At 62.6% G+C, this 54896-nt stretch carries 59 protein-coding genes, 1 tRNA gene and 3 pseudogenes (1 of these 63 only partly in view); 14 read left to right on the forward strand and 49 right to left on the reverse strand.

All coding sequences use genetic code 11. The features are described 5' to 3' along the window. The 7 genes from BLR35_RS07950 to BLR35_RS07980 form a co-directional block, all read right to left on the reverse strand. Positions 1-467 (reverse strand): hypothetical protein (locus tag BLR35_RS07950; protein WP_211704969.1); only part of this gene is annotated, 467 nt, incomplete at its 3' end. A gap of 120 nt (positions 468-587) precedes the next feature. After that, positions 588-1355 carry an enoyl-CoA hydratase/isomerase family protein gene (locus BLR35_RS07955; protein ID WP_090380115.1) on the reverse strand — a complete coding sequence of 256 codons (768 nt, stop codon included), beginning with the start codon at positions 1353-1355 and terminating at the stop codon, positions 588-590. A gap of 163 nt (positions 1356-1518) precedes the next feature. Then, positions 1519-2187, reverse strand: coding sequence for a helix-turn-helix domain-containing protein (locus tag BLR35_RS07960; protein ID WP_090380118.1), 669 nt, complete (start codon positions 2185-2187; stop codon positions 1519-1521). 247 nt (positions 2188-2434) lie between these two features. Further along, positions 2435-3124 carry a hypothetical protein gene (locus tag BLR35_RS07965; RefSeq protein ID WP_090380121.1) on the reverse strand — a complete coding sequence of 230 codons (690 nt, stop codon included), beginning with the start codon at positions 3122-3124 and terminating at the stop codon, positions 2435-2437. Continuing rightward, the gene (locus BLR35_RS07970; RefSeq protein ID WP_244510206.1) at positions 3121-3843 is read right to left on the reverse strand and encodes a class I SAM-dependent methyltransferase; all 723 of its coding nucleotides are present in this window, start codon (positions 3841-3843) and stop codon (positions 3121-3123) included. The genes BLR35_RS07965 and BLR35_RS07970 overlap by 4 nt, the downstream gene beginning before the upstream one ends. Positions 3844-4051: 208 nt before the next feature. After that, on the reverse strand, positions 4052-4969 hold the full coding sequence (locus BLR35_RS07975; RefSeq protein ID WP_090380124.1) for a winged helix-turn-helix domain-containing protein: 918 nt from the start codon (positions 4967-4969) through the stop codon (positions 4052-4054). Between the two features lie 263 nt (positions 4970-5232). Next, positions 5233-5306, reverse strand: a tRNA-Lys gene (locus tag BLR35_RS07980). 224 nt (positions 5307-5530) lie between these two features. Here BLR35_RS07980 and BLR35_RS07985 point away from each other — a divergent pair. Together BLR35_RS07985 and BLR35_RS07990 are read left to right on the forward strand one after the other, a co-directional pair. Continuing rightward, a complete protein-coding gene (locus BLR35_RS07985) occupies positions 5531-6979 on the forward strand; it encodes a DHH family phosphoesterase (RefSeq protein ID WP_090380127.1) in 1449 nt (482 codons plus the stop codon). A gap of 144 nt (positions 6980-7123) precedes the next feature. Then, complete coding sequence (locus tag BLR35_RS07990) at positions 7124-7387, forward strand: hypothetical protein (protein ID WP_139169255.1); 264 nt, start codon at positions 7124-7126, stop codon at positions 7385-7387. 65 nt (positions 7388-7452) lie between these two features. On the opposite strand, the gene BLR35_RS07995 is transcribed toward BLR35_RS07990, so the two are convergent. The 11 genes from BLR35_RS07995 to BLR35_RS08045 form a co-directional block, all read right to left on the reverse strand. Then, positions 7453-7755 (reverse strand): PRC-barrel domain-containing protein, encoded by a 303-nt coding sequence (locus BLR35_RS07995; protein WP_090382859.1) that lies wholly within the window; start codon positions 7753-7755, stop codon positions 7453-7455. Between the two features lie 126 nt (positions 7756-7881). Beyond that, positions 7882-8982, reverse strand: a complete 1101-nt coding sequence (locus BLR35_RS08000; RefSeq protein WP_090380132.1) for a phosphotransacetylase family protein — start codon at positions 8980-8982, stop codon at positions 7882-7884. Continuing rightward, entirely contained in the window at positions 8979-11075 is a 2097-nt protein-coding gene (gene acs / locus BLR35_RS08005) for an acetate--CoA ligase alpha subunit (RefSeq protein ID WP_090380135.1), read from the reverse strand. Before acs ends, BLR35_RS08000 begins: the two co-directional genes overlap by 4 nt. 73 nt (positions 11076-11148) lie before the next feature. Next, entirely contained in the window at positions 11149-12333 is a 1185-nt protein-coding gene (locus tag BLR35_RS08010) for a metal ABC transporter permease (RefSeq protein ID WP_090380138.1), read from the reverse strand. A 2-nt stretch (positions 12334-12335) separates the two neighbouring features. Next, the gene (locus BLR35_RS08015; protein WP_090380140.1) at positions 12336-13076 is read right to left on the reverse strand and encodes a metal ABC transporter ATP-binding protein; all 741 of its coding nucleotides are present in this window, start codon (positions 13074-13076) and stop codon (positions 12336-12338) included. A gap of 54 nt (positions 13077-13130) precedes the next feature. Next, on the reverse strand, positions 13131-14522 hold the full coding sequence (locus BLR35_RS08020; protein WP_090380143.1) for a metal ABC transporter substrate-binding protein: 1392 nt from the start codon (positions 14520-14522) through the stop codon (positions 13131-13133). Between the two features lie 177 nt (positions 14523-14699). After that, positions 14700-15623, reverse strand: coding sequence for a hypothetical protein (locus BLR35_RS08025; RefSeq protein ID WP_090380146.1), 924 nt, complete (start codon positions 15621-15623; stop codon positions 14700-14702). 275 nt (positions 15624-15898) lie between these two features. After that, positions 15899-16393: a YbaK/EbsC family protein gene (locus BLR35_RS08030; protein ID WP_090380149.1), complete on the reverse strand. Its 495-nt coding sequence runs from the start codon at positions 16391-16393 to the stop codon at positions 15899-15901. A gap of 43 nt (positions 16394-16436) precedes the next feature. After that, a complete protein-coding gene (locus BLR35_RS08035; RefSeq protein WP_090380152.1) occupies positions 16437-16856 on the reverse strand; it encodes a DUF7988 family protein in 420 nt (139 codons plus the stop codon). 68 nt (positions 16857-16924) lie between these two features. Further along, on the reverse strand, positions 16925-18061 hold the full coding sequence (locus BLR35_RS08040) for a YhjD/YihY/BrkB family envelope integrity protein (protein WP_090380155.1): 1137 nt from the start codon (positions 18059-18061) through the stop codon (positions 16925-16927). A 122-nt stretch (positions 18062-18183) separates the two neighbouring features. After that, complete coding sequence (locus tag BLR35_RS08045; RefSeq protein WP_090380158.1) at positions 18184-19653, reverse strand: aldehyde dehydrogenase family protein; 1470 nt, start codon at positions 19651-19653, stop codon at positions 18184-18186. A gap of 201 nt (positions 19654-19854) precedes the next feature. Between BLR35_RS08045 and dpsA the strand changes: the two genes are divergently transcribed. Further along, positions 19855-20400 carry a DNA starvation/stationary phase protection protein DpsA gene (dpsA, locus tag BLR35_RS08050; RefSeq protein WP_090380162.1) on the forward strand — a complete coding sequence of 182 codons (546 nt, stop codon included), beginning with the start codon at positions 19855-19857 and terminating at the stop codon, positions 20398-20400. Between the two features lie 48 nt (positions 20401-20448). Here the strand turns inward: dpsA and BLR35_RS08055 are convergent, their stop codons facing one another. Together BLR35_RS08055 and BLR35_RS20625 are read right to left on the reverse strand one after the other, a co-directional pair. Further along, complete coding sequence (locus BLR35_RS08055) at positions 20449-20838, reverse strand: hypothetical protein (protein WP_090380164.1); 390 nt, start codon at positions 20836-20838, stop codon at positions 20449-20451. Positions 20839-20905: 67 nt separating this feature from the next. Further along, on the reverse strand, positions 20906-21070 hold the full coding sequence (locus tag BLR35_RS20625) for a hypothetical protein (protein WP_170830994.1): 165 nt from the start codon (positions 21068-21070) through the stop codon (positions 20906-20908). A gap of 162 nt (positions 21071-21232) precedes the next feature. Between BLR35_RS20625 and BLR35_RS08060 the strand changes: the two genes are divergently transcribed. Beyond that, positions 21233-21769, forward strand: a complete 537-nt coding sequence (locus BLR35_RS08060; RefSeq protein WP_090382861.1) for a macro domain-containing protein — start codon at positions 21233-21235, stop codon at positions 21767-21769. Here BLR35_RS08060 and purM read toward each other — a convergent pair whose 3' ends face one another. The 3 genes from purM to BLR35_RS08075 form a co-directional block, all read right to left on the reverse strand. Beyond that, positions 21770-22759: a phosphoribosylformylglycinamidine cyclo-ligase gene (gene purM, locus BLR35_RS08065; RefSeq protein WP_090380166.1), complete on the reverse strand. Its 990-nt coding sequence runs from the start codon at positions 22757-22759 to the stop codon at positions 21770-21772. A 67-nt stretch (positions 22760-22826) separates the two neighbouring features. Next, positions 22827-23483: a zinc metalloprotease gene (locus tag BLR35_RS08070; RefSeq protein WP_090380169.1), complete on the reverse strand. Its 657-nt coding sequence runs from the start codon at positions 23481-23483 to the stop codon at positions 22827-22829. Further along, positions 23480-25252 (reverse strand): TraB/GumN family protein, encoded by a 1773-nt coding sequence (locus tag BLR35_RS08075; protein WP_090380172.1) that lies wholly within the window; start codon positions 25250-25252, stop codon positions 23480-23482. Before BLR35_RS08075 ends, BLR35_RS08070 begins: the two co-directional genes overlap by 4 nt. Before the next feature lie 91 nt (positions 25253-25343). Between BLR35_RS08075 and BLR35_RS08080 the strand changes: the two genes are divergently transcribed. Beyond that, a complete protein-coding gene (locus BLR35_RS08080) occupies positions 25344-25790 on the forward strand; it encodes an acyl-CoA thioesterase (protein WP_090380176.1) in 447 nt (148 codons plus the stop codon). Here BLR35_RS08080 and BLR35_RS08085 read toward each other — a convergent pair whose 3' ends face one another. The 4 genes from BLR35_RS08085 to BLR35_RS08100 all read right to left on the reverse strand — a co-directional run bounded on the left by BLR35_RS08085 (position 25791) and on the right by BLR35_RS08100 (position 28386). Beyond that, the gene (locus BLR35_RS08085; RefSeq protein WP_090380179.1) at positions 25791-26843 is read right to left on the reverse strand and encodes a S66 family peptidase; all 1053 of its coding nucleotides are present in this window, start codon (positions 26841-26843) and stop codon (positions 25791-25793) included. It lies immediately after the preceding gene. Between the two features lie 45 nt (positions 26844-26888). Then, on the reverse strand, positions 26889-27101 hold the full coding sequence (locus tag BLR35_RS08090; protein WP_090380182.1) for a YMGG-like glycine zipper-containing protein: 213 nt from the start codon (positions 27099-27101) through the stop codon (positions 26889-26891). 71 nt (positions 27102-27172) lie between these two features. Then, entirely contained in the window at positions 27173-27952 is a 780-nt protein-coding gene (locus BLR35_RS08095; protein WP_090380185.1) for an HAD-IIA family hydrolase, read from the reverse strand. Positions 27953-27996: 44 nt separating this feature from the next. Continuing rightward, positions 27997-28386 carry an SHOCT domain-containing protein gene (locus tag BLR35_RS08100; RefSeq protein ID WP_090380188.1) on the reverse strand — a complete coding sequence of 130 codons (390 nt, stop codon included), beginning with the start codon at positions 28384-28386 and terminating at the stop codon, positions 27997-27999. Between the two features lie 95 nt (positions 28387-28481). Here BLR35_RS08100 and BLR35_RS08105 point away from each other — a divergent pair, with 95 nt between their 5' ends. Further along, the gene (locus BLR35_RS08105; protein WP_090380191.1) at positions 28482-28946 is read left to right on the forward strand and encodes a DUF7992 family protein; all 465 of its coding nucleotides are present in this window, start codon (positions 28482-28484) and stop codon (positions 28944-28946) included. Positions 28947-29046: 100 nt separating this feature from the next. Here BLR35_RS08105 and BLR35_RS08110 read toward each other — a convergent pair whose 3' ends face one another. Beyond that, a complete protein-coding gene (locus tag BLR35_RS08110) occupies positions 29047-29229 on the reverse strand; it encodes a DUF7501 family protein (RefSeq protein ID WP_090380194.1) in 183 nt (60 codons plus the stop codon). Positions 29230-29397: 168 nt separating this feature from the next. On the opposite strand from BLR35_RS08110, the gene BLR35_RS08115 reads away from it, so the two are divergent. The 3 genes and pseudogenes from BLR35_RS08115 to BLR35_RS08120 all read left to right on the forward strand — a co-directional run bounded on the left by BLR35_RS08115 (position 29398) and on the right by BLR35_RS08120 (position 31301). Next, entirely contained in the window at positions 29398-30630 is a 1233-nt protein-coding gene (locus tag BLR35_RS08115; protein ID WP_090380197.1) for an MFS transporter, read from the forward strand. 95 nt (positions 30631-30725) lie between these two features. Then, positions 30726-30857 (forward strand): rubrerythrin-like domain-containing protein, encoded by a 132-nt coding sequence (locus BLR35_RS20240; RefSeq protein ID WP_139169256.1) that lies wholly within the window; start codon positions 30726-30728, stop codon positions 30855-30857. Then, positions 30815-31301: pseudogene (locus tag BLR35_RS08120) on the forward strand (cupin domain-containing protein). The gene BLR35_RS20240 and the pseudogene BLR35_RS08120 overlap by 43 nt, the downstream one beginning before the upstream one ends. A gap of 5 nt (positions 31302-31306) precedes the next feature. On the opposite strand, the gene dnaJ reads toward BLR35_RS08120, so the two are convergent. From dnaJ to BLR35_RS08150, 6 genes are all read right to left on the reverse strand, one after another. After that, a complete protein-coding gene (gene dnaJ / locus BLR35_RS08125; protein ID WP_090380202.1) occupies positions 31307-32464 on the reverse strand; it encodes a molecular chaperone DnaJ in 1158 nt (385 codons plus the stop codon). A 108-nt stretch (positions 32465-32572) separates the two neighbouring features. Then, a complete protein-coding gene (gene dnaK, locus BLR35_RS08130) occupies positions 32573-34507 on the reverse strand; it encodes a molecular chaperone DnaK (RefSeq protein ID WP_090380205.1) in 1935 nt (644 codons plus the stop codon). Between the two features lie 606 nt (positions 34508-35113). Next, positions 35114-36166, reverse strand: a complete 1053-nt coding sequence (gene grpE, locus BLR35_RS08135) for a nucleotide exchange factor GrpE (RefSeq protein WP_090380208.1) — start codon at positions 36164-36166, stop codon at positions 35114-35116. A 154-nt stretch (positions 36167-36320) separates the two neighbouring features. Further along, positions 36321-36668: a HalOD1 output domain-containing protein gene (locus tag BLR35_RS08140; protein WP_090380210.1), complete on the reverse strand. Its 348-nt coding sequence runs from the start codon at positions 36666-36668 to the stop codon at positions 36321-36323. A gap of 47 nt (positions 36669-36715) precedes the next feature. Further along, positions 36716-37858 (reverse strand): bacterio-opsin activator domain-containing protein, encoded by a 1143-nt coding sequence (locus BLR35_RS08145; RefSeq protein WP_090380213.1) that lies wholly within the window; start codon positions 37856-37858, stop codon positions 36716-36718. Between the two features lie 179 nt (positions 37859-38037). After that, the gene (locus BLR35_RS08150; RefSeq protein WP_090380216.1) at positions 38038-39054 is read right to left on the reverse strand and encodes an acetamidase/formamidase family protein; all 1017 of its coding nucleotides are present in this window, start codon (positions 39052-39054) and stop codon (positions 38038-38040) included. Between the two features lie 96 nt (positions 39055-39150). Here BLR35_RS08150 and BLR35_RS08155 point away from each other — a divergent pair, with 96 nt between their 5' ends. Further along, a complete protein-coding gene (locus BLR35_RS08155; RefSeq protein WP_090382864.1) occupies positions 39151-40635 on the forward strand; it encodes a DEAD/DEAH box helicase in 1485 nt (494 codons plus the stop codon). Between the two features lie 51 nt (positions 40636-40686). Here BLR35_RS08155 and BLR35_RS08160 read toward each other — a convergent pair whose 3' ends face one another. The 4 genes from BLR35_RS08160 to BLR35_RS08175 form a co-directional block, all read right to left on the reverse strand. After that, positions 40687-41916: a methyl-accepting chemotaxis protein gene (locus BLR35_RS08160; RefSeq protein ID WP_090380219.1), complete on the reverse strand. Its 1230-nt coding sequence runs from the start codon at positions 41914-41916 to the stop codon at positions 40687-40689. Positions 41917-42260: 344 nt separating this feature from the next. Next, positions 42261-42527: a hypothetical protein gene (locus BLR35_RS08165; protein ID WP_090380221.1), complete on the reverse strand. Its 267-nt coding sequence runs from the start codon at positions 42525-42527 to the stop codon at positions 42261-42263. Between the two features lie 59 nt (positions 42528-42586). Further along, positions 42587-42796, reverse strand: coding sequence for a sensory rhodopsin transducer (locus BLR35_RS20945; protein ID WP_090380224.1), 210 nt, complete (start codon positions 42794-42796; stop codon positions 42587-42589). A gap of 2 nt (positions 42797-42798) precedes the next feature. Next, positions 42799-43167: a sensory rhodopsin transducer gene (locus BLR35_RS08175; RefSeq protein WP_090380227.1), complete on the reverse strand. Its 369-nt coding sequence runs from the start codon at positions 43165-43167 to the stop codon at positions 42799-42801. Positions 43168-43296: 129 nt separating this feature from the next. On the opposite strand from BLR35_RS08175, the gene BLR35_RS08180 reads away from it, so the two are divergent. Next, positions 43297-43836, forward strand: a complete 540-nt coding sequence (locus BLR35_RS08180; protein WP_090380230.1) for a CBS domain-containing protein — start codon at positions 43297-43299, stop codon at positions 43834-43836. Here the strand turns inward: BLR35_RS08180 and BLR35_RS08185 are convergent. From BLR35_RS08185 to BLR35_RS08195, 3 genes are all read right to left on the reverse strand, one after another. Next, positions 43833-44999, reverse strand: coding sequence for a pyridoxal phosphate-dependent aminotransferase (locus BLR35_RS08185; protein WP_090380233.1), 1167 nt, complete (start codon positions 44997-44999; stop codon positions 43833-43835). The genes BLR35_RS08180 and BLR35_RS08185 overlap by 4 nt on opposite strands. Beyond that, positions 44996-45481: an Lrp/AsnC family transcriptional regulator gene (locus BLR35_RS08190; RefSeq protein ID WP_090380236.1), complete on the reverse strand. Its 486-nt coding sequence runs from the start codon at positions 45479-45481 to the stop codon at positions 44996-44998. The genes BLR35_RS08185 and BLR35_RS08190 overlap by 4 nt, the downstream gene beginning before the upstream one ends. Before the next feature lie 97 nt (positions 45482-45578). Beyond that, positions 45579-46034 (reverse strand): hypothetical protein, encoded by a 456-nt coding sequence (locus BLR35_RS08195; protein ID WP_090380238.1) that lies wholly within the window; start codon positions 46032-46034, stop codon positions 45579-45581. A gap of 126 nt (positions 46035-46160) precedes the next feature. On the opposite strand from BLR35_RS08195, the gene BLR35_RS08200 reads away from it, so the two are divergent. Then, entirely contained in the window at positions 46161-46727 is a 567-nt protein-coding gene (locus tag BLR35_RS08200; RefSeq protein WP_090380241.1) for a thioredoxin family protein, read from the forward strand. A gap of 152 nt (positions 46728-46879) precedes the next feature. Here BLR35_RS08200 and BLR35_RS08205 read toward each other — a convergent pair whose 3' ends face one another. Beyond that, entirely contained in the window at positions 46880-47356 is a 477-nt protein-coding gene (locus BLR35_RS08205) for a plastocyanin/azurin family copper-binding protein (RefSeq protein WP_090380244.1), read from the reverse strand. Positions 47357-47500: 144 nt separating this feature from the next. Then, positions 47501-48607, reverse strand: a complete 1107-nt coding sequence (locus BLR35_RS08210) for an NADH:flavin oxidoreductase/NADH oxidase (RefSeq protein ID WP_090380247.1) — start codon at positions 48605-48607, stop codon at positions 47501-47503. Between the two features lie 964 nt (positions 48608-49571). Here BLR35_RS08210 and BLR35_RS20245 point away from each other — a divergent pair. Then, a complete protein-coding gene (locus tag BLR35_RS20245) occupies positions 49572-50387 on the forward strand; it encodes a helix-turn-helix transcriptional regulator (RefSeq protein WP_139169258.1) in 816 nt (271 codons plus the stop codon). 354 nt (positions 50388-50741) lie between these two features. Here BLR35_RS20245 and BLR35_RS20950 read toward each other — a convergent pair. The 4 genes and pseudogenes from BLR35_RS20950 to BLR35_RS20250 form a co-directional block, all read right to left on the reverse strand. Further along, positions 50742-50944: pseudogene (locus tag BLR35_RS20950) on the reverse strand (transposase); the annotation flags it as partial. Positions 50945-51055: 111 nt separating this feature from the next. Further along, positions 51056-51496: a hypothetical protein gene (locus tag BLR35_RS08220; protein WP_139169259.1), complete on the reverse strand. Its 441-nt coding sequence runs from the start codon at positions 51494-51496 to the stop codon at positions 51056-51058. Next, positions 51475-51804, reverse strand: a complete 330-nt coding sequence (locus BLR35_RS08225; RefSeq protein ID WP_090380256.1) for a hypothetical protein — start codon at positions 51802-51804, stop codon at positions 51475-51477. Before BLR35_RS08225 ends, BLR35_RS08220 begins: the two co-directional genes overlap by 22 nt. A 7-nt stretch (positions 51805-51811) precedes the next feature. Beyond that, the gene (locus BLR35_RS20250; RefSeq protein ID WP_139169260.1) at positions 51812-52477 is read right to left on the reverse strand and encodes a hypothetical protein; all 666 of its coding nucleotides are present in this window, start codon (positions 52475-52477) and stop codon (positions 51812-51814) included. Between the two features lie 314 nt (positions 52478-52791). Here BLR35_RS20250 and BLR35_RS08230 point away from each other — a divergent pair. After that, positions 52792-53358, forward strand: a pseudogene (locus tag BLR35_RS08230) (BtpA/SgcQ family protein); the annotation flags it as partial. Here BLR35_RS08230 and BLR35_RS08235 read toward each other — a convergent pair. Further along, a complete protein-coding gene (locus BLR35_RS08235) occupies positions 53355-54677 on the reverse strand; it encodes a hydroxyacid-oxoacid transhydrogenase (RefSeq protein WP_090380259.1) in 1323 nt (440 codons plus the stop codon). The pseudogene BLR35_RS08230 and the gene BLR35_RS08235 overlap by 4 nt on opposite strands. Before the next feature lie 141 nt (positions 54678-54818). Then, positions 54819-54896, reverse strand: partial view of a tripartite tricarboxylate transporter permease gene (locus tag BLR35_RS08240; RefSeq protein ID WP_090380262.1) — the end only. It continues 1164 nt past the right edge of the window; the window shows 78 of its 1242 coding nt (coding positions 1165-1242); its start codon lies off the right edge, out of view; the stop codon is at positions 54819-54821.

The raw sequence follows: 54896 nt of genomic DNA on the forward strand, positions 1-54896 counted from the left end.
TCGTCACCGATCAGGTCATCGTCGTCGCCCCGCCGATCATCGCCACCGATCATCTCGTCATCGTCGTCACCGATCAGACTGTCGTCATCGTCCATCATCCCTTCGTCGTCGCCCAGCATGTCGTCGTCTCGAGTCCCGGCTCCGCTGTCACGTCCGGTGTCGGTTCCGGCAGTACCGGTCGTGCCGGTATCAGTCATGCCAGTATCAGTCGTTCCACCGGACCCGGAGAGATCACTCTCGAGGTGGACCGCATCGTCGGTTACTCGCGACACTGCACCCTCCTGGAGCGGGTACGCCTCTTCGTCGGTCCCGCCCCAGCCGAGTTTCGCCTTGATCGTGTCCGCGATGCCGGGGTCGGGTTCGACGTGTGCTGTACCGTGTTCGACGTCCGCGACGATGCCGACGTCGTCGCCGTTGGCGTTGATTACCGTCTTTCCGATGTCGTCGTCGGTAAACTGTGGGGACATTGCGCTCGAACTAACTACGAAGTCGACCAAGATGGTGGTGCTTGCGGTGGCTTGCGGGTGCCGACTGCGAGTTCCGAAGTCGGCGACGCCGGTGAGTATTCCGGCATTACGTCCGCGTAGTCACTCGTTGAACTCCGGATCACGACCCTCGAGGAAGGCGGCGACGCCCTCCTCGTGAGACTCGCTCGAGCGGGCGTGGACCTGCAACAGGTTCTCGTAGTCGAGTGCGTCCGACCAGCGTCGGCCCATGTTCTCGTGCATCGCCTGTTTCATCGTGCCGATGACGTCCGTTGGCCGCCGACCGAGTCGTTCGACGGTCTCCGTGACGCGGTCGTCGAGTTCGTCGTCCGGGACGGCTTCGTTGACCAGATCCAGTTCGGCCGCCCGCTCAGCGTCGAAGAACTCGCCGGTAAAGGCGAGTTTCTTCGCGGCTCGCAGACCGACGATGTGGGGCAGCATGAAGGTACCACCCGTGTCGGGAATGAGGCCGACTCTGACGAACGCACAGGAGAACGTCGCCTCTTCGGTCGCGTAGGCGATATCCGAGAGTGCGACGATCGCCAGTCCCGCACCGACGGCGTCGCCGTTTACCTTCGCGACGATCGGCACCGGACACTCGAGCATCGCTTCGACGACGCGACCGAACGTGGCGGTGACCTCGTCGTAGGATTCTTTCGGCGGGGCGGGCTCTTCGGCCATCGCCTCGATGTCGCCGCCGGCGCTGAACGCGTCGCCCTCGCCGGTAATGACGATCGCGTGGTACTCCTCGGGAGAGGCGTCCTCGATCGCGTCCGCCAGCTCCTCGGCCGTCTCGAGGGTGATCGCGTTGAGAACTCCTGGTCGGTCGAACGTGATCTCGAGTACGCTGCCGTCGGTATCGACGTGCATGACTCGAGAGTAACGGGGGTCGATATTAATCCTGGCCGTTTCACGAGAACAGCGAACGCGTTGGAAGTGGTCGGTGGACGGGACGTCGCGTCGTCAGACGGACTGCTGGAAACACCGACGGTGTAATCACGACCAACCGTACGAATCGGTACGGCGGGCCGTCTCAGTCCGAGAGCATCGGCGGTGGGTTCGCCTCTTCCTCGGTGACGTCGAGTTCCGAGGTTACGAGCGCCCGGTACGCACGGCGGAGTCGTTCGGACAGGGCCTGGTGGGAGATGTCGAGTTCGTCGGAGAGTTCCTGCATCGATACTTCGCGCGGAATCTCGAAGTAGCCGTGATCGATCGCCGCGACCAGCGTCTCGTACTGGCGGGCGGTCAGACCACACTGGGAGTGGGTGTCTTCCTCCAGGTCGAAGAGGCGAACGATCGTCGGCGAAATGTCGTGGTCGACGAATCGGTCGTACAGCGCGCTGACGTTCTCACGCTCGACAACGCGAACGCTCAGCAGCCACGTCCCGTTCGACGCCGAGGCGCTGAGCACCGTCCCGTTCTCTGTGAGGACGGCCTCGAACGGATCGACCGTGTCGGGGTCGAACTCGATGTCGTACAGCCAGCGATTCTCATCGGTGTTGATCAGCGCATACCCACTGATCGCGGACGCGTCGTCGAGTGCATTCTCGACCTCGTCCTGGGACGGCCCCGACAGCCAGAGCCCGTGCCCGCTCGAGGCGATGACGCGTTCCATCTCGCAGGTCAGCGATGGTACGGCCTCGAACAGCTCGCCCAGTCCGGTCCCGTCCGCCGGAAGTTCGATGTCTGCGATTGATGTCATAAGTCTCACTTCTGGATACGGCGACGATCCCCATAACGCCGTTTCCAAAGAGATTAGCAACGCCGATAGCGACTTTCCGGCTCGCTACACGTTCCATTCTGTGTGACTTCACGGGTAACCTACCCGGTCCGGAACGGCTGTTCGCACTGGCGTCCCGGATGGGTGGAACAACGGATATTCGGCGTATTTTCGCCGCTCGCCGAACAACCGACGGCGGACAGCGACTAGCGAGCGGGTCGTCGGAATCCTATTCCGCGTCGTGGGATGCATCCGACCCGCCTGGCGACCGGTGGTCACTGGTTCGGTACCCTCGGTACTCGAGCCAGCCGAGGCCGACGAGAAACGCAACCATTCCGATCGCGTCGAGAGGCGTTCCACCGTGGAAGACGAGTGCGAGCGGCAGGCCACCGAGGAGGAGGACGGGTCCCAGCGGTGCACCGGAGCGACGGCGGAGAACCCCGTACGCGACCACGGCGACGAGCGCTCCGACCGTTCCGACGATCGCGAGCGCTACCGACGGTCCGACCAACGCGTCGATCGCTGCTGCGATCCCCTCCTGTTGCTCCGGTGGGAGTGTGTGTGCTTCGTGGGCCAGCACGCCCGTCACGATGCCGGCGATCGCCTCGAACGCGACGTAGAACGTCACGTAGATGGCGATCCCGACCCGTCCGACCGTGGCCACAGTGCCGGAGTAGTCGGCCAGCAACACGTACAGCGACACGCCCAGCAACCCGAGCACCGGCAACATAGCGACGTGCAAGACCAGCCAACTCTCGCTTATCGGGAGCAGAGACTCGAAACCGCCGCTGCCGTCCGGGTGGATCAGAAACATCGCCCCGAGAAGTATCGGCGGTCCTGCGAGGACGAGCCACCGCAAGCGACCGTCCAGCGATGACCCTGTGTCTGGACGCGACTCGACGTCCAGTGGCTCGCTCATCGGTTCACCTCCCGCCGATCCGTAGCGCCACCGTTGCAGACGATTCGCGTGAGTCGTCCGAACTGCGCCGTTTCGACGTCGTCGACGGAGAGACCCGCTCGACGAACCACCTCGAGTGGCTCCTGGGTCAGCCGGCATCCGGACCGCTCGTAGTGGGAGTCGGCACGCCACTCCTGATAGCGTGCGACGAGTGCGCTGTCGCTGCGCCCGTGCTCGAGCAGCAGAATCCGTCCGTCAGGCCGACAGACCCGTTGCATCTCCCGGAGCGCCGCCACTTGATCCGGGAACGTACAGGTCGAAAACGACGAGATAACCGTATCGAAGCTGTCGTCGTCGAACTCCAGATCCTGGGCGTCCATCTGTGCGACCGTGCCGCCACGCTCGAGAGCGTCTAGCTCCGCACGGGCCTGCTCGAGCAGGGGCTCACTCACGTCGATGCCCACGATCTCTGTCGCCTCGGACAGGTACCGGAAGTTCGACCCGGCACCACAGGCCACGTCGAGCACTCGACCGTCGGCCTGTGCGAACTGGCGTCGACGGTACGTGCCGGTAAACAGGTGGTCCAGCCAGCGCAAGCGACTGATCCACGTCGCGTAGTCGGCGTAGGCGTCCTGAATGTCCCGAACGGTCATCCCCTCGTCGCTGTCGCCGTTCGTTCCGTGCGTTTTCGGTCCGTCGGGACGGCTGTCAGCCGTTTCGTGTGTATTGTGCTGTGCCATCGATCGATTACCTCTCTCATCTGGAGGGACGACGACCTGCCGTATAAATATTATCGAGAAGTTGATATATTACCAGAGCGATTTCAAAATCACGATTGAGCGGTTCGGTGCAAGCCAACGGTCGAGTACGGATGTATCGACTCGTCTCGAGCGAAGCGCGGTCGTATCGCTCAACCACAGTTTTGTAACCCTGGTGACCGGAGCACGGTCACTCGACGCTCCGACCGCGCACGCGTTCGGTCCGCACGATCCGGGCGTTCCCGTCGAGGAACACCCGAAGTTCGTCGTCCTCGTAGCGCAATACGACCCGGTACTCGGCCGGGTCGGTGGCAACCCGTTCGGCACTCCACCGTTCCTCTACGAGGTAGCAATGGAGTTCCCACCAACCACGTTCCATGACGTCCACACCGTGCTCCCAGTGAAACGCGACCGACGGGGTTCGATACGCCACACTGTACGTCAGCGGCCCGCTATACTGGCGCAAACACGCCTCACACTGGTCGAGCGTGAAGTACGACACCGGTACCTCCTCGGGCACCGGTTGTTCGTCCACGTCGAGTACCTCGGTCCGAACCCGGCCGGCACACTCCGGACAGATCCCCTCCTGGACCATCCCGAACTCGACCGCTTGCTTGCGTTTGACCGACTCGAGCAACGCAGCTCCCGAATACGACCGCGCCTGTGCCGGCGTGACGATGTAGCCGGTCACCGGCCGATCGCAGGCCGAACACGTCACCACGAAGTACTGGTCGTCCAGTTCGGCGACGAGACTCGTCTCCTCGCAGTACAGACAGGCTCCCTCGGTCTCGATGGTACCGACGTCGACCGGCTGGCGAAAGTTCTCCGCGAGGATGAACCGGACGATCTGTTCGCCGGCATGAGTAAACGAATAGCCGTCGTCGCTCTTCTCGAGGTAGATACCGTTCAGTTCACCGAGATGGTACGACAGCTTCGAGGTGTTGTCGATCGCGACGCGCTCGTAGATATCCGAGAAAGACAACGGCGTAAAACCCGAGTTAGATAACCGCTGTTCGTACTGCTCTCTGGCGATCGCCCGAAGGATATCCACCCGGCTCTCGTCCGAGAGAAGGGCGAACGTGTCCGCCGCCGTTTGCTCGGAAGCCATATGTGTCCGTTCGCGTGTATCGCGTGTAAAACAGGGGCACCGTAGAACGAGGGCCGTGCTGAAGCAAGTGAACTGAGGCGGAATTGCTCGAGTAACGGAGTTCACGTAATCGTTCGCGGCAGAGTGGCGGGCCGGGCGCGATTATGAACTACGCCGAGACGTTCCTGCTCGTTCGCTTCGCTCACTGTGCGGGCTGCGACTCGTCTAGTTCAAATCCCGCCGGTTCCGTACCCGTCGCTCGCGGATTTGCTCGCGACGAGAAGCGGGCCGGGCGCGATTTGAACACGCGACCGTCTGATTAAGAGTCAGACGCTCTGCCGGACTGAGCTACCGGCCCTACACCTCCAAATTTCCGTCGGGCGTTAAAATACGTTTCCCTTGGAAGGCGTCGTGGCAGTGACAACCACGCGCTAGCCGGTCGACTCGAGACGGTCACACCCACTGTACGACGATTCGTCGGTCGACCCGGAACCGTTCTCATCGGTAATGAGACGGTCGATCGCTCGCAAAACGTACCAATCTTCGGGAGCGTTAAGTGCGGTCGGTCCGACCACACGTGCAATGAGTACGGGGGTTACGATTTCGTCGATCTCTGACTACGCTATCTTGGGCTGTGGGAGCGTCGGCTACGCCGTCGCCGAGGAACTCGTCGAACAGGGGAAAAATGTCCTCATCATCGACCGCGACGAGAGCCGCGTCGAGTCGCTCCGCGACCAGGATCTGGACGCTCGAACGGCTGACATCCGCGAACCCGAAGCCGCGGATCTGGTCGCCGAACGCGACGTCATCCTCATTCTCGCGTCCGACGTCGAGTCAAACAAGCAGGCGGTCTCGCATATCCGCGACCAGAACGAGGGGCAGTTCGTCGTCGCCCGAGCCAGCGATCCCGTCTCGGGCGACGAACTCGAGGAACTGGGGGCCGACGTCGTCATCAATCCGTCGTCGGTGATCGCCGAGTCCGCACTGCGGGCGCTCGAATCGGGCGAACTCGAGTACAACGCGGGCAAACTCGCTGACATCGTCGAGGAGACGGCGAACAGGCTGGCGATCATCACCAAGGACAGCCCCGATCCGGACTCGATCGCCTCGGCAGCGGCGATGCAGGCCATCGCGGACCACCTGGGCATCGAATCGGACATCATCTACCTGGGTGACGTCGGTCACCAGGAGAACCGCGCGTTCGTCAACCTGCTGGGGATCGACCTCGTCCAGTGGAACGAGATCGAGGACTACTCCGTGTACGACACCGTCACCATGGTCGATCACGCGACCAGCGAGGAGATGGATCTCGAGGTCGACGCCTTGATCGACCACTCCGAACCCGAAGGGGAGTACGAACCCGGCTTCGTCGACATTCGGCCGAACATGTCCTCGACGTCGACGATCATGACGAAGTACATCCAGGAGTTCGACATGAACGTCTCCGAGGAGGTCGCGACGGCGCTCCTCTACGGCATCCGTGCCGAAACGCTGGATTTCAAACGCGACACTACCCCCGCGGACCTCACTGCCGCCGCCTACCTCTACCCGTTCGCGAACCACGACACGCTCGAGCAGGTGGAGTCGCCCTCCATGTCCCCCGAGACGCTGGACGTGCTCGCGGAGGCGATCGCCAACCGCGACGTCCAGGGGAGCCACCTCGTCTCGAACGCCGGGTTCGTCCGCGAGCGCGAGGCGCTGACCCAGGCCGCGAGCCACCTGCTGAACCTCGAGGGCGTCACCACCACCGCTGTCTTCGGCATCGCCGACGAGACCATCTTCCTCGCGGGTCGTTCGAAGGACATCCGCATCAACATCGGCAAAGTACTCGACGACGCCTACGGTGAGATCGGCGAGACGGCCGGCCACTCCACGCAGGCGAGCGCGGAGATTCCGCTGGGGATCTTCACGGGGATCGAGATCTCCGAGGATACGCGAGACACGCTGCTCCAGTTGACCGAGGAAGCGGTCAAGCGAACGCTGTTCGACGCGATGGGCGTCGACGGGACGGAAGGTTCGAACGGTTCCTGATCGTCCGAACGACTATTTTCGAGACTCGAGTGAGTATCGGGGAGTTATCGTCGGTCCGAAGCCACTACGCGAAGCGAATTGTCACACCACAAGACGTACGTACCGTATCTGTGTCTCTGGCTGTTCGCGGCGAGTATCGCCGCGATGCGACGACAGCGGTGGCTCGCGTTCGCGGGGTTTGCGTCGCCTCTCGTCGTCGCCGTCGGGTTTCTCCTCGCGTTGATCCTGGCTGGAGCGGGCTGGGTAATCCTGGCCGGAATCTTTCTCGTTCCGGTTGCGGCTCTCGAAATCCTGCTTTCCGTCATCTACGGAATTCCGTTGCTGATCGCAGGGAGGTGGCTCGCGAACGAAAACGAGAGGGAGGTATCGAACGAGGAGGGCGACTCGAGGGCGGAAGAGCGCGGTTGAACGGCCTGAGTTCGCTCGCCAGTATTCGTTCTCTTTCGCGTGTCGAACTCGAGCAGCGGCCGGCGTCAGGCGAGTAGTTCCTCTTCTTCCTCGTCCGGATCGCGGACGCGCTCGACGACGTCGGTGACGAGGATGACGTCGCCGACGGCACGGACCCACCGGTAGGGGACGATGACGCCCTGTCCGGTTTCGGACTCCGTGGTGAACAGTTCGGAGTTCAGGTTCCCCAGCGCGAGGCCCGTGACGGCTTCGCCGTCGACGTTCAACTGCAGGTCCTCGACTTCGCCGACGAAGACGCCGCTGTTCGAGTACACCTCTCGGCCGACGAGGGAGGTAATCTCCTGTGGAGTGTCGTCCTTGGCTACCATGTTTGGCTCCATGGGTGGCTGACTCTTAATTCTTGGTCAGACGATCGTTTTTCGATCACGACTTCTTTCCGAGAAACGAACTCTAGTTGTGATGGAAAGTGCGGTACCGACGGCAGGCTGGCGCTACTATGCGCCGAGAATCGAGTCGACAGCCGCGTGATCGGTCAACAGTTCCTGCATCCGATCGACCGTCTCCTCGTCGCGGGTACGCCCCGTCCGGACCACGTCTTCGGCGCGCTCGACCGTCGTCAGCGTGTCCGTCTGGACCGACAGGATCGGGACTCCTTTGTCTGCGGCCTGGCCGAGGATTGCCCCCGACGGCCGGTGGCCGCCGGTCAAGATGAGACACCGGACGCCGGGTGCCTCGAGCGCCGCCGTATGGATCTCGGCCCGGTCGCCGCCGGTAATCACGGCGGCATCTTTCGTCCGCCGGAAGTGCCGCAGTGCGCTGTCGGCACCCATCGCGCCGACCGCGAATCGCTCGAGGTAGGCGTCGGTACCCTCTTCGACGAGCGTGGTCGCGCCGAGTTCGTCGGCGAGTTCGGCGACGGTGACGCCCGACAGCGTCTGCTCGCTCGGTACCACGCCGTGGACTGGAAGCCCGCGTCCCTCGAGGAACGGGACGACGTCGGTCTCGAGTTGGTCGTAGGCGGCGTCGGGGACGTCGTTGAAGACGACGCCGGCGAGCCGGTCGCCGAACGTCCGGGCCGCAGCGAGCAGGTCGTCGACGTCGCCGGGGCGTTCGTAGGGGGCGACGACGACGACGCGGGCGTCGAGCAGGTCCGCGACGTCGGCGTCGGTGAGGTCGACGATGCCGCCGATATCGTATCGGCCGCCGCCTTCGACGAACATGCGGTCGCGGTCTTCGGCGAGCGCGTCGAACGCTTCCCGGACTCGCTCGCCGAGGTCGTCGGGGTTCTCGCGGCCGCGAATCGCCTGCTCGATAAAGGTCGGCGAGTAGACGACGGGTTCCAGGTCGTGCATCTCGTCCTCGAGGTCGAGCAGTTCGCGGGCCAGCATCGGGTCTTCGTCCAGGGTCTTCCCGACGTTGCTCTGGAGTCTGGTTCCTTTGGGCTTCATGTAGCCGACGCTGTCGCCCTCCGCGGCGGCGATGCGGGCGAGTGCGAGTGTGATCGCCGTCTTGCCGGTGCTTTCCTCGAGCGAGGCGACGAGGATCGCGTCGGTGTCGGTGCCGGTCGTATCGTTCTGGGTGTCGGTGTCGGTCATAGTTCCTCCGTATCAACGGTGAGTCGCAGGTCGATCGCCTGTACGCCCTCGGGTCCGGCCACGAGCGGGTTCACGTCGAGTTCGAGGATCGACGGGAAGTCAGTAACGAGTTGTGAGAGTCGCTGGATCGTTTCGACGATCCCGTCGACGTCTGCCGGCTCGCGGCCGCGGGCCCCGCGCAACAGCGGCGCGGACTTGATCTCGTCGACCATCTCGCGGGCTTCCCCCTCACCGATCGGGGCCACGCGAACCGAGGTGTCCTCAAGGATCTCGACGAAGATGCCGCCCAGCCCGAACAGGAGCAGCGGTCCGAACTGGGGGTCGCGATTCATGCCGACGATCGTCTCGGTCGAGGACTCGAGGTCGACCATCTCCTGAACCTGAATTCCGACGATCGTCGCGTCGGGCTGGTAGTTGCGCGCCCGGGTGACGATCTCCTCGTAGGCGTCGTAGACGTCGTCGTCGGAAACGCCGACCTTGACGCCGCCGATGTCGGACTTGTGGCTGATGTCCGGGCTGACGATCTTCATCACGACGTCGCCCTCGATCGACTCGGCGACCTCCCGCACTCGGTCGGGGTCGTCGACGATCTCGCCGTCGGGCGTCGGGATGCCGTAGGCCTCGAGCAAGTCCATCGACTCGACGCCCAGCCGGTTGTCGTCGCGCTCTTTCGTCCGCTCCAGGATCTCGCGAGCGCGTTCTCGGTCGACGTCGAACGCGGTTGGGTCGTCGATCGTTCGCCGGCTGACGTCGCGGTAGCGAGCGAGCGCGTCGAGTCCCTGGACCGCCCGCGAGGGGTCGAAGTAGTTCGGAATGCCGAACTCCCGCAGGACTTCCTCGGCCGCCCGGGCGCGTTCCCCGCCCATCAGGCAGGTGACGACCGGTTTGTCGTACTGCTGGCGTTTCTCGATGACGACCTCCGACAGTTCGTCGTAGGGCAACACTGCCGTCGGCGCGCTGACGACGACCGCGCTGCCGACGTTCGGGTCGTCCAGTGCGATCTCGAGGGCCTCGGCGAAGCGGTCGACGTCGGCGTCGCCGATCGCGTCGATCGGGTTGTAGACGTTGGCCTCGTCGGGCATCGCCTCTGACAATCGCTCGATCGTCTCGTCGGTGAAGTCGGCCATCTCGAGCGTCGAGTCGCCGACCGCGTCGGTGGTCAGCACGCCCGGGCCGCCGGCGTTGGTGACGATCGCGACGCCGTCCGATTCGGGTTCCGGAAGCCCGGAGAGGGCTCGCGCGGAGTCGAACAGTTCCTGGACGGACTCGGCGCGGATCACGCCCGCTTGATCGAGCCCTGCTTCGTAGGCTCGCTCGCTGCCGGCGATTGCCCCAGTATGCGAGGAGGCGGCCTGTGCGCCGGCGTCCGTCCGTCCGGATTTCACGAGGACGATCGGCGTGTCGTCGGTCACCTCGCGGGCCGTCTCGACGAACCCCTGGCCGTCGTCGATGTCCTCGAGGTAGCCGATGACGACGTCGGTGTCGGGGTCATCGCCCCACTCGTCGACGAAGTCGGTCTCGTCGAGGACGGACTTGTTGCCGAGCGAGACGACGTCGCGGAAGCCGATCCCCTGTTCGTTGGCCCAGTCGAGTACGGCGGTGATGAAGGCCCCCGACTGGCTCATGAAGGAGATCGAGCCCTCGCGGGCGTTTTCGGGCCCGAACGTGGCGTTCATGCCGACCGTCGTCGACATGATCCCCAGGCTGTTGGGGCCGACGACGTTGAGGTCGTACTCGTCGGCGATTTCGCGGAGCTTTCGCTCCCGTTCGGCTCCTTCGCCGCCGGTCTCGGAGAAGCCCGCAGTGATGACGACCACGTTCTTCGTTCCGGCTTCCCCGAGTTCCCGGACCGACTCGAGGACGACCGGTGGTGGAACGACGACGACCGCCAGATCGACCGACGGTGCACTCTCGACGTCAGCATAGCACTCGAGCCCGAGCACCTCGTCGCGTTTCGGGTTGACCGGCACGATCTCGCCTGCGAAGTCGTCCTGCAGGTTCTCGAGGATCGCCCGCCCGACCGCGCCCTCGCGGTCGGTCGCACCGATCACGGCGACAGAGTCGGGTCTGAATAGTTCGGCTAACCGTCCCATCACTCGAGCGGTCGGTCCGGAACGGGTTAAAACCGGTACCCGGCTCCCACGGCGTGGGGTCGACGTTGCGGTCTCAGTGAACCGAAATCGCGCCCCCGGAGCGATCCGAGACGGCGACGGCGGCCAGGTAGATGAGAATCGCGACGACGATGATCGAGCCACCGGAGGGGAGACTCTGACTCAGCGCGAACGCGTAGCCGCCGAGAATCGACAGCTGTCCGAACAGGATCGAGAGGTACAGCGTCTCCCGGAAACTGCGCGCGATCTGCGAGGCGGCCGCGACTGGGATCACGAGCATGCCGGCGACGAGGATGACGCCAAGTACCTGCATCGCGCCGACGACGACGACCGCGGTCATCACGATGAGCAGCGTGTTGTACGCCGAAACGTTGAGCTGGGCGACGCGGGCCGCCTGCTCGTCGAAGGTGATGAAAAGCAGCTGTTTGTACGTGGCGGCGACGACGGCGACGACGCCGACGGTCAGCATAGCCATCAGTCGCGATCCGCTCGCCGACACGACCGACAGGCTCCCGAAGAGAAACTCCTCGATGTCGACACCGATCGACATGAAGTCACGTCCCCAGCTTATCAGCAGCGTTCCGACGGCGAAACTCCCGGTGAGCATGATCGCGATCGGTACGTCGCCGAAGGAGTTCGTCCGTTCGGTCAGCCACTGGACCGCGAGCGCCCCGATCACGCTGACGAGAAGGGCAATGTACAGCAACGACCCCTGCCAGCCGGTCACGGCGATAAACAGCAGGCCGACCGCGACGCCCGCGAACGCGGTGTGGGCGAGCGTCTCACCGATCAGCGCCATCTGTCTGTGGACGAGGTAGGTTCCGACCAGCGGTGCGACGACGCCGATCAACACCCCGGTCGCGAGGTTTCGCCACATGAACGCGTACTGGAAGAGTTCGATCCCGAGGAAGTGATCGAGCCACATGCCGGCGATCAGGAACTGCTCCAGCAGGTAGCCGGCCGCTGGATCGATTCCGGTCGCCGTATACATCGTCTCGAGCGCCCCGAACGACTCCGACCCCGGGTACCGGCGGAGCCAGTCGAGGGCGATAAAGCCGATCATCGCAGCTGCGAGCAGACCGACGAGGACGACGCCGACGAGTTCGATCCCTCGTCGGAGGTCTGTCGGCCTCGAGTAGCCACTCGAGTCGCCGTACGTGACGGTCCCACCGTCGACTGCTGGCGTCTCTCCGTGGTCGTGCTGGTGATCGTCGCCGTCGTAGTTGTCCTTCCCGGTCATCGTCAGTGGTGATGGTGGACGATCTCGCCCGTCTTGCCGTAGGCCTCGCTCAGAGCGTCGCTCTCGACGAACGACTCCGTGTCGCCGTGGTGGTACAGTTCCGTGTTGATACACGCGATCCGGTTTGCCCGGTCGGTGACGACGCCGATGTCGTGTTCGATCAGGATGATCGTGATCCCCGATCGGTTCAGCGACTCGAGCAACCGGTAGAACTCGTCGCGGGATTCGGCGTCGACGCCGACGGTCGGTTCGTCGAGCGCGAGCAGGTCGGCCTCGGACGCGATCGCACGCGCGATGTAGGCTCGCTGGCGCTGGCCGCCCGAGAGCTGGTTCATCTGCTGGTCGGCGATATCCGCGATGTCGACCGTCTCGAGGGCGTCTTCTGCGATTTTTCGGTCTTCGTCGCTCAGTCGGCCGTGGCCGACGTGGGCGAACCGTCCCATGAGGACACACTCACGAACGGTGACGGGCATCGTCCCGCCGCGGTCGGTCGCCTTCTGGGAGACGTAGCCGATCCGTTCGCCGGCCTCGAACTCCTCGATCGGCTGGTCGAACAGTCGGACGGAACCCCTGTCGGGCGAGAGCAGTCCGAGCATGACGTGCAACAGCGTCGTCTTCCCGGAGCCGTTCGGTCCGATGAGACCGAGGAAATCGCCCTTTTCGACGGTAAGACTCACGTTCTCGAGTGCGAGCGAGTCCCCGTAGGCGAACGAGACGTTCCGAACGTCGACGACCGATTTCACTGTTATCTTACTCTCCTTTCCGTCGCTGGTGCGTTTAGTTCTTCCATTTTCCTCTTACTCCGCGCCCAGGGCTTGCCGAAGCGAGGGGATGGTGACCTCTTCCATCTGTTCGACCCAGCCCCACCCCTGCTCGCTCCACTCCGCCGTCGTCCCCTCGGCAGGCGTGACCGGCGCGTACTCTTCGGCGTCGGTGTTCTCGAGCAGCAACTCGACCATCCGTGGGACGTCCTCGTCGGGGTCGGGCGTCTCGAAGGGATCGTAGAGGATCGTGTCGATGTCGTGCTTCTCGACGACCGAGATCGACTCGGAGATGTCGGATTCGGTTTCGGCGGCGTCCGGCGAGATGCCGACCGGCGTGTGTATCTCGAAGTCGTACCGCTCCTCGATGTACTGGAACGAGTCGTGACCCGCGAGGACCGCTACGTCGCGTTCTGCGTCCGCTGCGAGTTGCTCGAACTGCTCGTGGACCTCCGCGAGTCGGTCGGCGTAGGCGGCGGCGTTGTCCTCGTAGAGTTCGGCGTTGTCAGGATCCGCCTCGCCGAGTCCGTCGGCGATCGTTTCGACCATCCGCTGGGCCAGTACGGGGTCGGCCCAGACGTGTGGGTCGTAGAAGTCAGGTGCGGTGTCGTCCGGCAGTTCCTCGACGACCTCCGCAGTCATGTTGTCGGCGCTCGTATCCCAGAGGACCTCGCCGTCGGCGACGAGTTCGAAGACGATCCTGGTACGACCGACGTCGTTGCCGTGGAAAACGACGCGGTCACCCTCGGATTCGATTTCGAGGACGTCCTCGTTTGCACCGTCGACGATCCGGGCGTCGAACTGGAACTGTTCGGCTTCTCCCAGCGGCAGGACGCGTCCCTCGTCGTCCTCGAAGACACCCTCGACGGCAGCGGAGCCGCCGATCGGAACGAGCGGCAGGTCGCCGTGCCAGTGGTCGCCGTGCCAGTATGCAGTCTCGTCGCCGGTCTGTCCGTCGTAGACGTCGAAACCGCTGATCGTCACCGCGTCGGGATCGAAGTCGTCGCCGGACGGCTCGCGGTCGTCTTCGACGTCCCGGTCGAGCGGGAGCAACTGGTTCTCGAGGCCGTCCATCGCGTCGATCAGCATCGTATCGACGTCTTCGTCCGCAATTTCGCCCGCGACGTTCTGGGCCCAGGAGAACTCGGCCGTATCCAGATAGACGAAGACGTCCGAGCCGGCGACGTTGCGCTGGAGGTCGGCCGGCGGCTCCCAGCCGTGTCCCATCTCACCGACGTCGACCGGGTTCGTGACTTCCATCTCGTCGCCGACGATTTCGTCCGTCCAGTCCCAGAGGGCGAAGAACGCGGCGTACCCCTCTTGCTCTCCCGAATCCCCATCGCCGCCGGGTTCGCTCAGACAGCCGGCGGCCCCGACCGCGAGCGCACCGGCACTCGAGCCGAGTAGCGAACGGCGTGATAGCTTCATATATGGCAATACGCGGTGGAGGTTAAAAGTATTATTATCTGTGCCAGTTTGGTTAATAACTGGTGTCACTCTCCCGGCTCGAGTTAGTAATCGACACGCGTGGCTGGAACACACGTTCGAAAACGAAACAGTCGGGTTACGTCGGTATACCGAGCGAAAACCGGACAGGCGTGCCGATCAGTGGTCTTCGACTTCGATCTCGATCGGTGGACTCTCCCAGTCGGCGTGGTCGTCGTGCCAGAGCTTGAAGACGACTTCCGTCTCGCCCTCGGACTCGCCGTAGATGTGGACGTGGTCGCCGTGCCAGTGCTCGTCGGAATCGATCTCGACGATTTCGTCCGCTGCGTCGTCGGCGACCGAGACGGCGAGTTCGTACTCCTCGTCGCTGCCGATCGGGATTTCGTCGCCGTGATCGTCAGTAAACACCGCGCCCAGCGAAATGTTGTCGTCGACGTGGACGTGTGGTAGTTCGCCGTGCCAGTGATCGCCGTGGATGTCCGCGACGACTTCGTCGTCCGACCGATCGATGATCTCGAGATCCTCGACCTCAACGTGGCCGTGGCCGTCGTCGTCGTGATCGTGATGGCCAACCTCCGTCTCGAGTTCTGGCGTCTCGTAGACGACGTCGCCGTCCTCGACGAGCTGGAAGACGACGTCCGTGAAGCCGTCCTCCTCACCGTGGACGTGGACGTGATCGCCGTGGGATTCGATCTCGACGACCTCGTTTGCGCCCTCAACGACCTCGCCGGTCAGTTCGAGACCGTCGCCGAGTTCGACCTCGTCGCCGTCCTCGTCCTCGATGTAGGCACCGAGCGAGAGGTTGTCGTCGTGTGGGACCTCGAGCGGATCGTCGTGCCAGTGGTCGCCGTGGACGTAGACGAGAACCTCCTCGTCGTGGTCGCGGTCGAGGATCTCGAACTCTTCGACGCCGATCTCGTCGTGGCCGTCGTCGTGATCGTGATCGTCGTGGTCGTCGTGATCGTCGCCCTCGTCATCGCCGCCGTTCTCGTCGCCGAGACAGCCAGCGAGACCGAGTGCTGTCGCCGATCCGGTCGCCGCGAGCAGTTTTCGGCGGGACGTGGAACGTGGAACGTCAGTCATCTGTAATCCTCCGTTGCGGAGGGTTACTAATGAACCTAACGATATTATTAACAAGGGTTAAGTCGTGGTTGTCCATTGCCAATAGCAGTCAGGGAGTCTGTTTTTCTTATTATCGATCGACGGACGAGCAATTCTGTCGAGCGACGGACCGAGAATTATCCCGCCTCGAACAAACCCAAGATCAAGTCGCCGCCATACGGATTACTGGAAGCCATTTTCGATGCAACCGCGACCCAGCCTGCGGTTGCACCGGTACATCGTTACAGCAATCCGTCTCAGTCGTCGACCGGCGATGCTGTCGTGACCGAGACCCGTTCCGCGTCCGCGTACTCGGCGAGTTCCCGGGGATCGATCGGAAACACCGCGGTCGGCGTTCCCGCTGCTGCCCAGACGGTGTCGTACTCGAGTAACGTCTCGTCGATTACGACGGGAACGTCGGATTCGTGGGGAAAGGGTGGAACGCCGCCGATCGACCAGCCGAGCGTCTCCTTGATGCGCTCGGGATCGGCCATCTCGACGTCAGCATCCGGGTTCCCGAAGTGATCCGCGAGTGCGGCCTCGTTTACCCGGTTCGCTCCGCTCGTCACCGACACGACCAGCGATCCCTCGAGATCGAACGCGAGCGAACTGGCGATCTGGGCGACGTCACAGCCGACCGCGTCGGCGGCGTCGGCCGCCGTCTTCGTCCCTTCGGGGAACTCCTCGACGTCGGGTTCGAACCCGTACTCGTCGCGCGCTCGTTCGACGAACTCCGATATGCGTGGATGCATCACGCACACGTTCGCAGGGGATCGACAAAACGGTTCACTCGAATTACTCGAGCGCGACCACGAGTTCCACTCCGTCTCGACGCCGATAGCTGGCCCCTCGACCTGCGTCCGTACGAACGACCTCGAAGGCGTCGAACCGGATCACGAGCCGGCCGGGATCGATCGTCGCCCGGAGCATCGGCCCGCGAGTCGTCACGACGACGTACGGCGGGCCGGCGACAGGTTCTGCCTGCAACTCACAGCCCATCGCGTCGACGGCGTCCTCGAGGACCGCCGGGAGACGCTCGAGGACGCCCGCAGTCTCGAGCGTCGACCGGAGGTCGGCGACGAGCGCGTCGCGGTTCGTGGTGCGAGCCGTATCCCAGGGTTCGGCCACAGCGTCCGCACAGCGGTCGACGTCGGCGACGATCGAACCGTGATTCGTGAGGAGGCGACGGCGCGCCTCCCGTATCGGGTACGACACGACCGTCGATGTGCGCGCGAGCTACTACAACTTCCCGGCTATCGATCACGGCTGACAGCCGACGGCTATCACTTGCGCTCGAGGACGCCGACCCGGACGTCACCGACGCGCGTCAACACGGTCTGTAGCGTCCGACGCCAGGCCGGTTCGCGCTGCTGTTCGAGTTCCCGACGCAACCGGTCGTTCTCCGCCTCGAGTTCGTGAGTCCGCCGCTTGAGGTCGTCGACCTGATCCTCGAGACGGTACCGGCGGGTTCGCTGGGCCTCGAGGTCGTTTCGTAACTGATCGCGGTCGCGCTCGAGGGTTGCCGCGCGCTCGGCGAGTTGCTCGCGGTCGCGCCGGACGTCGTCGACGAAAGGATCGCGGTCGGATTCGGGGATGGCGTCGGTGCCGTGATCGGACGGCTGGTCGTCGCTTCCTGGCTCGAGATAGCCCGTACCGATCGCGTTGACGACGGCCCCCGACAGCAGAATCAGTCCGCCGAAGTAGAGCCACGTCAGCAGCAGGATGATCCCGCCGAGCACGCCACCTCCCTCGTCGGCGGCGAAGCCGACGTAGACGCGAAACAGTGACTGGAGCGCCATCCAGCCGACGGCCGCGAGCACGACGCCCGGGATCACCTCGCGTCTGGAGGCACCGACGTCGGGGAAGTAGTAGTACATCGGGTAGAACGCGAGCGTGAGGACCACCACGAGCAACAGCGACTGGACGAGTCCGAGACCGGGGATATCCGGCAGGAACGCGAACGCGATCCCCATTCCCGCCGCGACTAGCAGTGCACCACCGATCGCGCCGAACACGATCAGCGCGTCCCGGACCGTGTCGACGAACGACCCCTCTTCTGCCGTGTCGTAGATCTCCGAGAACGCCTTGTCGAGACCGCGGAAGATCTTCAGCGATCCCCATACGAGGACGACGATCCCGATGACCGTCGATCCTGCGGTCGCGGGCGAGTCCTCGATCGACTCCTCGACGAACAACTGTCCGCTCTCGGGAAGGGCTCCTTCCGTCGTCTCCGTGACCTGCTGGGCGAACTGCTCGTCGCCGACGATCGTAACGAAAAAGAACACGAGCACCAGCAGCGGCAACAGCGAGATAAACGCCTGGTATGCGATGCTCGCGGCCATAAACGGCACGTTCTTCTCCTGAATCCCCTCGACGACGGTCTTTCCGAACGCGAGGCCGTCTCGAACGTCGGTCGACATACGACTAGAAGCGGACCGGACGACGTTATGCCGTCGGCTTGCAACCACCGTGTTTTGCAGTAGCGGTGGCTGTCACCGTCGGTTTACCATCTCAGGAGTGTCGGGAAACGAGTCGTGGCGGCCTAGAGGACAATACTCTTCTCGCGCATCATCTCGTGGATCGAGGCGTCGAGTCCCTCGCGGCCGATGCCCGAGTCCTTGTTGCCGCCAAAGGGGACGTCACCCAGTCCGTGGGACGGCGCGCCGTTGATGCGGACCGCGCCGGCGTCGACCAGATCGGCCACACGCATCGCGCGCTTGTAGTCGTTCGTGAAGACGGCGGCGTCGAGTGCCAGATCCGAGCCGTTGGCGATCTCGACGGCCTCTTCCTCGTCCGAGAAGGTGGTGACGGCGGCGACGGGACCGAACTGTTCTTCGTCGACGATGCGGGCGTCGTGGGGGACGTTGGCCAGCAGCGTCGGCTCGAAGAACTGGTCCGCGAGGTCGTCCGGAACGCCTTCGGGAGCGCGACGCTCCCCGCCGCGGACGAGTTCGGCGCCCTTTGCGACGGCGTCGTCGACGAGTTCCTGGACCCAGTCAGCCTGATCCGCGCTGATGAGGGGTCCGACGGTGGTGCCCTCCTCGAAGAGGTCGCCGGGTTGCCAGGCGTCCATCTCGTCCTCGAGCAGGTCGACGATCTCGTCGTGGACCGACTCGTGGGCGACGACGCGCGAGACGGCCGAACAGCGTTGGCCGGCGTACTTGAACGACCCCTTTGCGCAGTTGCCCGCGACGTCCTCGAGGTCGGCGTCGTCGAAGACGATCGCAGGGGCGTTACCGCCCAGTTCCATGTGCAGGTTGACCATCCCGCTTTCGCGTGCGATGTGTTTCCCGGCGCCCGACGAACCGGTCATCGCGATGGCGTTGACGCGGTCGTCGCCCGCGAGGACGTCACCGATCTCGCTCGCCTCGCCGGGGACGAAGTTGAACGCGCCGTCCGGGATGCCGTCGACCTCGCTGATGACGTCTGCGAGGATCGCCGCGGAAATCGGCGTCTTGCTCGCGGGTTTGAGCAGGACGCTGTTGCCCGCTGCGAGTGCAGGCGCAACCTGTAGTGCTGTCGTGGCCAGCGGATAGTTGTACGGCGTGATACAGAGCACGGCGCCGATCGGCTCGTGCTTGACGATGGCCTGCCAGCCCTCGTGACCGTCGGTCGAGCCCTCGCGGAACTCGCCTTTACTGACGATGTTGCGGGCTTCCTCCGCCGCGCGGTCGAACCGTTCGGCGGCCGATTCGACCTCACCACGGCCCGACGAGATCGGCTTGCCGGCTTCCCGGACGATCACTTCCGCGAGTTCCTCGCTGCGCTCGCGCAGCCCCTCGGCGATCGCTTCACACCACTTCGCGCGCTCGACGACGGTCGTCTGCCGGAGTTCGGGCTTTCGCGCGTGGGCCGCCTCGAGTGCCGTGCGCGCCTCGGCCGGTCCTGCAGCGTCGATCCGCGCGAACGAGCCACCGTCTGCGAGATCCGAGACCGTGATCGCGTCGTCGGTCTCGAGCCACTCGCCGTCTACGTATATCCGCTCTCGCCGCTGTGCAACTCTGGTTTCCATATCTAGCTGTTGAACGTCTACACTGAAAATATTTACTCACGGTCGAAAAAACCCCCATGGCTCCTGAGTGTATCGATGGAGAAGCTGTTTGGAGAACAAAAACAAGATGCCTGGTATACAGACTAATTATTTACTAAGACAGAAAAATTATTTCTCGACGGGAAATCTTTAAGAGTCTCGCGAGTGTACCGTTGAATTGCCATGAGTACACAGAAGACCGTCCGTCAGTCGGCCGACGCCGTCGAGGAGAACGAGCTTCGCCTCGATCAGGAGAAAGCCGAGCAGATCGTCGACGCGCTGAACACGGAACTGGCGAACTCGTACGTCCTGTACCACCAGCTCAAGAAACACCACTGGGTCGTCGAGGGTGCCGAGTTCCTCCCGCTGCACGAGTTCCTCGAGGAGGCCTACGAACACGTCGAGGAAGGCGCAGACATCATCGCCGAGCGCGCCCAGGCACTCGGCGGCGTCCCCGTCTCCGGCCCGACGAACCAGGAGCGACGCGCCACCGTCGAATTCGAGGGCGAGGACGTCTACGACGTCCGGACGATGTTCCAGAACGACCTCGAAATGTACGGCGACATCATCGAGTCGATGCGCGGCAGCATCGAACTCGCCGACAACCTCGGCGACTATGCCACCGCCGAGATCCTGCGCGAGATTCTCGTCACGCTCGAGGAGGACGCCCACCACTTCGAACACTACCTCGAGGACGATACGCTGGTGCTCGAGGAAGCGACGAAGTGAGGAGTCGCGCGCGGTCGACGATCGGTAGGTCCCCCGAACGCCTTTTTGTTACCGACGGCTGTAGATCACGCCCGCGAAAAGTCCGATAGCGACGAGTCCGAACAGCGGCCGGAGCGGATCGACGTAGGTCGCCAGCCACGACGTGCTGAAAAGCGCCACCAGAACGGCGTTGCAGTGTGGACAGGCGACGGCGAGAAAACCACTGGCCGTGGCACCGTAGGCACAGCCGTCGCCGTCGCAGTCGACACTCGCGCGCTGGACGACGTAGGCACCCGCCAGAGCACCCGTGAGCGCGAGAAAGAGGTAATCGAGCGTCGAGCGAGGAACCATCCGCTCGAAGATCGGTGTCGGAAGCAGGCCCGTCACGATCCCGGTAAACAGGACGAATCCGGCCGCGACGAGCCCGCCTTTCAGGAGCGCGTCTCGAGGCGGTTGCATAGGAGACTGCTCAGTGCTCGGGAGACAAACCGGTCGCGGATCGGTCCCGTCGGCGGAGACGGCTGTCCTACCGTTCGACCTCGACGGTCAGATCGGTCGCGATCCAGCCGTCTTTGTTGTCGCGTTCGGTAAAGACGACGTTTCCGGGGCGGGTCTCGTGGCTGGTCACGACCGCCGAGGGCTCCTCGAGTTCGTCGGCATCGGAATCCTGCCTGCGGGCGGGTACGTCCATCACGATGAGTTAGGCGAGCCTAAATCTAAAAGGGTTTTGGTTGGCCTGAGACGCTGGGAGACGTAAACTGGAGTGAGACTCTGGGCCGCTGTCGTTTTCGAGACCGACATCGTGTGAACTGTGTGGTTCACTTTCAAACTCCTCGAGACCGTATACGCGCGTATGGAGTTCGACGTGATCCAGGGAGACATCGCCGAACAGCCCGCCGAGGCGCTCGTCAACGCCGCCGGAACGAGCCTCCGGATGGGATCGGGTGTCGCCGGCGCGCTCAGACGGGCCGCGGGCGAGGAGATCAACGAGGAAGCGATGGAAAACGGGCCAGTGGACCTGGGCGAGGTCGCCGTCACCGACGCCTACGACCTGGATGCCGACCACGTCATCCACGCGGCCGCGATGCCTCACTACGGCGACGGCGAGGCGACCGAAGAGAGCATCCGCGACGCAACCCGGAACGCGCTCGAGAAGGCCGACGAACTCGGCTGCGAGTCGCTCGTTCTGCCGGCGCTCGGCTGTGGCGTCGCCGGCTTCGACCTCACGAAGGGCGCCGAGATCATCGGCGAGGAGATCGAGACGTACGAACCGGAGACGCTCGAGGAGGTTCGGTTCGTCGCCTACAGCGACGAGGAGTACGACGCGGTGCGGTCGGCTACGGGGAAAACCGAGGAGACGGAGATGGACGAAACCGAGGCCGACCGCTGATCAGGACAGCGAGAGGCCGCGAATCTCGACCGACGCCCCGTCTTCGACGCGACCGACGACCTTCCCGTCGGTCGCCGCGACGAGGTCCTCGGCCCGATCCTCGGGAACGGCGACGACGAACCCGGTTCCCATGTTGAACGTCCGGTGCATCTCCTCGTCCGTCACGTTCCCTTCGTCCTGGACGAACTCGAAGATCGGCTGGGCCGGGAACGGATCGTCGACGACGTACTCGTACTCGCCCATCCGCAGGAGGTTCGTCCAGCCGCCGCCGGTGACGTGGGCCGCCGCCCGGACGTCGTGTTCGTGCATCGGCTCGAGCAGGTCCGTGTAGATCCGGGTCGGTCGCAGCAGTTCCTCGCCGATCGTCCGCTCGTCGTCGTACGGGAACGGGTCGGTGTACTCGTGGTCGCGCGTGACGGCCTCGCGAGCCAGCGTCAGCCCGTTGGAGTGGATGCCGTTCGAGGCGAAGCCGACGAGAACGTCGCCGACCTCTGCCTCGCCCTCGAGTACGTCGTCTTTCTTCGCCAGTCCCGCACAGGTCCCCGCGAGGTCGAACCCTTTCACGACCTCGGGCATGACCGCAGTCTCGCCGCCGAGCATCGTCAGGTCGGCCTCCTCGAGTCCGACCGCGAGTCCCTCGCCGACCTGATTCGTGATCTCCTCGTCGGGTTCGTCGATCGCGAGGTAGTCGACGAAGGCGACGGGTTCGACGCCCGCGGCCACGAGGTCGTTGACGTTCATCGCGATGCAGTCGATGCCGATCGTCGAGAAGTCCTCGATTGCCTCGGCGACGAGCAGTTTCGTGCCGACGCCGTCGGTCGCAAGCGCCAGGTAGCGGTCGCCGATATCGATCAGACCGGCGTACTCGGTCGTGAGGTCGCTGCCGAAGGCCTCGAGCAGGGCCGCGGTCGCGTCCTCGCTGGCCTCGATGTCGACGCCCGTCTCGGCGTACGTGAGCCGTTCGTCGCCGTCGTCCGCTGAATCGGTCATGTTCGAACGACCGCGTGGGTCGAGCAAAAGGCCACCGGTCCCGCTCAGCCGGGTCAACGGACCGGCGCTACCAGAATCCAAACCGGAAGAGGAAGCCGGCCAGTAGAACCAAACTCAGCCCAAACACAGCCGCAAAAACTGGCTTGCTCCACTCGAGGACGCTTTTACCGTCCAACGGTCCAAACGGGATCATGTTGAACGCTGCGAGGAAGAGGTTGATCAGGACGCCCATGTGTCCGATCAGGCCGAGGTACCAGGCCAACTCTGTCTGACCGCGGAACAGGATCAAAAGCGGGAAGAAAAGCAACGCGAGCAGGAGATTCGTTACGGGACCTGCAAGCGCGATGTGACCGTTTTCCTCGAGCGTGATCCGTCCACGATGGTAGACGGCCCCCGGTGCAGCGAAAAGAAATCCGATCAGTGCGCTCATGATCGCCAGGAACAGCATCTGGTAGTCTGCCCGGAATTCGGCGATCTGGCCGTACTCGATCGCGACGACCTTGTGTGCGAGTTCGTGCAGGAGGAACGCGACCCCGACAGTTACGAAACTCAGGACGACCCTCGTGAGGAAGTAACCGACGGTGACCCATTCGGCGCGGTGGATCGGTGCGAGCAACAGTGCAAAGGCGACGCTCAGAACAATCCAGGCGATCGCGAGGTCGAACAGTTCCTTGTCGCTGAACGTGAGTTCGGGCTCGGAACGGCGACTGTTACGGACGCTCACGTGATCATCCCTCGGATTAGCTCGAGGCTGTTCCGTGCGCCCTGGAGCAGTTCGTTCATCAGGGCGTCGACGCCGCCGATTTCGCCGCCGAACCACGGTAGGACGACGATCGGGAACAGCAAGGTTGCAATCAGGCTCCCGATGTTGGTCAGGGCGACGATCATGATCAGTCGAAAGAGAGGGACGTTGAACATCTCTCCGAGGGCTTCGCCGATCGGACGACTGGTGTCGTCGACAATCTCGTTCAACGTCTGGATGTCACGGACGTTGACCGGCCGGTGTCTGAGTTCGACGTAGCCGGCGAACCAGCCTGGTGCGAGCATCGGGTTGATGCTCGTGAGCCAGGCGACCAGTCCACCGACGCCGGCGCTGGTCCAGCGAGCGCCCGCGAGCCGTGCGAGTGTAAACGCGAAGATTCCGTTGAACAGGAACCACGCCAGGAAGATCTGCAACAGGAACGTGTTCTGGACGCCAGCCATGAGCAACAGGAAGAAAAAGCCGAAGAAGCCGATCATGACCAGGTACCCAAAGATCTTCATCGGCGAAAACCGGCGACTCGAGGCCGTCCCGGTCAGCGACTCCATCGGCGGCAGCTCCGAAGGATTCTCGAGATAGCGTTCGATGCCTGCCCGGTGGCCGGCGCCGACGACGGCGAGGACGTCGTACCCCTCCTGGCGGAGCACGTGGAGTTTGTGCGCGATGTAGGCGTCGCGTTCGTCGATCAGTGCGTTCGCTCCGCGCGGGCTGAACCGGCGGAACTCCTCCATCATTGCGGCGACGACGTCGCCGTCGGTCATCTCCTCGATGTCGATCTCGTCGACGTCTTCGACGTCGCCGCCGAGCGTCTCGAGGACGATGCCGAGGGCACCGCCGATCACGACACCGATACCGAGCCCTGCGAGGATACCGATCGTCCCACGGATCGCGTAGATGCCGGCGCTCTCGAAGTTCGTCGCCGACAGCGGTCCGACGAAGGTCTCGGTCGTGACGAGCGCGAGACAGCCGACGATGCCGATGACGGCGCCAGCGAGCAGTCGTATCTGGAAGCCGTCGATCGTGCTATCGTCGCCGGCGGATTCGAGAGAGGGGAGAAAGAGCAACCCGAGTAACACGCCGCCGATCGCACCGACGCCGAGAGCGCCGACGTACTGCAGCGTCGTCGGATCGGTGGTCCCGAACAGAAGCACTTCGCCGTAACCGAGCAGCGGTGCGACGAACGCAGTGACGACGAGACCGACGAACATTCCGAGGACGGCACCGAACGTGAGGCCGATCGTCCGGGGATCGGTGATACCCAGCGCCAGTCCACCGACCATCTTCAGCTTCTCCGTGAAGGAGAGGCGGCTCCAGAATCGCTGGATCGTCACCTGAATGTCGCGGTCGACCAGCGCGACGCCGCTACCGTTTCGTTCGGCGGCCTCGAGCGCCGCCTGCATGTCGGCGCCGGGTTCGACGTCGAACTGGTCGCCGAGTCGCGACTGGACGTACGACAGCATCCAGTAGGCCAGAAACTGGAACACGGTGTTGCCCGACAACAGGTCCTTGGCCTCGAGGTCGTCGGGCGTGCCGCCTTGCATCTGGCGGTATCGGCCTTCGTCGAGTTCTACTGCGACCACGTCGGGTCGTTTCTCGTCGACCGTCTCGTGGACTTCGTCGACGCTCGCTTGCGAGACGTGTGCGGTCCCGAGGACGTCGACGGAACCGGAGCCGTCGCCCGACTCGGGGGGTTCGGGCGGCTCCGGCACGTCGGCGTCACCTCCATCGCTCATTAGTGGTTCAATAAGGCCGCGACTTTTACCAGTATCGAAGCGACCGATCGATAGTGAAAGAGTCAATGTCGTCCTGGCTGAACGTCGAGCAATGACGGATCTCATCGAGACGGTCGTCGAGAACCGGGAGATGGTCCAGCCACAGCACAGCAACATGCTCGAGGTCGCCCACGGGGGCAACGTCATGAAGTGGATGGACGAGGTAGGTGCGATGTCGGCGATGCGATTCGCCGGCGAAACCTGCGTCACCGCCAGAGTCAACCGGATGAACTTCGAGCGGCCGATTCCCGTGGGAGACACGGCCTACATCACGGCCTACGTCTACGAGGCAGGTACCTCGAGCGTCAAGGTGCGGCTGGTCACCGAACGCGAGGACTTGCGTACCCGGGAACGCGAGAAGACGACCGAGTCGTACTTCGTCTACGTCGCGATCGACGAGGACAACACGCCGACCACAGTTCCCGAGTTGACGGTCAGCACGGACGAGGAGAAGCGACTTCAGGAGGAGGCGATCGCGGGGGAGAACGGGGAGAGCTGATTACTCGAAGCGAATCGTCTCGGTTCCGGGATCGATTTCGACGCGACTGCCGATCGGAATCGGCGTCGTCGGCCAGGTGTGTCCGAAGTCGATGTCGAACACGATCGGTGCGTCGGGGTTGTACTCATCGAAGACGCCCGTAATCGCATCACGTTGCTGTTCTCGGTACCGCTCGCGTCGTTCCGGCGGCCGATCCTCGAGGTGGGATCTGCTCGCGGGCCGACCGACGAGGACGCCGGCGAACCGCTCGAGCAGTCCCCGTTCGCCCAGTGCCTGGAGCACGCCTTCGACCCAGGTCGGTTCCGGCAGTTCTTCCGAGGTCTCGAGCGCGAGGATCGTTCCCTCGAGTTCCGTGTCGTCGGGTAGGTACCGGTCGGCGACGAACTGCTGGTCGAGAATCTCGAGCGAGCCACCCCAGAGCCGGCCCTCGACGGTCTCGTCGCCGCCGGCCCACTGCCATCCGGGGTTGGGTTCGGTCTCGCGTGGCTCCTCGAGGGAGTCCGGATCGATCCAGTCGCCGGGTTCGTCGGTGAATCGCTCGGCAGGACGAATCTCGCCGAACGACTCGTCGAAGAACGCACGTTCGGTGTACTCGACGGTGTGATCGAACATGTGGCCGTCCATCCCGAGTTCGACCATCACCGTCGGCCCGTAGTAGGAGACGATTCCGAGATTCCAGAGGTACAGCGCGAGGTTCGTGTTGTCGCTGTAGCCGTAGAGCCGGGTCGGGTTCTCCTGGAGGATCTCGGGATCTAAGTGCTCGAGAACTTTGATCTGGTCGTTCCCACCGATGACGGTGATGACGCCGTCTATCTCGGGGTCTTCGAAGGCGTCCATCACGTCTTTCGCGCGCGCTTCCGGATCGTTCGCCAGCGTCTCCTGGTCCATCGAGACCGTCGGGTACTCGACGGGTTCGAGGTCGAACACGTCCCGGAGCCGCTCGAGGCCGAGTTCGTAGACGTGCGGGAACTCGTCCGTGGGGTTCGACGACGGTGCGACGACTGCGACCTGACTGCCGCGCTCGAGCGGCGGCGGGGTAACGAATTCGTTCATGTGACGACCGGCTACCGGAGGACGATACGGCGACCACCACTTCAATTATTTCATTTTAACTTTCCGACTCTTCGCCTCCTCTACGTACTCGCTCGCGGTGCTGTGCGTGTCTGCGAGGGTCGCGCCGACGAGCGCGCCAATCGCGCCGCCGGTACTCGCCGCATTTCGATTGAACAGTCCGCCGATCGCAGCGCCGATCGCCGCACCGATCGCCGCGTACCGGGCGCGCCGAAGCACGTTCGTGAATCGCTCTCTCATGGACTGGTCTATCCACGAATTCGAACAAATATGTTTTCCCGAGAACGACGCGATGGGTGGGTGGCAGTCGTTCAGAGGATCGTCTCGAGATCGCCGAGCGACTCGAGAACGTGATCGGGTTCGACGTCGGATGACTCGAGATCCGACCGATCGGTGATACCGGTGAGTACGACGGCCGTCGTCATCCCCGCGCGTTTCCCGAGAGCGATGTCCGTGTCGAGTCGATCGCCGACGACGAGGATCTCGCTCGGATCGGCTTCGAGGCGTTTCTGCGCTGCGTCGGCGGCGACCGCTGATGGCTTGCCGAGGATCGCGTCGACCTCGCGGTCGGCGACGGCCTCCATCGCGGCGATGATCGCCCCCGATCCCGGAATCGTGCCGTCGTCGACCGGGATCGTCGTGTCTGGATCCGTGCCGTAGAACGGGACCTCGCCCTCGAGCGCACGTAGTGACTCCCAGAGCGTACCGTAGGAGAAGTCGTCGTCGAACGAACCGAGGACGACGTCGGCCTCGTCGGGATCAGTAGTCAGTTCGACCGCCGCGTCCTCGAGGATCGACTCGAGGCGCTCCGCGCCGACGAGATAGACCGAATCGTCCGCGTGGTTCCGTGAGAGGTACTCCGCGGAGACGGTCGCGGAGGTCAGCACCGACGTGGGGTCGACCTCGAACCCGTGTGGCTCGAGTTTCTCCCGGTAGTGGACACCGCCACGGGTCGGATTGTTCGAGAAGAGCAGTTTCGAGCAGTCCGCGGCCTCGAGTGCGCGGAGTCCGGCGTCCACGCCAGGAATCAACTCGTCGCCCCGGACGATCGTGCCGTCGACGTCGAGGATTACCCCCTCGTAGTCGGTCATCGGTCGAACGTACGGCTGACTGCCGATTGAGTGTTTCCCTCCGGTCACCGCTCGAACTCGAGTTCCAGTTCGTCCGTTTCGACGCCGGCTTCGTCCGCTCGCTCGTTGGCGTCGATCAGACGCTCGAGTTTCTCCTCGAACTCCGCATCGGAGAGTTCGCCGGCGGCGTATCGGCTCTGGAGTGCCGTGACGGGGTCGGATACAGCGGTTTCATCCACTTTCGTTTCGGCGTCGGCGGTCGCTTCTTCGGAGGATTCGTCCGTTTGCATGAGATACCACACGAGTACGAAACTGAGGACGAACAGGGCCGTAATCGCGACTGCAACCCAGGGCCCGGCGAGCAACAGCGCCGCGATGATCACCACGTCCGCGAGGACGAACTTGATCGCGAAGATCTCCGCGAGGCTGTACTCCCGCCCACCACTCTCTGCCATACGGTGGCGTACGCGCTTCGGTAGAATAATTGTGGGGATCGACTCCTCGGCCACGAGGAAGAATTCTTATCCCCGGACCCGCCGTACTGACGTCCATGACACTCGAGGTCGAACCCCCGGAACCGCCGGAACTGGAGTTCGTCGACCCGAACGAGTACGAGGACGCGACGATAAGCGCCGACGGCGAGGTCGACTACCGTCGCGAAGAACTCCAGGCGTTTCTCGAGGAGGGTGCCTGGGCAGAGGCCTTCGCGGAGTGGCGCGAGGATACCGACCTCGAGCAACGGGAGTACGAGATCGCTCGTGACCTCGAACTCTTCGCGGAGTACGATTTCTTCTGGGATGATTTCGCCGATCGAGTGGGGTATCATGCACCGGGCATTCCGGAAGACTGGCAGACGCGGGAGTATCACCCCGAACTGGACACCTGGGGGACGGTCTCGTCGATCAACGCCGAACTGACCGAGTTCGGGCAGGTCGTCTCGGTGGTGCTCAAAGAGGAGTACATCGACTGGGAGGCCGAGTACGAACCGCCGGAGGATCTGCCGGACTTCGACTGATACTGTCCGAGAGGATAATACGAATTCGGACTCACTCGGTATCGACGACCACAGCGGAGCGACTGCTCTTCACGTCGTGCTGTCGGGCAGTACGACCGAGTCAGCCCGACCATTCGCCGGCGAGGTCGCCAGCGACGTTCTCCCGCCAGAGGTCGAAGTCGCGTTTACAGTCTCCGTTCTCGTCGACGTGATCGACGAATCCTGCGCCGGGCGATGCGAGTTCGTCCCCACAGAAGGGACACGTGATCGGGTCGCTCCAGTCTGCTGTCGTGCTCACTGCCATACTGGGCAGTCCAACGAACTCGTATATAAGTTCTGGCGGCTAGGTCGTAGTACACCATTATGGGATTAAATGGCATATGTATACTGGTGGCGGTCGACGGCGCGTTCGCTCGAGCGGACAACCGGAGCTTTCTCGTCGGGGCGGCATCCTACGTTGGACAGGTACGTGATGTCGGTTACCAGGGCGGTTCGACGGGCGACGGAGCTAGACGTTCTCGTTCTGACTGCCGGAATCTGGTTTCTCGCGAAATTCATCCGGTATGCGTTCCCACCTCTCTTTGGCCCCCTTCAGGAGAGCTACGGCGTCTCGAACGCCGTCCTCGGAACGGCGTTTACCGGTTTCATGCTCGTCTACGCGGCCATGCAGTTTCCCTCCGGCGTGCTCGCGGATCGGCTCGGCTCCGTGACTGTCATTACCGCAGGCGTCCTCGTCGCGGCGCTCGCGTCGCTTTCGCTGGTCGTCGACTCCCCGTTCGTCGTCCTCGCTCTCGCGATGCTCGTCATGGGTGCGGGAACCGGCGCACACAAGACCGTCGCCGTTCGGTTACTCTCTCGAACGTACCCTTCCCGGACGGGACGTGCGCTCGGCGTCTTCGATACGGTCGGGACGTTCGGCGGCGTGATCGCGCCTGCGGCAGTCGTCGCCGCCGCTGGAATCGCGTTCGCGTTCGGCGAAAGCTGGCGCGTCATCTTCTTGGCCGCCGGCACCGTCGGCGTCGGGTTCGCGGTCGCGTTCTGGCGACGCGTTCCGTCGCGAGTGCCCGACGGGGAAACCAGTTCCGACGCGACGACTCTGGCCGTCGGATCCGACGAACTCCGCCGGTACGCGACGCTGTTTCTGGACTGGCGCTTTGCCGTCTTCGCGCTCCTGACGGTACTCTTCTCGTTTACCTACAACGGGCTGGTCGCGTTCGCCCCGCTGTATCTGACCGACGAAGCACAGCTCACGGACGCCACTGCCGGACTGCTGTACAGCGGACTCTTTCTCGCGAGTCTCGTCCAGCTGGTGACCGGCGAACTCAGTGATCGGCTCGGTCGGCTACCGATCATCGTCGCAACGCTTGGACTCGCGACGACCTCGCTCGTCGCGTTCGTCTCGCTGACCGGAACGGCCGGCCCGGTCGTCCTCGGAACCGCGCTCGTCGCCGCCGGGATCGGCTCTCACGGGTTCCGCCCCGTTAGAGGCGCCTACCTCATGTCCGCGATTCCTGACGAGGTCGCCGCTGGCGGTCTGGGCGTCGTCCGAACCCTGTTGATGGCGGCCGGAGCTATCGCGCCCGCAGTCGTCGGCACGATGTCGGAAACCGTCGGATTCCGGCCTGCGTTCTGGCTGCTCACAGCGTCGGTCGGCGGCGCCACCCTGCTGGCGGTCGTGCTCCTGATCGCACGGCCGAACCGATAGCAGGAACCAGTGCTTCCGTTCACAATCGGTAGTTACACTCGCTCGAGCCCAGGACTATGAAAACAGTTAACATACGCCGTCCCGAGTGCGTGCGTATGTCACTCGCCGAACCGCTCGAGTACGAGTGCGTCCAATGTAACCGCCGAGAACTGGTCGACGACGCGCTCGTGAGCACCTGCCGACGATGTGGGGGCGAGATGCGAAACGTCGAGTTGATCCGCGACTGAGACGAGCATACGAGCGCCGCGGTTTTTTGCCGCCGATCGTCGAAGCCTGCCGTATGTACTCGATGGTCGACCTAGAGAAGATGCGGCCGAGCGTCTGGGAGTTCGAACGTGGCGAGGAGAACACCTATAGTAGCCACTGAAAGTCAGTGCGCACCCGATCGCACGACAGCGGTGCGATCGGTGTGCAAACAGTTTCAGTTGTTACTATACCATCGACAGGACCAGCAGGAGGAACTGTACGTCGTCCTCGAGGGCACCGTCGACGTGACGATCGAACGCGCCGATCAGCGCGACCGCATCGAACTCACGAGCGGGGATTTCCTCGTCGTCCCACCCGAATCGTGGCGACAACTCGAGGCGATCGAGGAGAGTCGCGTGCTGGTCGTCGGCGCACCGAACGTCGCCGACGACGCGGTAGTCGAAGAGCGAGGAAAACTGGGATAGGCCCGTCAGAACGCCCGCTTGATCTTCTCGAAGAAGCCGTCTTTTACCTCGATCTCGTCGCCGCCAGCCTCGGCGAACGCCTCGAGTGCCTCGCGTTGTTCCTCGTTCAAGCTCTCGGGCGTGACGATCTGGACCTGCACGTAGAGGTCGCCCGTACCGCGACCGCGCAGGCGTGGCATTCCTTTCCCCTCGAGGCGGAACGTCTCGCCGCTCTGGGTACCGGCAGGAATGTCGAACTCCGCCATGCCGTCTAGGGTCGGCACTTCGGCGGTATCGCCGAAGGTCGCCTGCGGGAACGAGATCGGAAGCCGATAGCGGAGGTCGTCACCCTCGCGTTCGAACTCCTCGTGCTCGCGAATCGAGATGTCGATCAGCAGGTCGCCGTTGGGTCCGCCGTCGGGACTGGGTGCTCCTTCACGTTCCATTCGCAGGGTCTGGTCGTCCTGGATGCCGGCCGGGACTTCGACCGTCAGCGTCGCCTCGTTGCGGACGTATCCTTCGCCGCGACACTCGCTGCAGGTCTCCGAGTAGAGCGTCCCCTCTCCTTCACAGCGTCGACACGTCGTCGTCTGTTGTACGCGTCCGAGCGGCGTCTGCTGGACCTGTCGCTTCTGACCACGACCCCGACACTCGGGACAGGTCTGGGCGTCCGCGTCGGGCGGATGACCCTCGCCGTGACACGCCTCGCAACTCTCGGGCCGTTCGATCGTGAACTGCTTTTCGACGCCGGTGAAGGCCTCTTCTAAGTCGATCTCGAGTTCGGTCCGGAGGTCACGGCCCGACCGCTGACGACGGCCGCGGCCGCCACCGCCGCCGAACACCTGTTCGAAGATGTCGCCGAGACCGCCGCCCATCCCGCCGCCGCCCATCCCGCCGAACGGGTCGCCGCCCATCCCGCCGGCGCCGGTGCGGTCGCCCGCGTCGAAGCCGTGTTTCTCGGCCTGCTCGTAGCGGTTGTGGCCCATCCGGTCGTAGGCCTGCCGTTTCTCCTCGTCGGTCAGGACCTGCTTTGCCTTCTGGATCTTCTTGAACTTCTCCTCGGCGTTCGGGTCGTCGCTGACGTCCGGGTGATACTCCGTGGCCTTCTCCCGGTAGGCCTGTTTGATCTCCTCGGTGGAGGCGTCGGAACTCACACCGAGCACGTCGTAGAAATCCTCGCTCATTCGTTGTCACCCGATAATCCGTTGAGCCACTTGAAACGAACGAACCTGCGAACCACCTGTCCGGCGAAAAACAGCTACGACACTGGTTGCGGCCAAAACGATCGGCCGTTATTTGTCGTCGTCTTCCTCGAAGTCGACGTCCTCGAAGTCGGCGTCGACGTACTCCTCGTCGTCGTCGGCACCTGCGCCCGCTGGACCGGCACCGGGGTTCGGACCGCCGCCCATGCCGCCCATACCACCGGGGCCTGCGCCGGCCGCACCAGCGCCACCGGCACCGCCAGCCGCGCCAGCATCAGCCTGTTGCTGGTACATCTGTTTGCCGATCTCCTGCAGTTCCTGACTCAGGTCTTCGGTCGCCGCCTCGATGTCCTCGGCGTCGGCGTCGGCGTCGTCGATCGTCTCCTCGAGATCCTCGACGGCTGCTTCGATGGTTTCACGCAGGTCGTCGTCGACCTGCTCGTCGTTTTCCTCCAGGAGTTTCTCGGCGCGCTGGATCGTCGCCTCGGCGGTGTTGCGTGCTTCGATGCGCTGGCGCTTCTTCTCGTCTTCTTCGGCGTGTTTCTCGGCCTCCTCCTGCATCTTCTCGATCTCGCTGTCGGAGAGACCGGCACCACCCTCGATGGTGATCTCTTCGCTCTCGCCGCTGCCTTTGTCCTCGGCGGTGACGTTGACGATCCCGTTCTCGTCGATCGAGAACATGACCTCGATCTGTGGGGTGCCCGCAGGCGCCGGCGGGATACCGGTCAGGTGGAACTCGCCGAGCAGTTCGTTCTCCTCGGCGATCTCGCGTTCACCCTGGAAGACTCGTACCTGGACGGTGGTCTGGTTGTCCGCCGCAGTCGTGAAGATCTTCGACTCCTCCGTCGGGATAGTCGTGTTCTTCTCGATCAGGCGCTCGAAGAGGCCACCCTTGACCTCGATACCGAGCGACAGTGGCGTCACGTCCAGCAGGACGATGTCGTCGACCTCGCCGCCGAGGACGCCACCCTGAATCGCCGCACCCAGTGCGACGGCCTCGTCGGGGTTGACGTTCTTCTGGGGCTCCTGACCCGTGAGTTCCTCGACTTTCTCCGCGACCTGTGGCATCCGCGTCGAGCCACCGACCAGCAGTACCTCGTCGATCTCGTCTTTCGAGTAGCCCGCGTCCGCTAGGGCCTGCTCGGTCGGGTCGACGGTACGCTCGATGAGGTCCTCGCTCAGCGACTCGAACTTCGCGCGGGTGAGCGACTCTTCCAGGTGGATCGGGCCGTCGTCGGTCGCCGTAATGAAGGGCAGGTTGATCTCGGTCTCCTTGCGCGAGGAGAGTTCGATCTTGGCTTCCTCGGCGGCGTCTTTCAGCCGCTGGAGGGCCTGGCGATCCTCGCGGAGGTCGATCCCGTGTTCGGCCTCGAAGTTCTCGGCGAGCCAGTCGATGATCGCCTGGTCCCAGTCGTCGCCACCGAGGTCGTTGTCACCGTTGGTGGCGACGACCTCGTAGACGCCGCCGCCGAGATCGAGAATAGAGACGTCGAAGGTACCGCCTCCGAGGTCGTAGACGAGAACGGTCTGGTCGGATTCGTCGTCGAGGCCGTAGGCCATCGACGCGGCGGTCGGCTCGTTGACGATGCGCTCGACCTCGAAGCCGGCGATCTCGCCGGCGTCTTTGGTCGCCTGGCGCTGTCGATCCGAGAAGTACGCAGGGACCGTGATGACGGCCTTCTCGACCTCGTCGCCGAGGTACTCTTCGGCGTCGTGTTTGATCTTCTGGAGGATCATCGCCGAAATCTCTTCGGGCGTGTACTCCTCGCCCTCGATCTCGACGGTGTAGTCCTCCTCCCCCATGTGACGCTTGATGGACTGGATCGTCTTCTCGGGGTTCTGGACGGCCTGGTTCTTCGCGGGTTTGCCGACGAGTCGCTCGTCGTCGTCGGTGAACGCGACCATCGAGGGCGTCGTCCGTTCGCCCTCGGCGTTGGCGATGATCTCCGGATCGCCGCCTTCCATCACTGCGAAGGCACTGTTCGTCGTTCCGAGGTCGATTCCGAGAATCTTGTTACTCGCCATTATGGGAGGTATTGTGCGCACTTTGTTTTAAGCGTTACTAGCCCGAACGACGAGCCGAATAAAACTCCACAGAATCGGGCATACGGGCCGCTAGCGCGCTTCTGGTGGCTGAAATCCGACTGGAGATCAGGAAACCGTTTTACACGCCGATCGCACAGTTCACGGGTCGTTTCTCCCCGCTCTGCTCACGGGCACTCGTGCCCGTTCGCACGGTTCGCGGGAACTCTGATCCCGCGTTATTCGCTTCTCGCAGTTCTTAGCCCTGTCAGTCCTTCTCGCGGTTCTCGGTTCCGTCGGTCACTCGAGTCGCGCTTCCCTCGTTCGATCGGTTGTGCAGTGACAGCAGTGGCGACTAGTGGCGGTCCAAGCCTGAACTGAGGGGTCGAATTCAGCGGTGTGGGTCGGTTCGACCCATCAGTCGACGTCTGGAACGGTACTGTCGTAACAACTGCAACTAGTTACACACTGATCGCATAGCTGTCGTGCGATCAGGTGTGCAGTGACTTACAGTGGCTACTATAGTTCGTCGGCCACGCTCTCGAGTCGCTCGTCGTCGAAACCGAAATGCGTCGAAAATATCGGGTAACTGGTCGTCGAAACCGTCGGTTAGCTCTCGTCGCCGGCGTCTTCCTCGACTTCGCCGCCGAGTTCGATCGCTTCCTCGTCGTCGCTGTTCTCGCCGTCGCTCGCTTCGTCGTCGGTTCCGTCGGCGTCCGTCGGGTCGTCCCCCTCCTGCTCCGCGTCGCCTGCGAGTTCGCCGTTCGAGACGGTTACCTGTGCGTTCTGGATGACCTTGTCGCCCATCTCGTAGCCGGCCGTGTAGACGTCCGCGATCGTTCCCTCCGGTTGATCGCTGTCGACGTTCATCATAACCTCGTGGCGCTGGGGATCGATCTCCTCACCGGGTTCGGGGTCGATTTCCGTGACGTTTTCGTCCTCCAGGATGCGATCGAACTCCCGTAGCGTCATCTCGACGCCGTCCCGGAGGCTGTCGGCGTCGCCGCTTTCCTCCTCGAGGGCACGCTTCAGGTTGTCCCGGACGTCGACGAGTCGTTCGACGAGGTCTTCGGTCGCCCGATCCTTGATCTGCTCCTGGCGTTTCTTCGCTCGCTTCTTGTAGTTCTGGAAGTCGGCCTGCTTGCGCTTGAGCCGGCTTTTCAGATCCTCGATCTCTTCTTCGTACTCCTCGAGTTGCGCGTCCCGTTCGTCGACCGCCTGCCGGTGGGCCTCGAGTTCCGACTGCAGATCTTCGATCGTCTGGGCCTGGGCTTCGACGCGTTCGCTCAGGTCGTGGAGTTCCTCGCGCTGGTGCTGCACGGTCCCGGAGAGGTCCCGGGCCTGGTCGACGATCGAGTTGACCTTGTGTGCGAGTCTGTCGTCGTACTCGTTGACCCGCTCGAGAATGCTCTGGACGTCCGAACTCGTTTCGGGACTTCCTTCGTCCTCGGTCGACGACTCGTCCGACTCGCTCGAACTCGGGGCGTCGTCCTCGGTGGTCGACTCGTCAGCGGTTGCCGACGCGTCGGCGTCTTCCTGACCGACGTCGTCCTCGTCCGCTGGAACGTCCGCTTGATCGGCAGACGTCGTCTCGCCGTCGTCGGATTTCTCCTCGGACGGGACACCCTGGGCCGACGGATTCGTGCCCTCGTCTTCGCTCATGTTCGAACCAAGGAACAGCGGTAATAAAAGGGTTGAGGTCACCGGCTACGCGGGCACTACCAGTCAGAATTCCAACGGAAAGTGACGTCGACGTCCCGGTTCCCTGGTGGGACGGCGCGTGAGTGATCTGCTCGACGTGGCGGCCAGCAGGCAGTCAGGAGGGAGTGTCGGTGGTTCGGCGTTCGACGACGACGTCGCCGCGACTCGAGACGGTCACCAGACAGTCCTGATAGGTGAAACTCACTTTGACCGGTTTCCCCCGGGCTTCAGAGGCAGCGACGAGTTCGTCCAGTGCTTCGGTGTCGATACTCTCGAACAGCGGCGGCATCTCGAGGGGTTCCTGACCCGTCACGGACGCGACGGTTTCGACGACGGTGATGACGGCTGCGTCGGGTTCCGTTTCGAACCGGGCGTGGACGACTTCGGTCACGACGTCGTCGTCGCTGCTGCTATCGAAAATCCAGGAAACAGTCGAATCGAGTTGCGTCAGATTATCACTCATTAACGACAGGTACGGTCGGTGCCGAAGTAAGAGGGGACGCTGACCAGTCAGCGTGCTTTCGCACCCGACTTCTCGTACAGTTGCTGGAGAACGATCCGCTGGGCCTTGCGGAGGTGCTGGTTGAACGTCTGGCGAGTGACGTCGAACCGGTCGGCGAGTTCGCCGCCGGTACTGGTCCGGGGCGTGTCGAAGTAGCCGCTAAAATAGGCGGCCTCGAGTGCGGCGAACTGTCGGTCGGTGAGTTCGTCGACGACGACGTCGTACAGCAGGTGTGGCGAGTAGACGAGTTCCTGGGAGACGAGTTCGACCTCGGGGTGAAACTCCCGGATGCCGTCGGCGGCCAACCGCGGATCGACGTCGCCCGGCAGTTCGCCGAGGAACCGAACTTCGTCGTGAGCGATGACGATCGAACGAGGGCGACCTCCGAGCGACTGGAACACCTCCGAGACCGTGGCCAGTTCCGCCCGTGCTTCGACCCGGCTGTATCCCTCGGCCGTACTGAGCAGGCGGACGTCGACGTAGTGGGGGACCTCTTCGACGGCGGTGACGAACTCGCTCGCCGAGAGGTCCGACGTTCCCATGTACTGGACGGTCGCGCCGTCGGGCAGGGAGACGACGGATTCGACCTCGATCCGCCACTCACCGGTGTCGACCCGGAGGGAGGGTGGCACCGCCGACTCGTCGGTTCGAAACTCGACGAATCGCATGTGCTCGCTGGTCAGTTGCTCCTCCCGTCGTTTCAGTTCCGTCACGTCCTCGAACGCGACGACGACGTACTCGACCTCGCCGGTCTCGTTCGTGAGGGGTGCGGAGTTGAGCGTCAACCACCGTTCCGAGCCGTCAGATCGCTCGAACCAGTGTTCGAACCCGAAGACGGGCTCGCCGGTCTCGAGCACCTCCGATACCGGATATTCCTCCATGGAAATCGGCGCTCCAGTGTCGTCGTAGACCTCCCAGCCGTCCGGCCCGTACCGTCGACTCGTAATCTCCTCGCGTGAAAACCCGAGTGTCTCGGTCGCTCGCTCGTTCGCGAATTCGATCGCGCCGCCCGAATCGATGACGACTGTACTGACAGGGGCGACGTCGAACACGCGACGTGCGAGGCCCTCTGGCGGGAGGTCGTCGGACTCCGTCTCGAGTCCCTTCGATGGTGGCTCTTCCTCCGGAGGATCGGTGTTCGGCTCATCCATCGGCATCCCCTCTCCGGTCCGGACGCTCCCCGGTTCGATCCTGTCTCTCGCCGCCCTCGAGTGGGTCGAGCCGGCGGTTACTGTTCGACGTCGCGTCGATCACAGGTACCGTAGGTGGCCGACGAATAAGTGCCTACCACCGGTGGGAAATCGCGACGGTCCGTTCGGTTAACGGGTCGTCATCGATCGTGGGACCGACGCCGCTCTTCGGGGAAGATGCTCTCGGGGAGATACGCCGAGACGGTCCAGTTCGGCGCGTTGACGATCTGGTTGATCTTCAGATCGACCGCCGCCGAACACAGGATGTAGGCCTGCTCGCGTGCGAGTCCACGTTCGTCGTGGAGGTGGTCGACCATCCCGCGGACGGCGTCTCTGGCCGCCTCGTGCAGGTCGTCGCCGACTCCAGTCGTCCCGAACGCGGGTTCGTCGCGTCCGGTCGGCGTGAACGGGCCGCCGGTCTCGAACTGCGGGCGCTCGAGGTCCATCTCCGACCGGACCGAGAGCCGACACGTGACTGACATCGGGGCTTCGATCGCCGAGATGCAGACTTCCCCGTCGCCCTGGGCGGCGTGACAGTCGCCGATGCTGAACAGCGCGTCTTCGACCGCTACCGGGAGATACAGTGTCGATCCTGCGGTGAGCTGTTTGATGTCGAGATTGCCGCCGACCGACCGTGGCGGCTGGGTGTCGTGATCTCCCTCTTCGGCGGGCGCGACGCCGACGGTTCCCGGGAACGGATGTATCGGGACCTCGATCCCGTCTTCTCGTTGCATCTCCGACGCACCGCCGTCGACGAACTGAGCGGCACCGTCCTCGAACTCCCAGACGTGTATCGCCGGCTCCGGGAATTCCTCGGGAAGGAGACCCAGTCCCGCCTCGCCGGGCAAGACGAGGGTGTAGCCCCACCCCTGGTGTTCGAGTTCGAGGACGTCCACCTGGAGCACGTCCCCAGGCTGGGCACCTTCGACCGCGAGCGGTCCCGTCAGCGTGTGAACCTGCTCGACGTCCAAGTCGGCCAGATCAGCGACAGTCGAGTCCGGTTCGATCTGGCCGTTCGTGGCGTCCCGGCACTCGAACTCGACGACGTCCCCGGACTCGATCGTTCGTATCGGCTCGAGAGCGTTGTTCCACCTGTTGTGAACGGTGTCGTCGGTCGCACTCACCCGGTGGTCGACTGTGTTGTGCTCGATCGACATTCGGAGCAATACACGAGACGAGACGACATAAAGGAGTCCCGAGGCGAGACGCCGTGATCCCGACAGTATTTGTCCGTCGACTCCCCACTCACGACCGTGACGCGGCCCGATTCCACAGGATCGACTCCGGTCGAACTCCGGTACGAGGACGGGACGATCCGGATCGACGGCCTCGAGGAAGCGACCGTCCGCCGAATCCGAGAGCGGGTGCCGACGCTTGCACTCGAGGACGACAACCGAACCGACAGCCACCGTATTCCGGCATTTCGGTACGCAGAACTTCGCCGGACGCTCCTCGAACACGTCGTCCCGGACGAACTCGAGGATCGGGCCCTCTCGCTCCCGTCGGTTCCGAACCTCGAGTCGACGTACGAACTCCGGGAGTACCAGCACGAGGCGCTCGAAGCGTGGCTCGAGACCGATCGCTGGAGTCGGGGGTCGTCGCTGTCGGCCCTCGAGCAGGCACCCGCCGGCGTCCTCGAGATGCCCACCGGGAGCGGCAAGACCGTCGTCGCCCTGGAAGCGATCGAACGTCTGGACACCCCGACGCTCGTCGTCGTTCCAACGATCGACCTGTTAGAGCAGTGGGAGCGGGAACTCGAGGAAGAGTTCGGCTCCACCGGGCCGACCGGATCGGCCGACGGCGTCTCGATCGGCCGACTCGGTGGCGGCGAACAACGGCTCGAGCCGATCACCGTCTCGACGTACGACTCGGCGTACCTCAAGGCAGACGCCATCGGCGACCGGTTCGGATTCGTCGTCTTCGACGAGGTCCACCACCTCGGCGGCGAGGGGTATCGCGAGATCGGGCGACTGCTCGCCGCGCCCGCGCGACTCGGCCTGACGGCGACGTTCGAACGCCCCGACGGTGCCCACGAGGTCGTCGAACGCATCGTCGGCCCGCTGGTCCACCGGATCGCCGCGGACGAACTCGCCGGCGACCACCTCGCATCCTACGACGTCAAACGACTCGCAGTGTCGCTCACCCCCGAGGAACGCGAGGAGTACGAACGCAACCAGGAGACGTTCACCGACTATCTCGCGCGATCGAACATCCGAATGCACAGCGGCTCGGACTATCAGGAACTCGTCAAACGCTCCGGGTCGGATCCCGCCGCTCGCGAAGCACTGCTCGCCCGCCAGCGCGCACGCGAGATAGCTCGAGGCAGCGAGGCCAAACTCGAGGCGCTCGAGGGAATCCTCGAGCGTCACCGCGACGCCCGGACCATCGTCTTTACCGCGCACAACGACCTCGCCTACGAGGTCAGCGAACGGTTCCTGATCCCGACGATCACCCACCGGACTGCCACCGCCGAGCGGCGGGAGGTCCTCGAGCGGTTCCGCGAGGGAACCTATAGTCGGATCGCGACCTCGAACGTCCTCGACGAAGGGGTCGACGTCCCCGACGCGTCGATCGCGGTCGTCCTCTCGGGCAGCGGCAGCGAGCGGGAGTTCACCCAGCGGCTGGGACGGATTCTCCGTCCGAAAGCCGACGGAACGCGAGCGTTGCTGTACGAAGTGATCACCGAGGACACGTCCGAAGAACGGGTCGCACGGCGCCGGCGCAGCGATTCGACGTAGGGGAGGAGGGTCGATTTCGCCCTCCATATCCAGTACGCCAGTGAGAAATTCTCAATCGTCGGCAGTCGACGCTGGAGCGGTCTCTCCACCACCGAACAGCACCTGCGTCTCCGACTCGTCGGTGTTCCAGATGTATCCCTCGAAGGCCTCGAGTTCGCCCTGGTCGTCGTAGATCGGACGACCGCGCTCCCTGACGGTTTTGACCTCTCCACGGCGCGTGACCATGCGATACGTGATGTCGTAAGCCGTCCCGTTGCGGTCGACGAGGTCCTGAATCGCCTCCCAGACGGCTTCCTGGTCGTCCTCGTGGATGACGTCCTCGCCGAGCACGATCTCTCCCTCGACCAGCTGTTCGGCGGTGTATCCGGCCAGTTCCTCGATGCCGTTCGTCGCGAACACCACCGGCCAGCCGTCCTCGTTGAGCGTGCGGTAAGCCAGGCCGGGAAAACCGTGCAGGAAGCCACTCGCGTGTTCGACCACCGAACTGTGCTGGTCCACGAGGGTCGCCGCGTCGGACATGTTCTCGCGGATCTCGTCGGACTCCTCGCCGAGATCCTCGATCCGCGCGGCGAACTCCTCGATCGACCCCGCCTGCACGTCGTTCGCGTCGGCGATCTCGGTCGCCCCGTCCATCACTTCCTCGACCTTCGAGACGGCCTCGTCGATCGCCTCGAGCGCGGTGTCGATGTCGTCGGCCGTCTCGAGGACGGAGCTGTGAGTCCGTTCGGCGGCTTCCATTCCCGCCTCGGTCTCGGACTCGAGTGACTCGATCAGCGACCGGATCTCGTCGGCGTTCTCGCCGGTTTCCTCCGCGAGCGTCTTCACCTCGTTGGCGACGACCGTAAACCCAGCACCCTCGTCGCCCGCGTGGGCGGCCTCGATGTTCGCGTTGAGCGCGAGCAGGTTCGTCTGATCGGCGATGTCGGCGATCAGTTCGGTCACCGTCCCAATCTCTTCCATCTGTTCGCTTACTCGCTCCATCGCCGCGACGAGGTCGGCGACGTCGTCGACGGTCTCCTGGGTCTGTTCGCTGGCCCTGCGTCCTGCCTCCAGCCCTGACTCTGCCGTCTCGGAGGCCTCTTCCACCATATCGACGATTTCGGTCGCACTCGAGGCGATCTCCTCCATGGTTGCGCTGACGTCGTTGACGTCTTTGGCCAGACCCGAGATGTAGTCCGCCTGCGTGCGACTCGCGTCCGTGGTCTCCTCGATCCGTTCTCGAAACCGTTCGGTGTGTTCGACCAGCTGGTTCAGTTCGTTCGCGGCGTCGCCCGATGACATGGCCAATCGATTCCGCCAAACCAATATAATCCTTTGGACAGTTCCACAATTCTTACATCACCGCGAGAGAGCTAGAAACCATCAGATATTGGTTATGATTTCTACTCACCGGTGCTTTCGTTGACGAGATTGTATCGGCTATTTTCTACCGCCTTACTTGCGGCCGACTATCTCGAGGCCCAAATAATTAGAAATATGATATATTGGAAAACCCGTCCAACAAGTACAACTGCCAAAATAATACTCTATCTGACAGTTCCGCGACGTTCTGACAGCGACGGACGAGGCGACGAAAGTCCAAGTCTCCGGGTCGCGTGAGTGGCACCGATGACGGTTTTCACCGGCTACAACTGTTCCATCTCCGCTTTCAGTGCGTCCGCTTCCCGGTCGCGCTGTGTCTGTCGCTCCTCGCGATCCGATTCACGATCGTGTGGATAGGCGTCGCTACCTGCAGGGTCCCGGTTTCGACGCATCGCCCACGCGAGGACGATCGTTGTGACGCCGAAACAGAGGGCGGCGTATCCGGTTCGACCGAGAAGCAGGGCGGAAGCACCGAGCAGCGTGGCGGCCGTGACTGCGTAGCCGAACAGGTTGAGCTTCCGGAATACCATGCGAATACTACAGGTTGGATACAGAAATGTTTTCCTGCAGTAGGGGGTCGTGGGCCCGCTCACTCGCCGTATACGATCGTCGAAAGCCCCGCGTTCTCGGTCTGACGGGTGTCCTGACGACTCCACTGGACGACGATCGGAACGTTCGACTCGAGAACGATCGACCCGACCTCTTCCTCGCTTTCGGGTTCGACGATTCGGTCGGGTTCGAACGAGATGCTCCCCGACCAGTTCGTCCACTCCTCGTCCGGTTTTTCGTCCCGTTCCACGACTACTCACCCGGGTGTGCGATCGTCGAGAGCAACGCGTTCTCCGCCTGTCTCGAGTCCAGCCGTGTGTGTTGACAGACGACGGGAACGTCTGACTCGAGCACGCTCGCGAACGGTTCGCCTTTCGGAATCTCCTCCGGATCCTCGAACTCGTTGAACCGGAAGTGTTCGGTTCGCTCGGCGGGGACCGTCTTCTCGTAGGGGCCGACCGGCTCTCGGTCGGTGAAGTAGACCGTGATCTCGAGGGTTGCGTCCTCGTCGGCCGTGTTGAGAACGCAGAGGGACTCGTGGCTGATCATCTCCGGTTCGGGGCCGGTGCTCTCCTCGGGGATGTAGCCCTCGGGAATCGCCCACGTCTGCTTGCCAGTCATAGAGTGGGCGTACAGTCCACGACCGCGTGGATAATCTGCTGGCTTGTACCCTCAGGTGACGCCGTTCTGTCGGTTCGCAATACTGGGACTGACCCAAACTATTTCTATAACCCGTGGTTATTGGATCGTATGGAGCTTCCGACGCCAGCGGACCTTCGCCAGCGCCGCACCGAACTCGGGCTGACCCAGAGCGAACTCGCCGAGAAAGCCGAGGTCTCCCAGCCGCTAATCGCCCGGATCGAAGGCGGCGACGTCGACCCGCGCCTCTCGACGCTCCGGCGGATCGTCAACGCCCTCGAGAAGGCCGAAAGCGACGTCATCCGCGCGGCGGACCTGATGAACGAGGCCGTCGTCAGCGTCGCACCAAGCGATCCCGTCAGCGAGGCCGCCCAGAAGATGGGGGAAGAGGCCTACTCCCAGCTTGCAGTCATCCAGGACGGCATTCCGGTTGGCTCGATCAGCCAGAGCGACCTCGTCCACCTCGATTCCGAGGCGCGCGACGAAGCCGTCGAGGAGCACATGGGCGAGAGCTTCCCGACGGTCTCGAAGGACGCGACGCTCGACGAGATCAGTAACTTGCTCGAGCACTACAAGGCCGTGATGATCACGGAAGCCGGCGAGACGGTCGGCATCATCACGGAAGCCGACGTCGCCGCGCGACTGTCCTAGCGTTCGTCGACGTGTTCGCCGACGAACGCTTCGATTCGGCTCAGTGCCTCCCGTAGATCCGGGAGCCCGGTCGCGTAGGAGATCCGGAGATGGCCCTCGCCACCCTCGCCGAAGACGTCGCCCGGGACGACGGCGACGCCTTGTTCCCGGAGCAGGTCCTCGGCGAACTCCTCTGCAGTCCAGCCGTCGGGCACCTCGGGGAAACAGTAGAACGCTCCCTTCGCCTCGAAGACATCCATTCCGATCTCGCGGAATCGCGAGAGGACGAACCGCCGTCGACGATCGTACTGCTCGACCATGTTCTCGACGTCCTCGGCACAGGAGTCCAGCGCCTCGAGCGCGGCGTACTGGGCGGTCGTCGGTGCCGACAGCATCGTGTACTGGTGAATCTTGTTCATCGCGCCGATGGCGTCAGCCGGCCCGAGCGCGTATCCGAGTCGAAGCCCCGTCATCGCGTGGGCTTTCGAGAACCCGTTGAAGACGATCGTCCGCTCGCGCATCCCCTCGAAGGTCGCGATCGACGTGTGCTCTCCGTCGTACGTCAACTCCGCGTAGATCTCGTCGGACAGCACCGTCAGATCGTGCTCGCGGGCGAACTCGGCGATCGGCTCGAGGTCGTCCTCGCGCATGATCGCGCCCGTCGGGTTGTTCGGGTAACAGAGCACGAGCATCTCCGCGTCGGCTGCGCCGGCGTCCTCGAGTGCCTCGACGGTGAGTCGGAACTCGTCTTCTTCTTTCGTGGGAACCGGGAGAACCTCGCCGCCGGCGAAGATCACGCCCGGTTCGTAGGAGATGTACGACGGCTGGGCGATCGCGACGGTGTCGCCGGGGTCGACGAACGCCCGGAACGCGAGGTCGACGGCTTCGCTTGCGCCTGCGGTGACGATGATCTCCTCGTCGGGATCGTATCCGAAGTCGAACCGGTCGGCGACGTAGTCGGCGATCGCCACACGGAGGTCGCGTCTGCCGCGGTTCGCCGTGTACGAGGTCTTTCCTTGCTCCAGGGACGTGATCGCGGCGTCGCGAGCGGCCCACGGCGTCGAGAAGTCGGGTTCACCGACGCCAAGCGAGATGACCTCGTCGCGTTCCTCTGCGATCTCGAAGAACCGCCGGATGCCCGACGGCGGCACCTCGCGAACGCGCTCTGACGGTTCGAACGTCATGGTGAGAACGAGAGCCTGTCGTCCTCGTCGCCGTCGCCGAGTTCGATCCCGTTCTCCTTGTAGGAGGTCATCACGTAGTGGGTGACCGTCTGGGTGATCTCGGGAACCGGCGCGACCTTCTCGCTGATGAACTTCGAAACCTCGCGGATCGAGTCACCCTCGACCTCCATGTCGAAGTCGTAGTCGCCGCTGACCAGCCGCAAGGCCGTAACCTGCGGGAACCGTGCGAGGCGCTCCGCGATGTCGCCGTAGCCCGTCTCGCGGTCGAGTTCGACGTTGAGTTCGACCTCGGCGCGGACGCGTTCGTCCTCGAGTTTGTCCCAGTCGACGACCGCCTGGTACCCACGGACGACGCCTGCTGCCTCGAGCTCCTCGATTACTGCTTCGACCTCGCTCTCCTCGAGGTCGGTCATTCGCGCGATATCCGCCGTGTCGTATCGCGCGTTCTCACGAAGCAACTCGAGCACCTCGCGTTCGCTCATACAACTCCGAAGCGTGACCGCGAGTAAAAACGTTGTTCTTCCCGTGGTATCTGCTCTCGCGTCTCGTTGTTACCACGCGGCGGCCGTACCGAACCGGTCACCGGTAGTTCTTGAACAGCAGCGCCCGGACGTCGTCTTTCGTCTGGACCTCCTCGGTCGAGCCGTCGGGGAGTTCGACTTCGTATCTCGCCTCTTCGGAGGAGGCCTCACCCCACTTGTCGTCGTGGGTCTCGAGCAGGCTCATCATCTCGTCTAACATGTCGTCGTCGTCTGCTTCGCCACCCTCGCTTTCCTCGGTGTCGTCCGCGTCGTCGCCGGCTTCTTCCTCGTCGGTATCCGAGTCGTAGGTAAACTCGCTCGTGTCGGCTTCACCCGCGATGGCGTCGTCCAACGACACCTCGCCGTTGCCGTCGGTGTCGACGTTGTCGATCAGGAACTGGACCGCGTCCTGGTCGCGGACGTGACCGTACCTGCCGACGACCTCCTCGGACAGTTCCTCGCGGACGTGCTGGATGAACGCGTGTTGTTCCTCGGTAACCTCGAGCGTTTTCATACTCCATGAATATCGCGGGGGATACAAATATGTAAGTCGTCGCTCGCCGCTTCCAGAATATCTCCGATACAAGCTTTCTCGCCGCTTCCAGCGTCGTTTTAAGACTCGAGCGACGAACGTCACTGTATGGTCCTGAAAGAGTCCGACTCCGAACTCTCGGCCGGCGACGAACCGCCGGCGTTCGAACTCGAGGGTACCGACGGCGAGACGTACACGCTCGAGTCGTTTGCCGACCACGAGGCGTTGCTGATCGTCTTCACCTGCAACCACTGTCCGTACGCCGAGGCGAAGTTCGACCTGTTGAACGACCTCGCAAGCGAGTACGACGACGTGGCGGTCGTCGGAATCAACCCCAACGACGCCGAGGAGTATCCCGACGACTCCATGGAGGCGATGCGCGAGTACGTCTCCGAGGGTCGCATCCAGTACGACGCCTACCTCCGCGACGCGAGCCAGGACGTCGCCGACGCCTACGGCGCGGTGTGTACGCCGGATCCGTTCCTGTTCGCTCGAGAGGACGGGAGCTTCGGTCTGGTCTATCACGGCCGCCTCGACGATGCCCTGAACCCCGACGACGAACCGAGCCGATTCCACGTCCGGGAGGCCGTCGACGCCGTTCTCGCCGGCGAGGAGGTCGACCTCGAGTGGCAGCCCTCGCAGGGCTGTTCGATCAAGTGGATCGACGAGGAGTAGAAAGACCAGTTCGCGCCACTGAATCGGTGCGTGAACGGACGGTTGCTATTCCGAGCGTAGCCACTGGCCGAGTAGACGAAGGTGCCGGTCGCCGAAGCGACCGGCGACGAGATAATCCGATTTCGCGAGTTCTTCCGTCTGTTCTCGTTCAATTATTCGACGACAATATCACCGATCATCGTCGTCTCGTGGGGCTCACAGACGTACGACGCCATTTCGCCGCTGGCTTCGAACTCGAGCCACTGGTCGTCGCCGGGTTCGAAGACCTGCTCGGTCTGGAGGTCGTCGACGACGTTGCCACCGTCGTCCCAGATTGCGATGTTGTGTTGGGAGCCATCGCCCTCGCTCCAGCCGATTTCGTAGGTCTCGCCCTCCTGCAGGACGAGGGTCGGATTCGTTTCGCCGTCGATCTCGCCCGGTGCGATTCCTTCCCAGCCGGGGGTCTGGCCGTCGAGATCGATCGTCGTTCCGGGATCGATCGCGATCCCGTCCGTTCCACCGTTTTCATCGCCCGTATCGTCGTCTCCGCCGTTTTCGTCGTCACCGAGACAGCCCGCTGCGATCGCTGCGACGCTCGTTGCACCTGCGGCTTTCAGGAACGTTCGACGACTGCTATCGTTACTGGTCATGGTCACCTGAACGGTAACACCAAGACACCATTTAACAGGTCCAACGCTCCCAAAATATGGGATATCGAGGGAAGATGTTCGCCGTCACACTTTAGTGAGAGAGGGACAGCGCCCGACGAGTGACGACGGTCGGAACTCGTCGTGTTACTCTGCTGACCGTCGGTACTGGACCGGCCACTCCGCGGGAGCGTCGTCTGTGAGTTCGCCGGCCGCTCGAAGCCCGAAGTACGGGTCACGGAGGAACTCTCGACCGACCAGTACGAGGTCGGCCCGCCCGTTTCCGACGAGCGCCTCGGCCTGCTCCGGTTCGGTGATGCCACCGACGGCACCGACCGCGACGTCCGCTCCCTCGCGGATCGCTTCCGCCAGCGGGACCTGGAAGTTCGGTCCACCCGCCGCCTCCTGGTCGGGGTGGATTCCGCCGGAGCTGACGTCTACCAGATCGACGCCGAGGTCGGCGAGGTCGCCGGCCAGTCGAACGGACTGGTCGATATCCCACGACTCGCGGTCCTCGAGCCAGTCCGTCCCCGAAATCCGGACGAAGACGGGTTTCTCGTCGGGCCAGACCTCGCGGACGGCCGCAGTGACCTCCCGAAGGAGTCGCGTTCGGTTCTCGAAGCTCCCGCCGTAGTCGTCCTCCCGGCGGTTCGTCACGGGCGAGAGGAACTCGTGGAGCAGGTAGCCGTGTGCGGCGTGGACCTCTGCGATCTCGAAGCCGGCCTCGAGCGACCGTTCGGCCGCGTCGCGGTAGGCGTCGATCACGCCCTCGATGTCGTCCTGGGTCGCCTTCTGCATGGCAGGTCGATCGCCGGAGAAGGGCGGATAGGCGTCGGGCGAGGGTGAGAGGACTTCCCAGCCCGACGCTCCGTCGGGGTCGGTCTCGTCCGGCGCGATGGGAACGTTGCCGTCCCAGGGCCTGGTCTTGCTGGCCTTGTGACCCGCGTGGGCGAGCTGGATCGCCGGCACCCCACCCTGGTCGCGGATGAACTCGGTGATCGGCTGCAGGGCCTCGGCGTGTTCGTCACTCCAGATTCCCAAGTCGTGGGGCGTGATCCGGCCGCGGGGTTCGACGGCGGTCGCCTCGGACATCACGATACCCGCACCGCCGACGGCGCGGCTGCCGAGGTGGACGCGGTGCCACTCGGTCGGCAGCCCGTCGGGATCACAGGAGTACTGACACATCGGCGACACCGCGAGTCGATTCGGTAGTTCACAGTCACGCAAGGATAGTTCGGAGAAGAGTCCTGGCATGTACTCACCTCGAGGTAGCGGCCCTGTCGGAAAAACGACCTCGAACGGGGAGGACTTTGCCGCCTCGAGCGTGTCGAACGCGATGCTATCCCGCCAATCGACGGTATCAATTAACATTGTTTCACCCGACGGCTCAACCAGGAGAGTTGAATTTGCTTAACCTACATCGATGTGGTGGATCTCGGAAGAGTCGTTCGATCCGTTTTAGATGTCGCTCTCAAGGTCTTCACCAGGTTCGGTTTCGATATCCGACTCGAGAACCCGCCGCCCTTGAGTCCGGCACATTCAGCGAGAACAACGAGTGAGACAACGAAAATAGTCTGATAGCTGGTTGTCTTCCCGTTCATACTTGATCTGGATAGACGCTCGTCCAGATGTTTCTGGGGTTCTAGATCAAGAAGGCAAGCGGCTGAACTTGCGGTGTGAACAAACCGACTTTCATGCTAAACGATTGTTCCACGCTCTACCCTCCCCCTCTTTCTACAGCTTCGGGAATACGGAAACGCGAAAAACCGCGTTCTACGGCGTAATTCTTGAGCTCCTCCATCGGAATCCCTTCGCAGAAATAAATTTGCCCGACGATTGTCTCGTACAAGTCCTTTGTCTTTGAACAATACTATTCCACATTTTTCAACATACCGTTTCGAGGGCATTTCCTTATTTAACATCGGGTGAAGAGAGTGTGAACTACCTCCGCCTACTCGCCGTTGTCGACGACTCCTTGAGAACGGGGGCTTACTGCCTGCAATTAGCTAAAGATGGCACAGGGAAAGCCCATGGCTTTACAAGTCGTGGGAGTAAGTCAACTTCCCACCTTTGATCTTCCGTAGGTCAGTGTCTGAGTCTTTTATGCGACTTCGACTTCCTCGTCAACGAAGTGGGACCCTTGCTGTTCAAGCTAAACCCTTAACTAATAACAGTGGTGTGGAATGGATTTTTATGGGAGTGGTATTAATGAAACTATATGTTCGCCACCTCCTCCAATAGCGAACTTCGAGAGATTATATCCAACCGAGACGATATTCTCAAGTCGCTTTCTGGCAGTCCAAAGACGAAACCAGAACTCATTTCCTCAGTCGAAAAGTCCCGATCTACTATTGACAGAGCTATCGAGTCATTAGGGGCATATCACTGTGTCAAGAAGGACGAAAACGGAACGTATTGCCTGACCAAAACAGGTAGAATCGCACTCCAGACCTACCAGGATTTCAATAACACGATAGAATCCCTCTCAAATTCCCACAACATTATAAACGAGGTGCCTCCTGAGTTCGAACTAGGTTACGAGTTCCTAAAAAATGTTGAAATATTTGAAGCGAAAGAGGGCGTCCCTGAGCTGGTTTTATCAAAGAGAAACAAGATCATCAACAACTCGGACGAATTCCGTGGGCTCGCAGCAGTTGCTTTTTCATCGTACCCAGAGACTCTACTGGCTGCGGTCAAAGAGAACGACGTAGACCTTGAGATTGTCAGCAATCCCAGTCTCATTGAGGCACTCTATCAAATTAACAAGGAAACTATCGCAACACTCGTTTCGCACGAGAACACTACCATTTTAGTAACCGATCGAGATATTCCTGAGTCGCTCTGGCTAACTAATGGTTCAGATGGTCCACACTCCGGTATCACAGTTCATTCAAACGGCGGGATCGTCGGAGTCCTAATCAACAACCAGCAAGCCGGCGTTGAAAGGGCCGAAGAAATCTATAGCCAGTACAGAGAAGCAGCGGCACGAGAGCTTACAGCTGCCAACCTTGAAGAGCTTGAGGCGTCTCCTTGAGAAGGAATCCTGATCAAAATATATCCGTGACCAATACGCTCCCTCCTAGTTCAACCGGTCTGCTAGTCCTCAGAAACACGCACCAATTCCTCCGACTTGTGGGGTGGTTCTCAGAATTTTCGACAGAACACGAAGACGTTGTCGAACTCAACGTGGCAGGGAAAGCCCTCATTCCAGTCACCGACCCGGAAGTTACAGAAAGGTCCTAGTCCATAAGAACAGTAAATTCGAAAAGAGCGGCTCCCAGAAGAGAATAGTATCGCACTGCTCATGGAACGGCTGGACTATTGGAGGGAAAAGCTTAGCGTCAACCTCGGCACGTATTGGTCTTTAGAGCGTGTCATAGGATCCAACTCATGGCTTGATCTTCTCACGTCCTGAATCGTGTCCTCGCTCATAGTTGGTAACTGCAATCACGATCCGGAGACACAGCGAAACAAATACTTCTGTTCGTGTGTGAACCCGGCCTCGGACTCGAAGGTGCCTGAAGCGGCAGTCCTTGCAGGCATTATTGGTTGTTCGACTCCTGCACGCCGGCCGTATGTCTCGTCTTTAACATCGATCTGAACGCCGCTATCCAACTCAGTGTGGTGTATCGTAACCGGATTGAACCTTGACGTTGAATAAAATATCCGAATTAATAACATCTATCGACCGCAGTTCGTCACTCAGATCTCGTTTATGACCGTTCTCCCAGTGCCAGTCCTCGTATCGAGCATCACACTCGTATTCGTATCTCCTCCGGTTAGGCCAGTGACTTTGAATCCAAGTCGCTCTGTGGATCCGATGACGGGGGCTATCCCCTCGAACTTCGCCTCAGAGTAAGCCTCATACTTGTTGCTGTCTTGTTCAGTATCTCGTTCAGTCCACTCCTCGAATGACCAATCGATCGAGGTGGCGGTGTCATCAGACACGGATCCGTCCGTGACTTCGCCACCCGTTACACTCCATTCGAGTTCGATTTCCACCGCGTACTGGCGGCCAAAATTCCGGTGGACCGCTTCGTATGCAGCTTCGTAATCGCCTGATGAAGCTGCTGCTGGGATACTGGCAACTGATAGTCCTGCTACTGTACCTCCGATCGTCTTTATTGCTTGTCGTCGTTCCATTGGAATCGAGTGAAGTAGTAGTACGCTGCCAGTGCTGCGATTCCCGGAAGGATGGTTAACAGCAGAATGGCAACGGTCAATGCGACTATTGAGGGGTATTTGAAACCCTGTTCTCGGGAGTCAAACAGAATCCAGACTGTGGCCACCCCGATGAACGGTACCCAGAGGATAGCCGCTAGCGGACCTATGAAGGTAAATCCGAGCCTCACATACAGGAAGACCGCTGCGAGTGCAGCTATAACCAGTGCGGCAATTCGTCTATATGTGAGGTTTTTGATTTTGGGGGAAGCCAACAGGGCTGAATTCATACTTAAGTTAAAGTGGTGTATCTTCGTTTATCAATTCAGCGTTTCCGTTAGCCTCACAACGGTGGGTGATGGTGGCAGTCACCGTTCGCCAAGTCGTCCCGACGTTCAATGAGAATTCCCCGCGCTCACGCGCGTCAAACCGCTCATCAGTTTGGTTCCTGATCTGTGAACTCACTTCCCCATCGTAGTCGGTAAATGAGTCACCATTCCCGTCTTGATCTGTGCTTGCGTTTCGCCAAGTGTCACCATTGTACTCCCAGATGAGAGTTTGCTCGAAGCGATATCTTACATTGCCAGCAATGGTGGCACGAGCAGTATGGGATTCAGGTTGTTCACTCCATTCTGAGTTCGGTTCCACTTCCGAAACCCCTATAACCTCTGTTTGGTAGTCCCATTCCGGATTGAGAAGGACATCGATAACTCCTTCTTCCTGACTTTTCGTCAAGTCATCCTCCAACTCTTCTGGATGATCGGAACTGTCGTGCGCTTTGATGAACTTGATCACTCCTTTCCGGTCATCTGGATCGAAATTGGTTGGATCATCTTTCCGGTTTGCTAATACGGTTCCAGGGATTGTAGTGAGGCCCACAGCTGCGGCAGCAGAACTAGCGGCGAACCGCCGTCGAGATATAGGCTCACTTGTTGGTTTCTCTTGAATCTGATCTTCCTGCATTGCATATGGAAATTAGTGGTTTATTATATTTAGTTTAATGGTCGTTAGATAAGCTAAAAATGGGTGATTGCGTCACTTGCAGGGAGGAGAACCAGTTGATTGGGAAATGTTCAAAGACTTGGTGAAAAATCAGGTTCTGAACAACTCAAACGAGACGAACACTACCGGACTGCAAATCTGAAGAGGGTGAATCAACTGCCGTTTTTGTGAATTCCTTAGTGTAGTGGATATGTGAATTATATACAAATGCTACCGAAGTCCAAATCCACTGGCCGTGGTGAATCACCACTGTTGGTCTGGTCCACATCTGCCTGATCGCCTCGGCCGTCCGGCGCGAGGTCGACTGTCCGCTCGGGATCAACGTCCTCAGGAACGACGCGGAGGCCGCGCTGTCGATCGCAACCGCCGTCGGCGCTGATTTCGTCCGGGTTAACGTTCACGTCGGGACCGCCGCGACCGACCAGGGCGTCCTCGAGGGCGAGGCCCACGAAACGATGCGATTACGTGAGCGACTCGAGGCCGACGTCGCCGTGCTCGCGGACGTGCACGTCAAACACGCGACGCCGATCGGCGAAACCGAAATCGAACGGGCCGCACGGGAGACGGTCGAGCGCGGCCGGGCCGACGGCGTACTCGTCTCGGGATCGGGAACCGGTCGCGAAACGTCGCTCGAAGACCTCGAGCGCGTCGTCGACGCCGTTCCGGAGACGCCGGTGCTGGTCGGCAGCGGCGTGACGCCCGAGACGGTCGGCGATTGCCTCGAGGCGGGTGCCGACGGCGTCATTGTCGGAACGGCGCTCAAGGAAGGCGAGGAGACGACGAACCCGGTCTCCCGAGCACGCGTCGAGACGCTCGTCTCGGCAGTCGACGACCGGGATTAAGGCTCCCAGTTGTACAGCGCGTCCCGGAAGATGTCGGCGGCATCTTCCTCGGTGACGGGACGGGGGTTACACCGCAGGAGTCGCTGCTGGGTTTCGACGGTCTGGGACGCGAGCCAGTCGACGTCCTCCTCGGTGACCCCGGCGAGTTCGTTGAGGCCGCTGGGGATGACGTTCAGGTCCTGCTGGAGGCGGATATACTCCTCCTTGGCCCGATCGGCGGCCTCGCGCGTGCTCAGTCCGTCGGTATCGGCTCCAAGCATCTCGGCTACCTCGGCGAACCGTTCGGGATCGCTGGCGGCGTTGTACCCGAGCGTGCTCGCCGGCGTGAGGACGGCGATCGTCTCGCCGTGGTACGTGTGATAGCGGTTCCCGACCGGGTAGGCCATCGCGTGACAGAGACTCGCGCCGGCGGTAAGGCCGGCGATCGCGCCGAACAGCGCGCCCTTGAGCATGGCTGCACGGGCCTCGATGTCGTCGCCGTTGTGGACTGCCGTCCGGATGTTGCTCGAGAGTAACGAGATGGCCTTCTCGGAGAACATCTCGGTCAACTCCGTTCGGCCGGCATAAACTGGCCGCTCCTGTGGGTTCGACGCCCGAAGCAGGCCGTCGAACGAGTGGGTCGTGTACCCCTCGATGGCGTGCCCGAGGGCGTCCATCGCGACCTTTCCAGTGAGGTCCGCCGGAAGCGTCGTCGTGAACGTCGGATCGAGTACCGCCGCGTCGGCACGAACGTGGTTGCTCGAGATGCCTTCCTTGATGTTTTTCTCCTCGACAGAGAAGATCGCGACCGGCGAAATCTCGGAGCCGGTGCCCGCGGTCGTCGGCATGAGCACCAGCGGCGGGCCCGACTCCGTCAGCGGTTCGCCCTCACCCGTCGGCTCGGCGATGTAATCCAGCACCTCGCCGCCGTTGGCGATCACCGCTCGCGTCGCCTTCGCCACATCGAGACAGCTTCCGCCGCCGAAGCCGACGTAGAAGTCGTAGCCGTCCGCGCCTTCGTTCGCGCGGACGAACTCGATACAACTGTCGACGTTCTCGATCGAGGGTTCGCGTTCGACGCCGTCCCAGACGGTGACGTCGTATCCCGCGTCCTCGAGGTGGTCGGTGACGCGGTCGACGTGGCCGACGTCGACCAGCGTCTCGTCGGTGACCACGAGCCCGTGCGGGTCCTCGTCCGCGTCGACACCCAGATCCGAAAGCTGGAAGCCCAGTTCCGCGACGGCGTTGCGCCCGAACCGGAGCTGTGGCATCTGGAGGTGCCAGACCGTCTCGGGACCGAGTTCGTGATCGGCTGCCGAGACGGACCGATCGTATCCCATCATAGCGATTCCACCGTGAAGGTCCGTTCGTTTCGACGAGTGCCGACACGCCCCAGTGTTACCATCGATAGCATAAACGCCCGGTACGCCGAACAAAATTATAAATATTGATACTCGAGTTACGGCTGAAAACGGAACACGTTAGACACCGAGGATCAGCGGTCCGATCAGGACGCCCATCAGGTGGACGCGCCGAGCGCGCAGGCGGACGGGAACCAT

The organism is Natronobacterium texcoconense, from assembly GCF_900104065.1.
GTDB lineage: Archaea > Halobacteriota > Halobacteria > Halobacteriales > Natrialbaceae > Natronobacterium > Natronobacterium texcoconense.

Excerpts from the sequence above, each read along its gene's own strand:
- BLR35_RS07955 (WP_090380115.1), bottom strand. The coding sequence starts at position 1,355 with ATGCACGTCGATACCGACGGCAGCGTACTCGAGATCACGTTCGACCGA.
- BLR35_RS07960 (WP_090380118.1), bottom strand. The coding sequence starts at position 2,187 with ATGACATCAATCGCAGACATCGAACTTCCGGCGGACGGGACCGGACTG.
- BLR35_RS07965 (WP_090380121.1), bottom strand. The coding sequence starts at position 3,124 with ATGAGCGAGCCACTGGACGTCGAGTCGCGTCCAGACACAGGGTCATCG.
- BLR35_RS07970 (WP_244510206.1), bottom strand. The coding sequence starts at position 3,843 with ATGGCACAGCACAATACACACGAAACGGCTGACAGCCGTCCCGACGGA.
- BLR35_RS07975 (WP_090380124.1), bottom strand. The coding sequence starts at position 4,969 with ATGGCTTCCGAGCAAACGGCGGCGGACACGTTCGCCCTTCTCTCGGAC.
- BLR35_RS07985 (WP_090380127.1), top strand. The coding sequence starts at position 5,531 with ATGAGTACGGGGGTTACGATTTCGTCGATCTCTGACTACGCTATCTTG.
- BLR35_RS07990 (WP_139169255.1), top strand. The coding sequence starts at position 7,124 with ATGCGACGACAGCGGTGGCTCGCGTTCGCGGGGTTTGCGTCGCCTCTC.
- BLR35_RS07995 (WP_090382859.1), bottom strand. The coding sequence starts at position 7,755 with ATGGTAGCCAAGGACGACACTCCACAGGAGATTACCTCCCTCGTCGGC.
- BLR35_RS08000 (WP_090380132.1), bottom strand. The coding sequence starts at position 8,982 with ATGACCGACACCGACACCCAGAACGATACGACCGGCACCGACACCGAC.
- acs (WP_090380135.1), bottom strand. The coding sequence starts at position 11,075 with ATGGGACGGTTAGCCGAACTATTCAGACCCGACTCTGTCGCCGTGATC.
- BLR35_RS08010 (WP_090380138.1), bottom strand. The coding sequence starts at position 12,333 with ATGACCGGGAAGGACAACTACGACGGCGACGATCACCAGCACGACCAC.
- BLR35_RS08020 (WP_090380143.1), bottom strand. The coding sequence starts at position 14,522 with ATGAAGCTATCACGCCGTTCGCTACTCGGCTCGAGTGCCGGTGCGCTC.
- BLR35_RS08025 (WP_090380146.1), bottom strand. The coding sequence starts at position 15,623 with ATGACTGACGTTCCACGTTCCACGTCCCGCCGAAAACTGCTCGCGGCG.
- BLR35_RS08030 (WP_090380149.1), bottom strand. The coding sequence starts at position 16,393 with ATGCATCCACGCATATCGGAGTTCGTCGAACGAGCGCGCGACGAGTAC.
- BLR35_RS08040 (WP_090380155.1), bottom strand. The coding sequence starts at position 18,061 with ATGTCGACCGACGTTCGAGACGGCCTCGCGTTCGGAAAGACCGTCGTC.
- BLR35_RS08045 (WP_090380158.1), bottom strand. The coding sequence starts at position 19,653 with ATGGAAACCAGAGTTGCACAGCGGCGAGAGCGGATATACGTAGACGGC.
- dpsA (WP_090380162.1), top strand. The coding sequence starts at position 19,855 with ATGAGTACACAGAAGACCGTCCGTCAGTCGGCCGACGCCGTCGAGGAG.
- BLR35_RS08055 (WP_090380164.1), bottom strand. The coding sequence starts at position 20,838 with ATGCAACCGCCTCGAGACGCGCTCCTGAAAGGCGGGCTCGTCGCGGCC.
- BLR35_RS20625 (WP_170830994.1), bottom strand. The coding sequence starts at position 21,070 with ATGGACGTACCCGCCCGCAGGCAGGATTCCGATGCCGACGAACTCGAG.
- BLR35_RS08060 (WP_090382861.1), top strand. The coding sequence starts at position 21,233 with ATGGAGTTCGACGTGATCCAGGGAGACATCGCCGAACAGCCCGCCGAG.
- purM (WP_090380166.1), bottom strand. The coding sequence starts at position 22,759 with ATGACCGATTCAGCGGACGACGGCGACGAACGGCTCACGTACGCCGAG.
- BLR35_RS08075 (WP_090380172.1), bottom strand. The coding sequence starts at position 25,252 with ATGAGCGATGGAGGTGACGCCGACGTGCCGGAGCCGCCCGAACCCCCC.
- BLR35_RS08080 (WP_090380176.1), top strand. The coding sequence starts at position 25,344 with ATGACGGATCTCATCGAGACGGTCGTCGAGAACCGGGAGATGGTCCAG.
- BLR35_RS08085 (WP_090380179.1), bottom strand. The coding sequence starts at position 26,843 with ATGAACGAATTCGTTACCCCGCCGCCGCTCGAGCGCGGCAGTCAGGTC.
- BLR35_RS08090 (WP_090380182.1), bottom strand. The coding sequence starts at position 27,101 with ATGAGAGAGCGATTCACGAACGTGCTTCGGCGCGCCCGGTACGCGGCG.
- BLR35_RS08095 (WP_090380185.1), bottom strand. The coding sequence starts at position 27,952 with ATGACCGACTACGAGGGGGTAATCCTCGACGTCGACGGCACGATCGTC.
- BLR35_RS08100 (WP_090380188.1), bottom strand. The coding sequence starts at position 28,386 with ATGGCAGAGAGTGGTGGGCGGGAGTACAGCCTCGCGGAGATCTTCGCG.
- BLR35_RS08105 (WP_090380191.1), top strand. The coding sequence starts at position 28,482 with ATGACACTCGAGGTCGAACCCCCGGAACCGCCGGAACTGGAGTTCGTC.
- BLR35_RS08110 (WP_090380194.1), bottom strand. The coding sequence starts at position 29,229 with ATGGCAGTGAGCACGACAGCAGACTGGAGCGACCCGATCACGTGTCCC.
- BLR35_RS08115 (WP_090380197.1), top strand. The coding sequence starts at position 29,398 with ATGTCGGTTACCAGGGCGGTTCGACGGGCGACGGAGCTAGACGTTCTC.
- BLR35_RS20240 (WP_139169256.1), top strand. The coding sequence starts at position 30,726 with ATGTCACTCGCCGAACCGCTCGAGTACGAGTGCGTCCAATGTAACCGC.
- dnaJ (WP_090380202.1), bottom strand. The coding sequence starts at position 32,464 with ATGAGCGAGGATTTCTACGACGTGCTCGGTGTGAGTTCCGACGCCTCC.
- dnaK (WP_090380205.1), bottom strand. The coding sequence starts at position 34,507 with ATGGCGAGTAACAAGATTCTCGGAATCGACCTCGGAACGACGAACAGT.
- grpE (WP_090380208.1), bottom strand. The coding sequence starts at position 36,166 with ATGAGCGAAGACGAGGGCACGAATCCGTCGGCCCAGGGTGTCCCGTCC.
- BLR35_RS08140 (WP_090380210.1), bottom strand. The coding sequence starts at position 36,668 with ATGAGTGATAATCTGACGCAACTCGATTCGACTGTTTCCTGGATTTTC.
- BLR35_RS08145 (WP_090380213.1), bottom strand. The coding sequence starts at position 37,858 with ATGGATGAGCCGAACACCGATCCTCCGGAGGAAGAGCCACCATCGAAG.
- BLR35_RS08150 (WP_090380216.1), bottom strand. The coding sequence starts at position 39,054 with ATGTCGATCGAGCACAACACAGTCGACCACCGGGTGAGTGCGACCGAC.
- BLR35_RS08160 (WP_090380219.1), bottom strand. The coding sequence starts at position 41,916 with ATGTCATCGGGCGACGCCGCGAACGAACTGAACCAGCTGGTCGAACAC.
- BLR35_RS08165 (WP_090380221.1), bottom strand. The coding sequence starts at position 42,527 with ATGGTATTCCGGAAGCTCAACCTGTTCGGCTACGCAGTCACGGCCGCC.
- BLR35_RS08175 (WP_090380227.1), bottom strand. The coding sequence starts at position 43,167 with ATGACTGGCAAGCAGACGTGGGCGATTCCCGAGGGCTACATCCCCGAG.
- BLR35_RS08180 (WP_090380230.1), top strand. The coding sequence starts at position 43,297 with ATGGAGCTTCCGACGCCAGCGGACCTTCGCCAGCGCCGCACCGAACTC.
- BLR35_RS08185 (WP_090380233.1), bottom strand. The coding sequence starts at position 44,999 with ATGACGTTCGAACCGTCAGAGCGCGTTCGCGAGGTGCCGCCGTCGGGC.
- BLR35_RS08190 (WP_090380236.1), bottom strand. The coding sequence starts at position 45,481 with ATGAGCGAACGCGAGGTGCTCGAGTTGCTTCGTGAGAACGCGCGATAC.
- BLR35_RS08195 (WP_090380238.1), bottom strand. The coding sequence starts at position 46,034 with ATGAAAACGCTCGAGGTTACCGAGGAACAACACGCGTTCATCCAGCAC.
- BLR35_RS08200 (WP_090380241.1), top strand. The coding sequence starts at position 46,161 with ATGGTCCTGAAAGAGTCCGACTCCGAACTCTCGGCCGGCGACGAACCG.
- BLR35_RS08205 (WP_090380244.1), bottom strand. The coding sequence starts at position 47,356 with ATGACCAGTAACGATAGCAGTCGTCGAACGTTCCTGAAAGCCGCAGGT.
- BLR35_RS08210 (WP_090380247.1), bottom strand. The coding sequence starts at position 48,607 with ATGCCAGGACTCTTCTCCGAACTATCCTTGCGTGACTGTGAACTACCG.
- BLR35_RS20245 (WP_139169258.1), top strand. The coding sequence starts at position 49,572 with ATGTTCGCCACCTCCTCCAATAGCGAACTTCGAGAGATTATATCCAAC.
- BLR35_RS08220 (WP_139169259.1), bottom strand. The coding sequence starts at position 51,496 with ATGGAACGACGACAAGCAATAAAGACGATCGGAGGTACAGTAGCAGGA.
- BLR35_RS08225 (WP_090380256.1), bottom strand. The coding sequence starts at position 51,804 with ATGAATTCAGCCCTGTTGGCTTCCCCCAAAATCAAAAACCTCACATAT.
- BLR35_RS20250 (WP_139169260.1), bottom strand. The coding sequence starts at position 52,477 with ATGCAGGAAGATCAGATTCAAGAGAAACCAACAAGTGAGCCTATATCT.
- BLR35_RS08235 (WP_090380259.1), bottom strand. The coding sequence starts at position 54,677 with ATGGGATACGATCGGTCCGTCTCGGCAGCCGATCACGAACTCGGTCCC.